The following is a 48,265-nucleotide window of genomic DNA, read 5'->3' as shown; positions in this document are numbered from 1 at the left end:
GAATTTTCATCACGGCTTAGTTTCGCGCATGGCTGGATCGAGCGGTTTCTAGGCGAGGGTGTTAAGTATGAATTGTTTGGTTTTTGAATATAATTGTAACTCTAGGTGATTACTAGTCCAAAACCCTTTTTTAAGGCTCTAAGCATAGTTATCCAAAATAGGTACTGATCTCTGTAATTTTGTCCAAAAATGCACCCCTAAATTTTCATAACTTTTATGATTCGTTCCCAAATAGCCTAATATATTTAAGGACATAATTACAAATAAAAATGTAATTATCCACTGATAAATCATATCAATTCTTAATTATTAGTCTAATTTCTCACATACCCTTTTTATAGTGGCTGGGTAACAGCTAAGAAAGGAGGTAATTAAAAAGATAGATGGTAAAAGAAAGAAAAGATATAGCAGCGAGACATTTGAGAGTAGTGCCTGTATTTATGCTCGTTATAGGGGGCATACTACTGACAATGATGCCGGGAGTGATGGCAGGAGACCCCAGCGGTGAGATGACTTATACGGGCTATCTGGCGAGCCTTGAGATTGCGATCAATTTCGTTTGGGTACTGGTTGCAGGATTTCTCGTCTTCTTCATGCAAGCAGGATTTGCGCTCGTCGGTGTGGGTGCAATTCGTGCGAAGAACGCCGTGAACTACCTGGCGAAGAGCTATATGGACTTCTCTCTCGGTGCGATCGCCTTCCTAGTCGTCGGCTTCGCGTTCATGTTTGGCGGGTCAGAAGCCGCGCCAGGGCTGGAACTCGGGAATGCACTCATCGGCTACAGCGGATGGTTCCTAGCGGGAGAGGCTTACGATGTTACCACGAACATGCTCTGGCTTTTCCAGGCGATGTTTGCGGCGACCGCAGCGACGATCGTTGCCGGTGCGATGGCGGGACGGACGAAGTTCCAGGCATATCTTATTTACACTGTCATCGTGACCGTAGTGATCTATCCGATCTACGGGCACTGGGTCTGGGGAGGTGGCTGGCTGTCAACGCTACCTTACGGTGCAGGTGCAGTGGATTTCGCAGGCTCGGGCGTTGTACACGCGGTTGGCGGGTTCGTCGCACTGGCTGGTGCGTATCTCGTAGGGCCGCGAGCGGGCAAATTCAAGAAGGACGGAACACCGGTTGCAATACCCGGTCACAACATCGTGTACATTGTTCTGGGTACGTTCATACTCTTCTTCGGCTGGTTTGGGTTCAATCCCGGCAGCACGCTTGCAGCAACGGACTTGCGGATAGCAGTGATCGCGGTAAACACGTTCTTAGCGGGCGCAGCTGGTGCTGTGATCGCCTGCTACGTGACCTACTTCAGAACCGGAAAGGCGAACATTTTCCTCATCTGTAACGGCGCTTTAGCAGGATTGGTTGGGATAACAGCCCCCTGTGCATTCGTGGCACCCTGGGCAGCCGTGGTAATCGGTGCGATTGCAGGAGTTCTTGTCATGGTAAGCATCTGGTTCGTCGAGTGGAAACTGGGCGTAGACGACCCCGTCGGAGCGGTCTCTGTTCACGGTGTCAACGGGCTGTGGGGCTTACTCGCGGTCGGCATATTCGCAGACGGCACCTACGGCGGTGTGAGCGGTCTCATCGCAGGCAATGTCGGGCAGTTTATAGCGCAAGCGATCAATGTGGTAACAGTCTTCATCTGGGCTTTCGGGCTGGGGCTACTAATATTCGCAACGATTAAATATACAGTTGGACTGCGCGTATCGAAAGAAGAGGAAGTTGTTGGCTTGGACATTAGTGAGCACGGCACGCCGTGTTATGCTAGTCCTGAGGATAGCTGCTGGGGGTGAAAGAAAAGATGAAAAAAATAGAGGCAATCATACGGGAAGATAAGCTCGACGATGTAAAAGCGGCACTCGATAAAATCGGAATCAAGGGGTTGAACGTGTCAGGAGTAAAAGGTCGCGGCCAACAGAAAGGGATAGCACTCCAGTGGCGAGCCACTGCTTATACGGTTGATATGCTCCCGAAGCTTCAGCTGAACGTGGTGGTCAAGGACGCGGATGCAGAAAAGGTGGTGGCAACTATCAGGGAAAGCGCGTACACGGGGAATTTCGGCGATGGCATGATCTTCGTGCTGCCCGTTGAAGAAGTAATTCGCGTGAGAACAGGCGAAAGTGGCGAGAAAGCGTTGTGAGGGGGGAATTAACCCTCCCCTTTTGTTTTTTATGAACTTGATGAAAAGCGATTCAAAATAGGCATTTCCACTATCAAATCGAAAAAGTTGTACAATAATAATAAGATATGATAGCTTGATGTAGCTATAACTGGCGGTACACATCACTTTTAAGGATACGTAAATTCCAATAAAGAGGGGAAAATAGAGTGACAATTTTAAGGCTATAGTTTTACGATTTATGGGTAATAAATACGAATTCACAGTATTTAACTTTAGTCTCTCAATCAATAATAACGTTCATAACTTTTCAGAATTTTTGTGAAGTTTTGTCAAATTACCAAACAGAATGTCCTAAATTTTAACATTATGAAATGAGAAATAGAATGAATTGATCATATTTGTTCTTAATTGTTAGGCTGAGTTCTCAAATAGGCTTAAAAGGTTTTCTAATTAACCACGAAGTAGGAGGATATTAATACGGAAAGATGGGGAATGTGAAAAGAAACGCATCGGTGAGATTATGGATTATAGGATTGTTGTTCGCAGTTCTTGTGTCGAAACAGCCTTTACCATCGGCATCCGGCGTAAGAGTAGTGATTCACGGCGGAATGAGGCACAACGGTGGAGGTGAACCAGTCAGAGATGCTTGATAGTGGAGATACGGCGTGGATACTCGTATCGACCGCTATGGTCATGTTGATGACTCCAGGTGTCGGGCTCTTCTATGGGGGGATGGTTCGTAAGAAAAGCGTCGTGTCAATGCTTTCCTTCTCGTTTGTCGCACTTGCGGTGATCAGTATACAGTGGGTTCTCGTGGGATACAGTTTGTCATTCGGTTCTGACATAGCCGGATTCATTGGTGGCCTCGAGTTTATGGGATTACGGAATGTAGGCATGGACTGCGGCGATTTGACGATTCCACACTTAGCATTCATGGCGTTCCAACTCGCTTTTGCTGTGGTGACACTTGCAATTCTCACCAGCACAATGGCTGAACGGGTGAAGATGAGTGCATTCATTGTTTTTGGTCTGCTTTGGACGGCGATCATTTACGATCCGCTCGCTCATTGGGTTTGGGGTGGCGGATGGCTTGCGGAACTTGGTGCGTTAGATTTCGCAGGAGGCACGGTGGTACACATTAGTTCAGGGTTCTCGGCCCTGGCCTTAGCCCTGGTCATTGGCAAAAGGCGCGGATTTGGCGATGAGCCGATGGGACCACATAACATCCCGCTGACACTGCTTGGCGCAGCCTTGCTCTGGTTCGGCTGGTTCGGCTTCAACGGTGGTAGCGCTTTAGCAGCCAACGGACTCGCAGCCAACGCATTCGTCGTCACCAACACGTCTGCTGCGGCAGGGGCCCTCGGCTGGATGGCCGCAAACTGGATGCACGGAAAACCAAGCTCGTTGGGCGTGGTGAGTGGCGCTATCGCCGGACTCGTTGCGATCACACCTGCAGCGGGATTTGTCACACCAATGGCGTCGATAGTGATCGGACTGGTCGCCGGGGTTATCTGCTACCGGGCAATGCTTTTCAGAATAAAGATAAGGCTTGATGAAAGCCTTGATGCATGGGCAATACACGGTGTTGGTGGGCTCTGGGGTGCACTGGCCACGGGACTATTTGCAAATGAAGCAGTGGGTGGTTACTCGGGTTTGCTCTACGGAAACGTCGACCAATTCATAGCTCAGCTCATCGGTGCCGGAGCAGCAATTATCTACGCTTTCGTACTCGCCTTTGTACTCGCAAAACTCGTTGACCTAACGATCGGATTGCGTGTGACCGAGGAGGAAGAATATGTGGGCGTGGATCTTTCACAGCATGGAGAGCGGGCCTACACGGGCTGAAATAATAATAACGAGGAGGAAAAGAGTATGAAGAAAATCGAAGCAGTAATTCGACCAGAACGGCTTGAACAGGTTAAGGTGGCCATGGAAATGCAAGGGCAGGTTGCAATGACTATAACTGAGGTAACAGGAAGAGGGGAGCAAAAAGGCATCGCATTACAGTTTAGGGGACGACGCATGGAGGTCGATACACTACCAAAGGTCAAAATTGAAACGATCGTGAAGGATGAGTTAGTCGAGTCTCTCGTCTACGCGATATCAAACGCAGCGAGAACTGGCAAATTCGGCGATGGTAAGATATTCGTCTCATCACTGGACGATATAATACGAGTACGAACAGGGGAGCAGGGAGAAAAGGCGTTGTAAATGGATTCCCCCTCCTTCACATTTTTTATGTGACAAAGCTCTAAGTGTGTTCGAACGCGAACGGAGAGGTAATGCCCAAAAGAGAAGAGATCAAGAAAGTGCTGGTAATCGGTTCGGGACCGATACAGATAGGTCAAGCGGCAGAATTTGATTTCTCTGGCTCGCAAGCGTGCAGAGCGTTGCGAGAAGAAGGAGTACAGGTCGTGCTCGTCAATTCCAATCCGGCAACGATCATGACCGATTTCGAGATGGCGGATGTTATCTACATCGAGCCGCTGGTTGTGGACGTGGTCGCGCGGATCATCGAGAAAGAGCGCCCGGATGGTATAGTTGCTGGTTTAGGTGGACAAACGGCATTGAACATAACCGCGGAATTAGCGGAGCTTGGGACTTTAGCCACGTACAACGTACAAGTTCTCGGCACACCGTTAGAGGCCATATACAATGCAGAAGACCGCGAACGGTTCAAGCAAACGATGGAACGCATAAATGAACCAATTCCAAGAGGGTTCACCGTTCGTTCTATGGCGGAGGCAGAGGAAGTTGCGGTCGAGCTGGGCCTTCCCGTCATCATTAGGCCCTCATATACCTTAGGCGGCGTGGGAGGCGGGATAGCGAGGACACTGGGAGATCTACGAGCGATCGTATCCTACGGCCTGCAGGTTTCGCGAATCCACCAGGTATTGGTGGAAGAGAGCGTGCTTGGGTGGAACGAGATAGAGTACGAGGTGATGCGCGATGCTCGGGATACCTGTATCACCATCTGTAATATGGAGAACCTCGATCCAATCGGCATTCATACGGGCGAATCAATCGTGGTTACGCCCTCACAGACGTTATCTGATGAAGATCATCAAATGCTGCGGTCTGCAGCGATAAAGATAATACGTGCGTTAGAAGTTGAAGGCGGCTGCAATATCCAATTTGCCTTGAAGGAAGGTGAGTACCGGGTAATCGAGGTGAATCCGCGTGTGTCTCGATCTTCTGCACTCGCGTCAAAGGCTACAGGCTATCCCATTGCGCGCGTAGCGGCGAAGATAGCCATCGGGCTCCAGCTCGACGAGATACGGAACGATGTAACGAAAGAGACCCCGGCGTCCTTCGAGCCGGCGATCGATTATGTGGTGGTGAAGATACCGCGCTGGCCGTTTGATAAGTTCCCGGGGGCGGACAGGACGTTGACGACGTCAATGAAGAGCACGGGCGAGGTGATGGCGATAGGACGGACGTTTGAGGAAGCGCTGCAAAAAGCACTCCGCTCCCTGGATGTCGATAAAGGCTTCGGCTTTGGCTATGATGCGTGGTCAGAAACGGAGCTGCGCTATCTTTTAGAAACACCTACGGACGACCGTATTTATGCACTCTACGAGGCACTGAAACGCGGTTTTAGCGTGGAGGAGATCGCAGAGCTGAGCGGTATCGATCCGTTCTTCATCCGGAAGCTCGAGAGAATCGTGTGTGCCGAGTCGGATCTGGAAACGGGGAACGATTTGGATTCACAACGGTTGAAGAACCTGAAACGGATGGGCTTCGCTGATGAGCAGATTGCGCGGCTATCGGGCAGAAGCAGTGAGGCAATACGCGACCTCAGGAGAGAACAAGGGGTTATTCCTACCTATAAGATGGTGGACACCTGTGCCGCGGAATTCGAGGCGAAAACACCGTATTTCTATTCCACGTATGAGGATGAATGCGAGTTGAAGCCCTCAACTCGAAAGAAAGTATTGATCATTGGCGCAGGGCCTATCAGGATAGGGCAGGGGATTGAGTTTGATTACTGCACCGTACATGCGGTTAAAGCGTTAAAGGAAGAGGGAATCGAGGCGCACATCATCAATAACAATCCGGAGACCGTATCCACAGACTACGATACCTCAGATAAGCTCTTCTTCGAGCCCCTGACGCTTGAGGATGTGATGAACGTTATAGAGAAGGAGAACTACGAGGGTGTGATGGTGCAATTCGGCGGTCAGACGTCAGTCAACTTAGCAGTGCCACTAAAGAAGGAATTGGAAAGGCTAGGGGCGAAAACGGTAATTCTGGGGACGGACCCGGAACATATGGATGTAGCCGAAGATCGGGAGCGCTTTAGCAAATTACTCCATCAATTGGGGATTCCACAAGCTGAAAGCGGCTATGCAACGTCCGTGGGCGGTGCGAAAGACGTAGCAGCGCGGATAGGTTTTCCTGTGCTTGTTCGTCCTTCGTACGTGCTGGGCGGACGGGCAATGCAGATAGTGTACGATGATAGCGAACTGGAACGATACATGCGCGAGGCGGTTCGTGTATCAAAGGAGAAACCGGTACTCATCGATAAATTCCTGGAGAAATCCACGGAGATCGATGTCGATGCGGTATGTGATGGGGAAGAGGTGCTGATCGGTGCGATCATGGAGCACATAGAAGAGGCAGGCGTTCATTCAGGCGATTCTACGTGCGTCATACCACCGCAATCATTATCTAACGATATAATTACGAGAATAAGGGGCTATGTAACGAGAATAGCGCTATCGCTGCATATAAAGGGGTTGCTCAACATCCAGATGGCGGTAAAAGACGGCGTCGTTTACGTGCTGGAGGTAAATCCTCGGTCGAGTAGAACGATACCGTACGTTGCGAAGGCAACGGGCATTCCACTGGCGAAGCTCGCGGCGAAGGTGATGCTGGGGCACAAATTACGCGATTTAAACGTAAAGAAACGAGTATTCAGGCATGTAGCAGTGAAGGAGGTTGTCCTGCCGTTCTCGAAATTCAAGGGCGTTGACATCATCCTCGGTCCTGAGATGAAGAGCACAGGCGAGGTGATGGGCATTGATTACGGATTCGGCAAGGCGTTTTTCAAAGCGGAACGTGCAGCGGCTAATCCCTTACCGTCGAGCAGTGGCGGTACGGTTTTTATCTCGGTTTGCAACGATGATAAGGCGGATATTGTGAAGATCGCACGAGCGTTAAAGGACGTGGGGCTCTCAATCGTCGGAACGGGAGGCACCGTGGACTATCTAAAACAGCACGGGATCGACGCGGGAGAATTGAAGAAGATTCAGCACGGCTCGCCAAACGTGGTGGAGATGATGCAGGCGCGGGGAATAATGCTGGTGATCAATACACCGACGGATAAGCAATCGCATAAGGATGGCTATCAGATACGACAGACGTGTATTGACCTTGATGTTCCGTATATAACAACGATGCAGGCGGCGAAGGCTGCTGCTTCTGCGATCGTGGAGATGAAAGAGAGCGGCGGGAAAATCGAAGTAAAGTCAATAAATGAGTATTTTGCAGAAAGCGTGAAATGAAAGCAATTCTTGCACTGGAAGACGGAACGGTAGTGGAAGGAGAAGGGTTCGGAGCAGAGGGCACGGCTATTGGCGAACTCGTCTTTGCAACGCCGTTTACGGGTTACGAAGAGGCTCTGACGGACCCCTCGTATAAAGGACAGATCTTAATGCTCACCTACCCGCTGGTGGGTAACTACGGTGTGAGCGGGGCAAAGTTCCAGTCGGACGGCATAAAGGTAGAGGGCTTTGCGATCCGTGAGCGATGTGAGTTTCCGTCTCATTACAAGAGCACGCGACGTATAGACGAATTCCTGCGAGAAGAAGGCGTGCCAGGGATCAGCGAGATCGATACGAGGATGTTGACGCGAAAGACGCGCGAGTACGGCACAATGAAAGCATGCTTGCACGTTGGTGCCACGAAAGAGGCGGAAGAGGCGTTAGCACTCGCGATTAACCAGCCGGATATCTCAGAGCTTGATTTGATCGAGCAGGTTTCCTGCAGGAACCCCTACAGAATACCTGGTAACGAGGGCGCAAAACGAATCGCGGTGCTCGATCTGGGCATAAAAAGGAATATGTTGAATAATTTAGCGAAGCGAAATTGGGATATTTTCGTGTTTCCCGCTACTGCGACTGAATCAGAGCTACGAGCTGCGGAACCGGACGCACTGCTGCTCTCAAACGGGCCTGGTGATCCGAAGCGCGGCAGGAATGCGCTGAATTTCGTGAAAACGTTCGTGGGTGAAATCCCCGTCTTCGGCATTTGCCTCGGGTTGCAGATCATAGCGCTTGCGCTGGGCTGCGATACCTATAAACTGAAGTTCGGGCATCGCGGTGCGAACCAGCCGGTGAAGGATCTCACGACCGGGCGCGTGTACATCACCGCGCAGAATCACGGTTTCGCTGTTGATAAGGACACAATGGAGGGCAAAGCCACGCTGACGCAGATAAATGCGAATGATCAGACGGTGGAAGGCTTTGAGAATCCCTATCTGGGCGTACAATGCGTGCAATATCATCCGGAAGCGAGTCCTGGGCCGTGGGACACGGAGCAGCGATTCTTTGACGGGTTGGTGAAGTACACGGAAAAAGGAGTGTAACTCCAACAATCGGGGGGGGAAATCCAGAGAGAACCAGCAATGACAACGAAAATCGGCGTAATCGCGATACAAGGGGCGGTAGAGGAGCACGTCGTGGCACTGGAGAAGTCGTTAGCAGAGCGCGGCGAGCGCGGCGAGGTGCTGAAGATAAAACAACGGGGGTTGGTCGAGTCGTGCGACGCCATCGTGATTCCGGGCGGTGAAAGCACCACGATCGGGCGGCTCATGCAGCGTGAACATATCATTGAGGAAATCAAAACGGCTGTTGCGGAACGGGATATACCAATTTTAGGCACCTGTGCCGGACTCGTCCTGCTGGCGAAAGAGGGCGATGAGGAGGTTGCAAAGACCGGCCAGCCACTGCTCGGCTTGATGGACGTAACGGTGAAGCGGAACGCATTTGGGCGGCAGCGTGAATCATTTGAGGTGTCGTTGAAGATGAGCATCTTTGAAGAGCCGTTTCATGCAGTCTTCATCCGAGCGCCTGCGATTACACGCACCTGCGAAAATGTGGAGGTCTTAGCAACGTTCGATGAGCACACCGTCGCGGCGCAGCAGGGGAATCTACTTGCGCTCTCGTTCCATCCCGAACTCACGGACGATAGAAGAATTCATCATTATTTCCTTGAAACTTTTCTTTGAAGAAGGATGACGAGAATAGAAGCCATGATCCGCCCTGAAAGACTCGAACAGGTTAAGAGGACCATCACAAAATGCCCGAGTATGAAATCGGCTTTCGTAGTTGCGGGGACGCAGAGTGGCGTGGGGAAGACTGCGGTCTCTCTCGGGCTTATCGCCGCGTTCCGTCATCGAGGACTTGAAGTCCAGCCGTTCAAAGTGGGTCCTGACTTCATAGACACCAGTTTACACACACTCGCCGCAGAAAAGTCATCAAGAAATCTCGACACGTTCATGATGCCGGCTTCTGGCATTCTTCGAACGTTCAGGATGAACGTGGCTGCGGTGAACGTTGTGGAGGGCGTCATGGGCCTCTTCGATGGCTCTTCCGCCGGTGGAGAGGGGAGTACCGCTCACCTTGCGAAACTCCTCGATATACCGATAGTCCTTGTTGTTGACGCCTCTAAGCTTGCGGGGAGCGTTGCCGCCTTGGTCCACGGATACAAGACCTATGACCCATCGCTCAAGCTTGCGGGTGTCGTCTTAAACAGAGTGGGAAGTGAACGGCACAGAGAGCTACTCGAAGACTCTTTAAGAGGAGTTACGAGGGTTTTTGGAGTTATTCCCAGGGATGAAGCCGTGAGAATTCCGGAGAGACACTTAGGATTATACATGTCTCACGAAGTTGACCGCTCCCTCTTGAATGACCTATCGAGGCTCGTAGAGAAGAATATAGACCTGGACGCTTTGTTTGAGGCGACGAAAGTTGAGATCCCAAGTGCTGCAGAGCCTGGGTCCCAATTAAGGGCTGCTGATGGCGTCAGAGCGGGGGTAGCGATGGATGAAGCGTTCTGTTTCTACTATCCGGAGAACTTAGAGGTCCTGCAAGATTTCGGGGCTGAAATCGTCCCCTTCTCTCCGCTTCGGGACTCTTTACCTGATGCTGATGCATTCTACTTAGGTGGCGGCTACCCGGAGCTTTACGCAGAACAGCTCGAAGAGAATGCCTCTTTGAGGGAGAAGCTTGCCGAGGCGATCCAGCAAGGGACTCCGCTCTACGCAGAGTGCGGCGGCTTGCTTTACTGCCTTGAGCAACTCGAAGGCCGGGAAATGCTCGGCTTATTCAAAGGGTCCGCAAAGCTAACAGGGAGGCTTCAGGCGGTGGGTTATGTCGAAGCGGTCTCTGTAAGTGACTGCCTTCTCTTCAGAAAAGGGGAGAGATTCCGGGGACACGAGTTCCATTACTCAACGTTGGATGTCAATGCTGACACAGGTGTGGATTTCGCCTATAAACTTCTAAAAGGTGTCGGAATAGAGAGCAAGCGGGACGGAATCATCAGAGAAAACGCGCTCGCATCCTACACGCACCTTCATGCTGTGGGAAACGAAAAAGCGTTCCTCCGTTTCCTAGAAGCTGCGAAATGTCGCTTGTGAATCTGAAATACGAGTGAATTGAATGGAAAATAGGGTAAAAATGGCGAAAAGGATAATGGTGCAGGGCACCGGCTCGCACGTAGGGAAGAGTGTGATAGTGGCAGCACTTTGCCGCATATTCCTGCAGGATGGTTACAGGGTTGCACCATTTAAATCGCAGAATATGGCGCTCAACTCGTACGTCACCAAAGACGGCCTTGAAATAGGGCGAGCGCAGGCGTTCCAGGCTTTCGCGGCAGGTAAAGAGCCGACTGTGGAGATGAACCCTATTCTGTTGAAGCCCACAAGCGACGTCGGCGCTCAGGTCATCGTGCGCGGAAGGCCGGTGGGCAATATGACAGCTCAGGAGTATCACGAATACAAGTCGGCCGCGCTGACACTCATAAAGGAGTGCTTTGAGAAGCTCGATCGCGAGAACGAGATCGTGGCAATCGAAGGTGCGGGAAGCCCGGCAGAGGTAAACCTGCGTGAGAACGACATTGTGAACATGAGCATAGCGAAACTGCTGGATGCGCCGGTACTGCTCCTCGGCGATATAGACAAAGGCGGGGTATTTGCCTCGATTGTGGGGACGCTTGAATTGCTCGAAGAAGACGAGAGAGAGCTACTGAAGGGGTTTCTGATAAATAAGTTCCGCGGTGACCTGGAGATACTCAAGCCGGGACTGGAGTTCCTTGAGAAACGAACCCGTAAGCCCGTGCTCGGCGTCATACCCTATTTCCAGGATATAAGGATACAAGAAGAGGACTCCGTATCGTTATCTGGCAAAACGGGGCAGATAAAGGGTATGAGACACGGCGAGAAACGAGAAATACTGATAAAAGTCGTTCAGTTGCCCCGTATCTCGAATTTCACCGATTTCGACGCGTTAGAAGCGGAGAATGACGTTTTGCTCCGGTATGTGGGTGAAGGCGATAAACTGGGCGAACCCGATGTGATAATCATCCCGGGCTCGAAGAATACGATAAGCGACCTCTCGTATCTTAAAGAGAGCGGATACGCGTCGGAGATAGTGGAGAAGGCGAGAACCGGCAAGTGCGTTGTCTTTGGCATCTGCGGCGGCTATCAGATGCTTTGCGAGTCCTTAATAGATCCAGAGGGTGTGGAATCCACGCTTGGCGAGCTCGAAGGCCTGGGCTTGCTGCCCGCGCGCACAACCTTCGAGAGCCATGACCTGAAGATGACGAACCAGGTGCGTGCGATAGCGGATTTAGCGTTTTACCAGGGCGAAATCGCGGGCTATGAGATACATATGGGCCGGACGTATTTCTCTGAAGAAGGCGTGAAACCGGCATTCACGATCGTCGAGCGTTCCGGTAAGGCGGTGCCGAACGAAAGTGGCGGCGCGGCTTTTGGCAACGTCATTGGGACGTATATCCACGGTATTTTTGACAACGATGACTTCAGGCAAGCGTTTCTCGATTATATACGGGCGAAGAAAGGATTGCCCACTGCAGTACCAGTACGTTCAGCAGCCAAAAATAGAGGCGAGAGCACGGCGGGAATAAATTGGGATAACGAATACAACAAATTAGCAGACCTCGTGCGGGGGAGTATCGATATGGACAAGCTGTATGAAATCGTGCTCCGCGATGGCTTGCAATAAAAGAAGAAGCTGCGTTAGTGGATAGGGCTGCATGACACGCACGCGCAACGTTGCGCTGCAAAAACCACTTTATTGCCACGTTGAGATAGCAGACCGTCAGAAAATCTGCTCAGAATCCTGTCTTTGCCTGAGCAAACGGTAAAAAAGCTGGTTAAGGATAAATGGGGATCAGATGTTTAACTTTCCTTATATAAAGGCTAACTTTAACATCCAGGGTCATTAAATATTACTGGTGGATGTACGAATGAGAGAACTTTGGAGCTGGACGGATTTAGACACAGGAGACGAATTAAATCACCCCAGTTTGGATGAGTTAATAAAACTTGTAGAGAGCTACAAAAAAAGAAAGGCAGAGGATGAAAGGAGAAAGGAAGAAGAAACAGTTTGAACCTGACCTTTCATTTTTCCCAACAATATCCTTGGACTCGTATAGTCAAGTCATATAGTTCCACTCATGAAATTCCCTTTCCGCGATTGAGAGTAACGCAAGATAAACGGGCGCCCTACGAGGGCTATGAGCACGAGAAAAGCCAGTAATCCCAAGGCAACTGGGGCCACGTGCATGAGGCGCCAGCATAGAAACGCTCCGGCTACGCTGGCCCCCGCTGCGCCAGCAGCAAACACCCACCATCGCCGGTGTTTAATCTGCCGGAAAGCCAGTGTGTTTACGGTGGCAAAGGTGAATAGAAACACCAAGCTTGCCGCTTCTACCAAAATCTCGAGTGAGCCGATGATAGCCAAGAGCGTCCCGGTGCCTCCGATAATGAGCACTGCGCGGTCTGGTATGCCATTCTGGTTTTCGTGTCCGAGAGCCGGAGGCAACTCCTTGTCCTGGGCGACATCCCACGTCAACCGTGCCGTGGCGAAAAGTGTTGCGTTAATGGCCGAACCGGTGGAGAAGAGCGCGGCAATAGTTGCTAGCAATAGACCTAACGTGCCAAGCGCAGCCTCACCTGCCACGGCAATAGCTACCTCTTGCTGCTCGATAATCGTTCCTGCTCCAACGAGCATTGCCGCACCCAGAGTAACACCCACGTAAACGAAGATCACGACAACGACTGCGGTCAGCATAGCGCGAGGCAGTATCTTCTTCGGGTTGCGGATGTCATCGTAATCGTAGGTCAGCAGTTGGAACCCTTCGTAAGCCATGAAGACAGACGCCGCGCCTAACATCGCTGCCATCGGTCCTTTAGCCTGAATACCCTGTGTAAGTAGCGCTGGCTTCCACTGCCATAGTCCAAAGGCGGCCAGCCCGATCAGCACCAAGAGCTTCCCCCAAACGGTCACGATTTCCACGTCGGACGCATCTCCCACTCCCCGCAGATTCACCGCGATCAACCCTCCGATAATCGCCACGGCACAGACTCTGGGAAACCACGGTCCAAGTCCAACGAGGTGTTCCAGGTAATGCCCGAAGGTAAATGCATAGACAGAAATGGTAAGTGTGTACCCGAAGATGAGCACCCAGGAGAGGCTGCCTGCGAAGCCTTCGCGGTGGATTTCGCGCAGGAATGTAAACGCGCCTCCCCCCTCGCCAAACTGCTCTGCCAGTTGAGAATAGGCAAAAGCCGTTGCCAGCGCAATCAGGCCGCCGATCACAAAGCTGAGCCATGCCCATTGTCCTGCGATGGCGATTACAACGCCCAAGACGGAGAAAATACCGCCGCCCACCATGCCCCCAACTGCCATAGACCACGTGGCATTGAACCCCATTTTCTTCTGGCTGGCGTCACGACCGACCATTATCTCCTTTCCTCCGGTGTATAAAGCTAACAATCTTGTGATTAACGCGGGTATATCTATCTTACTAAATTCTTACGTAATTATTAGCCTGTTCCCTGTCTCAAATTTTATGCTGCATCATCACCTCGAAATGTATCATTTCTTCTTTCGCCGCTTCTGCGCCACTAGCGCATCCATCACTATTTCCTCGACCTCATGTAACTAACGAGCGCACAGCGGTTTAGACATGAAGGGTTTTTGGAGTACAAAAGGTCTTTTCTGCAAAATCCGCTTTTAGCACCTTTTTGAGATTCCGCCGTCCGTCAGGAAATCTTCTCAGGATCCTGCCTTTGCCTAAGCAAACGGTAAAAAAAAGCTGGTTAAGGATAAACGGGGATCAGATGTTTAACTTTTCTTACAGACTTGTTAACCGTTTATTATCTAATTTGAGATTCGTCTTCACTAGTCGCTTCGGAGTTGTTCTTCCGCATCAATTCCTTTTCGTTAACTCTAAAATTATATCCTGTCCTTTATCGAAACGAGAAACCAAATCTCTGTTGTCCTGTTTTTCAAATATAGTCCCATTTTCATCTTCTTTTTTAGCGACATAAACGGAAATTAGATCTGAATCGACTTCCCCTTCTTTCAGAAGTCTCGCAATCTTTTTAACCATGTACTCCGAATGCGAAGTAAAGATTATTTGGTGGTTTCTCTTCTTAGCCATCTCAATGAAAAAGTCCAATACTTCGGACTGCGCTGCAGGGTGTAAAGAAATTTCAGGTTCCTCGACTAACATTATACCATCTGTAAAACTATATCCTTCCAATAAAATGGGCAGAAATGAGTTCCCTCCAAATCCACCATCAAAGATATCAACCTCCAAATTCATTATTTTGTCAAAATAGGTTCCTCTAATTAGACTACTTCCTTCTTGTGCGTCTAACAAGGGTCCGAATCCAAATTTTTCTGCCCAACGGTTAATGCTATCATATATTTCTAAGGCTTCTTTATCCTTCCTCTGGTTCCTACCCATTAACCGATGGAGAAAATAATGCATAAATGTATGCGTATTGCGAGCTTGAATTCCCAAATTGGAGGTAATTTCCCGATTTATTTCAGAAGATCGATCAGAAATGTGTCTCCATGGTGGAAAATACCTGATATTATCAAGGCTTCCACTCTTGTTTATTGTTCCCCCTCCACCCATCCTTATTTGATACATAGGTATATTCGGAAGAGTCACCTCAACATTACAAACGTTGTTAACGGGATCATGTCCAAAAATAAAATTTGAAGGCTCTTTCAAGTTGATACCATTCCTATCGTATGCCCCTTTATTTTTCGATACCCACATTATCGCTTGGAGTAGGCTACTTTTCCCAGAACCATTTCTTCCCCAGATACCAACGATTGGTGTCAGACTATCGAGTGTTTGTGCTTTGATACACTTAAAATTTGATACATGCACTTTTTCAATCATGTTTACCGCCTTGGTCGGTTTTTGTATCTTGTGTTTTAGAAAATGCGTCCGACATCATATAAAAGTTGCTCATACTTCCTACCATGGTTCCAAAAAAATAATTTTCGTCTGTCATCTCAAATTTTTGTGGGGATCATTTGAGAGTAGTTAAATGTCCACACACGTGTTCGAAACTCCTCCAAGAGAGACCCCCATACCTTTGTGCTTCCTTCGAGCTAAGCCGCTTTCTCTTTGTTCACTCGCGCCTTTACCCGTTTTGAGATCTTCAGAAGTTTTCTGAACCTCTCTCAAATAGCTTAATGGTGAGGTCACGCTCAAATTTGTGCAGTGAGTGAGTAGAAGATGGCGCCCTTAAGCAACTCCTCGCCCCTTTCCGTTCGGGTCAGAACAGTAGACCACCCCGGCTCAGAGCCCACGGAGCCGACCGAAACATCCGCCAGTTCCGCGGTATAATCAGGGCATGCGAAACAGCCGGTATTGCCATAGCCCTCGACGTCGCCGAAGGGAACGACATGCAGGTTCCCGTCCTGATCGTAAACGCGGAATTCCTTTCCTTTGATGTCCAACTTCTTTATCTCCTCCAGCGGGAGCACCTTCTCCTCGAAATACGCCATCAGCTCTTGCTTGAACGTCTCCATGCAGAACAGGCCGACGAGCAGTTTTATCTTCGCTTTATCTATGCCGTACGGTTGATCCGAGGTTATCACTTTTTTGAGACCCATCCTAGCCGTCCGGAAATCTTTTACTCTTCAACCTCAGCGATTTGCGGCTCGAGCGTGAGCAGATCATCCGCCGTTAACCTCAGCAGCGTCTGATCGTTAGAACGTAAAGGTAACGTCAATTTCATTACCGGCGAGTTCTTCCAGAGCCTTTATCAACCGCTGCTTCTTCTCGCGCAGTTCCTCGTCCAACGAAACGATATGCTTCTTTGCCCGGGCTATTTCCTCTCGTAACTGCGTGCGCTGCCCCTGAGCAGACTCGATGGAGTGTTCGAGTTCCTCTTTCTCCTGGAGTATCGTTGAATCAGAAAGCTTACTCGTGGTCTCCGTAATTTGTGCTTGCAACCGCTCACGTTTGCCCTTTATCGAAGCCAGATCGGCTTGTAACAGCTGCTCGATCCAGTTCAGTGCCGTCTCGCGTTTCCGATCCTTGAGCACGGCGGGATCCCCTTCTATAACCTTCTGTATAGCGCGAAGACTTTTGGCGACATCTGCATTCAGCGCGCGAACGGGCGATGACAAAATCGACCCTATCGCGGTTCGCTCATCGAGCGTAAGGGTGTGCCGCCCCGTTTCATCCTGCTTCTTCAGGAGCTTGAGTGGTTTGGTAAGCGGCGCGAACAATCTGAGCACGTTCGCTTCGAGCGTGTTTAATTCCTCTTTTACTGATGATAACTCGCCTTCGAGCGCTTTGAACTTTTTCCACTCTTCTGAACATTCTATACGCTCCAACCGGCTGCTTTCTGTTTCGATGTTGCGTTCGAGTGCCGCGCACGCTGCTTCTTGCTCGTTCAGATGCGTCTTCTTTTCCTTTATTCCAGTCCTTACGTCATTGATAGCCTGTACCAGCTCCGGCACGCGCTCTAACTGCCTAATTTGGCGCTCTTTACCTTTTAACGGTGCGATCAGTTGGTCAAGGCTGGCTCGCAATCGCTTGAGATCCGCGATAGTGGTTTTAATCTCAGTGGGAAAGAGAGATCGCACACAGTAGATGTTCGTCTGCGATTTGCCAAACGGGAATTCGAGGGCAGCCGTCGTGTCTTTATAAAAGGACGAAACGGTTTGATAATCGGTCTTGGCTGGAATCTCGATCTTTTCAGTCACTGCAAAGAGATGCTTCACCATTTTGTCGCGGCTGAGCACTCCGATCTTTACGATGCGATCAGGCACCTCTTCCGTTGATTCGGCAGTCTGAAGCGTGGCTATATCATGTTTAAGCGTCTCGATTATCTCCCCCATCTCGGTATATAATCGGACGGCATTGGCGCTCAGACCGCGGAAGAGCGAATCAGATACCTGCTCCAGCCACGTATCGAACTCATCAAAGGCAATCGTGGCCGGTATTTCCTCCTTGCTTAAGATTCTGTCGAGCCACTTCACCTGTTCAGGTAGATGTTAGTATAACTTATACTTTTAATTCTGCTCAGCTCGGTTCGGCAAGGTATGGTATGGCACGGGATTCTTTTCTTATCGTCAATGCGTGTCTTCAGATGGCACGGTACACTGATAACAGCACAGACTAAAACAAGTCCGCCAATTCGTTCACGATCTCCTCGGCAATGATCCGCTTCTTACCGTTTACGTGCTTTATCTCTTCTGTACCGTTTCGCAATAGGTAAACGTCGTTCTCTGCGGTGCCGATCCCCCCTTTTCCAATGTCGTTGGCAACGACCAGCGCAAGGTTATTCAGCTCCATATTTGCCCGTGCCCGTCGTATCAATTCCTCAGTGGACACGTTCGTTTCCGCTTTGAAACCCACAATAACCAGCTCGGGAAATTCGTTCCGCGCCGCTTCTAGCAATTTCCGCGTGCGTGTGAAATGCAGCTGTAAATCGCCCCCTGAGGAGATCTTTACGTCTGCAGGGTCAACCGTGAAGTCCGCGATTGCAGCAGATGAAATCAGCATGTCATAGCCCTTTCGAAGCTCGTTCATGCAGGTATCGATCATTTCATCCGCGGTCTCCACTCGAAGCTCGTTTATGCCCATCATGTTCAGCACTTTGCTGTGCACGAGCGTGACCTCCGCACCCTGCTTATACGCCTCCTTCGCCAGTTCGATTCCGGTTAGACCTGAACTTCGGTTGGTTAAGATCCGTATGGGATCTATCGGCTCGGCCGTGGGCCCGCCCGTGACGAGAACGCGCTTTCCCGCAAGCTTCTTGGGCGACAGCACATGCTCGGTCGTAAGTACGATTTCATCGGTGGAAACGATCTTCGCGAGTCCTTCTTGTATCTTCGGCCCCAAAACGGTGACACCAAGCCGTTGCAGCTTTTCACGATTCTCTATGAGTACCGGACTGTTGTACATGGATTCATGCATTGCAGGCACGATGATGATGGGAATGCCCGAGCCGAACGCCGTAGTGGCAAAGATTGTTACCGGTGTGTCAGAAACGCCAGTCGCGATTTTATTGAGCGTATTTGCCGTGCATGGCGCGATGAGAAAGAGATCTGCCGAACCCTCCATACCGAGGAACTCCACATGCTCGATGTCACCCATCAATTTCGTTATCGCTTCGTGCCCCGTGGCGTAATGGAGCGTATACGGATGTATTATCTCCGTCGCCGCTCGGCTCATCACGCTGTAGACGTCCGCGCCATGCCGTATCAATTCGCGTGCGAGTTCAAACGCTCTCACAGCCGCGACGGAGCCCGTAACGCCTAAAACGATCTTCTTACCCCATAACGAACGGCTCTTTGTTCCCTTTACCCGCAGCGTGGGGTGTGGTCTTCGTTCTCGTTCTGCCATCTTACCCGGCTGATAGTTAGCTATATCGATGGACCGGTCGGGATTTGAACCCGAGGCCTCTCGCATGCCAAGCGAGTGATCTACCATCTGATCTACCGGCCCTTACCTTTATCCTCTTGTTTCATCCTTTGGTAAAGCGTTCTTTTTTAAAAAAGGGTTTAAGATACCCGGAAACGTCCTCGATCATTCGTTCACAGTAGAAGCATCTGAACCTGAGAGGATCACCGCTCACCGTGACGAACCTTGATATAACCGGCTCTCTTCCTACATTGGATATGCAATTGGGGTTCGCACAGCGGATAATACCCTCTATTGAATTTGGAAGGTAGACCTTATGCTTCTCTACTACCTCTGAATCACGTATGATGTTTATCGTTGCTTGTGGCGCGATCAGCGCGATTTTATCGACTTCCTCGGGCATTAGCTCTCGATTCTCCACCTTTACGATGTCCTTACGGCCCATCTGCTTGCTTCGTACGTTCATCGCCACGCTCAACGCCGCATCTGTCCCTGCATGTACCCCCAGTATCTTCAGCACGTTCAGCGCCTGCCCTGCCGCAATATGGTCAATCACCGTTCCGTTCTTGATTGGCACGACTTTTAGCTCTTTCTTCATTACCCGTTTCGTCCCCGTTAATGAATAACAAGTCGTATCTTATTAAATTTCTACACGACCAAACGCGATATTTCCGATAAGCCGCTCCTGAGTCCGTATACTTACTTCTGCGACTCACGTCTGGATAAATGGACGGGTCGCTTTTTCGATAGAACGTCAGTGGGACCGCCGCGATTTGAACGCGGGACAACTCGGTCTTCAGCCGAGCGCTCTCCCAGTCTGAGCTACGGTCCCGTTTGGATTTGCTCTTTCTTTCAAACTAAATACTTTCTCTGTAACGTAACAAGTTATAAATATTTACCTCTTTATATTCCTTTAGAATGGAAGAAGAGATTAAAAGAGCGATTGATTTTGTGCTTTCGAACCACGCGAAATACGCTGATATCCGCTTGGAACGAGGGTACGCAACGGTGATAGATCTGAGAGATGACGTTTTCAGAGAGATGAGTTACGGCATCGATCAGGGCCTGGGTGTGCGCGTTCTGTACGAGGACTCGTGGGGATTCTCTTCCTCCAACAATGTCGCGCGATCTGCGATACGAGCCTCGTTTGAAGACGCGTTGGACATTGGGAGAGCGCTCTCGTCATCAGAATCGGCTAAGAACGCGGCATCCGTAACCGTGGCCGATGCAGCCTCGCGAAACGACCATTTCAAGCTCAAGCCGAAGATCAATCCCGAGGACGTCAGCATCGAGGAGAAGAAGCGCATGGTTAAGGATGCATACGACGCGGCGAAGGAGTATTCGGACCTCGTCAAGAGCATTTCGGTTGTCTACCTCGACGGTTACGAGGAGCAAATCTATGCAAATTCCGATGGGAGTTATATCGTAACGGAAACGCCTGCCGTTTTCATGCGTGCCGGCGTAGTAGCGAAGAAGGGGAACGTGTTACAGGAAGGCCGCGAGAGTATCGGCGCGGTAGCGGGTTTCGAATTCATAAAAGGCGAAGATCCAACGACATTAGCCGTAAAAGCTGCGGATAAAGCGGTCCGGCTCCTCGATGCGGAACTGCCGCCGGGAGGCGAGCTGCCAGTGATTATGGACCACCGGCTCACGGGCGTCTTTATGCACGAGGCGCTGGGGCATGCTGCCGAAGCGGATCATGTACTGTACGGCGAATCGATATTAAAAGGCAAATTGGACGCGGAGATCGCGTACGAAGGGCTGACCGTGGCGGACGATCCGACCATCGAGGCGTCTCATGGCTATTATCGGTACGACGACGAGGGCATGCGGTCGAACCGAACGGAGATAATAAAAGACGGCGTACTGGCCTCGTACCTGCACAGCAGGGAGACCGCGGGCCGGTTGGACGCCGAGCCAACGGCGAACGCGCGAGCGGCTGATTATTCCGATCTCCCGATAGTGCGAATGAGCAACACGGTGATCGAGGCAGGGGACTGGCAGTTTGACGAGATGCGTGCAGGCATAAAGTTCGGCATCTACGCGAAGGGCATGCGCGGCGGGCAGGTAGATACGGTAAAGGGCGAATTCCAGTTCAGCGCGGAGGAGGCGTTCCTTATAGAAAACGGTACGCTTACAAAACGATTGAAGAACGTTTCGCTATCCGGACGGACCCTGGACGTATTGCAGAGCATAGACGCCGTGGGAAACGACAAAAAGCGAGGTACGATAGGGTTCTGCGGCAAAGATGGTCAGGAGGTCCCCGTTTCGGAATACGCGCCGCATGTACGGGTAAAGAGGATATTGGTTGGCGGTGCTGCTTCTGGTTAGACGTGAAAGTAGTGGTGGAAGGGAAATCGAAAAGTTTTTATATCCTGTGATAAGAAAGTGGTTTATGTCACAGGCGCTCGTGTTTAAGGGCAGGCGATGTACTTAAATACTGGTATGTGACTTCTATTAGAGAGGTAAGAATGAAAAATAAAATGGCAGTAGGAATTGTATTGGCAACACTACTGGTTGTTATTGTTGCATTTTCAGGATGCATCGAAGAAGAAACTCCTGCAAAAGTTCCTGAAACTGCCACTCAACCGCCAGAAACAAAAGTTATCAAGGATCCTATAATTCATAGAGCAGAACCCTATTTGTGTGAAATTGTTACTGAGGATATAAATCTAAGGACACAAGCTGCTTCAATTGTTAGTGGATGCCCTTCTGGGGATAAAGAATGTCAACTCAATGGACTATATCGATATGTTGTAGAAAATTATGATTACTACAGTGATCCTAGAGCGGGGGAATACATTCAATCACCTCAGGATACAATGAAAATAAAAGGTGGTGATTGTGAAGATTTAACAATTTTGCTTAGTTCTCTTTTAGAGAATCTTGGGATAAAAACGTATCTTGTTTTAACAGACACACATGCATATTGTTTGGCATGTGGGGTAGATACCGAGGATTTGTGGCAATATATTGAAGAGTCTATAATAACTCAAGTATCAAAAGATCTCGGTCAAAAAGAGAATCGGAAAGTGGTTATAGAGAATGGTAATCTTTTTGTTGTGGAGGAAAAACAACAAACATTTGTTTTAAAAGAGGAACGTGTGTATTATTGCGGTGGGGATGGCTCTAAATTTACTTCACCAATTGAGTATATGAAGATAAAGTATGATGTATCTTCATCTCAGCCGCTAACAATTTATGTAGTTCCGTCAAGAGCCGAATTTGAATCAATGTCTGAGGGGCAGACATTCAAACATTATCCATCATGTCAAAATCAAGATATTCTACAAATTAGCGATTCGTGTGATGGTTTGACAAATTACGGAGGTTTGATTTTAAAGAATGGAAATTTAGGGCTATTTTCCAATAAGGACGCTACCGTTGATTTGAAAATAAAATTTTATTTTTATTTATCCCCCTATGAATTTCTTCCAAATCAAAAAATATCATACTATGAATTAGATAATCAAAAATGTATAGTTCTTGATGCAACGGCTGGGGAATATGGTTATCCCGGATATGATGCAAAACTTGAAGGGAAAAAGATAGCTATAGACCCAGTAACAAAAGAATATCATTATCTCAACTGAGAGAAATGTCTCCGCTATCGGCTAAATGATGCACCCGAATTCATTCGGAGGGGCGAGGATGGGGCTTTATGAGCTTTTGCTTGCAGGTGAAAAGCTCATCTGCTTGGATGATAGTTACTGAATCCTTCCTTCATACGCAGACGGATCAACGGTTTCGAGATATGTCGCCGTGCAACCGGGGGGACTTCATATAAGCCCTCTTCTATCTCCCGTTCCACTATTTGAACTTCCTTATCGGTGCTATACGTCTTGCACCGCTTGCACCGGTAGCCCTGCGATTTCCCCGCGGATTCCATCCGCTTGCCGCATTGCGCGCATCGCGGATTCACTTCTGCTTTTACGTTCAATTTCCGCAGCTCTATCTTCTCTAGATTGATTGTCCTGTCCTTGAACGACCCGTAGACTTTGACTTCATCGCCAAGCCGCAACTTCCGGATAATATCACGGAAGTTCTTCGTCGGCTCGTACGCGATGCAGTCGATACGATCCTTCGGTTCTCCTGGATGCGTAAGCGAAAGTGTAAACGCAAGCACAAAGACCACGTGCCCTCCTACAATTGTTCTGGGATTGGACTCTACTACACCGTCTAAAATATACGAGTGGTAGTCGTCCAGCGTAGCATTTACTTCTTTACACGCCGTAATCAAATGCGAATCCGTGCCCTGGTTCGTGACGAACAGCATTTCACGCTCCGCAGGCTCTGCCTGTATCAGTTCACGCGTGTCGTAGAGCGCGTCTACGCTATCACCGCGTATCCCGAAGAGGACGGGGCAGGGTGAATGCGGTGCGCAAACTATCTTCTTATTCGCGTGGTCTACCGTATCCCAGGTCAGAGGATAGGTGGCTTCATTCGCATTCCACACGCTCGCTTCGCCGATAAGCCGCGACGTGCCCCAGCGTTCCTTCTCACGATAAACGATCAGCTCGTACGTGCAATCGAAATACGCAGGTTCACGCGTCTGCACCGTTAGAAACGCAGCTGCCGCCAAAGCGCCTATAAGGCCTCTCTTATTCTTTAAGCCGAAATAATCGAGCTGCAATTCCGCGATGATGTCATACGCGTGTTTCAGCTTCACGACGTCTCGCACCGCCGTTTCGTAAAAGTCAATCAGCAGCTTGCGCTCGTTCTTACCGGCGCTGTCACGCAGCGCGTATAAAGCTGCATTATCAATAAAGACCACGCCAGGGTTTGTCTCTTCCTCGTCCACCTCTGAGAGCTCACAGACATGAGACGTGACGAACTCCTTTACGTTTTCCTCTTTTTCTGCAGGTACGACAACCTCGAAGGATACCGCGCCGTTGCCGCGCGTTTTAAACGGAATGCAGGGATTAAGTCGTACCAATCGCGGTGTTGAAACATCTCCGTACACCTTCAGCTCGTCAACTAAAACGGCACAGAGATACGTGGTGCACATTCCGTTCCTCGAATCCGTATCGTCTATTCCTATGATCATTCAAACTTTCTTTTAAAAAGAAAGTTTGATCAAAGAAAAGAAATAAGATAGAAAAGGGTTATCAAAAGAATACTGCTGAAAGAACGACGTTTCCTAGTACAGGTTCTTTTTGAAAAGAAAGTGTAAGAACGTTTGAAAAGAAAAGAAAGAAAAAATGGCTTGTTTGATGAATGTTTCAGGTCAAAACCGCTCGTCATGGGCCTACAGTGACGGCCTTTCGCCAAGGACGAGTTCGAGATCGATGAGTTCGCCGTTTCGGATGATTTCCAGCGTTACGATATCGCCGGGTTTCTTGTTCCGCTCGATATATACCACCATATCAATGAGTTTTCGCACGGTTACCTTATCAATTCCAACGATAACGTCGCCGCCGAGCGTAACCGTTCTTCCGTCAGCAGTGGTTGTTTGATTGGCCGCTTTAATGCCCGCGGCCTCAGCGGGGCTGTCGGGAACGACACCGACAACTATGGTGCCCTTCGTAATGTTCAGACCGATGGTCTCGGCTATATCAGGGTCAAGATCCACCGAGGAGATGCCAAGCCAGGGGTGCTCGTAGGTACCGGTTTGAATGAGCTCTGGCGCTTCTCGGCTCACCGTATCCGACGGAATAGCGAATCCAACGCCAACCGAACCTTCAATTATGGCCGTGTTCACCCCAACCACTTCACCGCGCATATTCATCAGCGGCCCTCCGGAATTGCCCGGATTTATCGCCGCATCCACTTGAACAACATCCACAATTTTGTAATTGCGAGGAGCGTCAAGCTCCCGGCCCAGTTGACTTACGATTCCGAGACTCATCGAATTGCTCAAGCCAAACGGATTCCCGATAGCCATGACCTCTTCGCCTACGAGAAGCTCGGATGAGTTCCCTACGGGAAGAGGATGAAGCAGTTCGGGCGAGTTGCTGTCCACGCGAATAACCGCCAGGTCACTGTACGGATCAGCCCCTACGAGCTCCGCAGGTACTATCGTTCCGTCGCTGAACGTAACATCGATCGCATCTGCGTCCTCAACCACGTGATTGTTGGTGATGATGTGTCCTTCGGTATCGTAAACGAAACCGGATCCGCTCGAAACAGGCTCCAAACCCGCGAGCGTCTGCCACTTTACCGTGATCAGCACGACTGAATCCTGCGACAAGTCGTAAATCTGAACAGGGGTTAAGTTAGTTGAAGGCTGACTTATAGTCGAACGGCTTGCCGCAGGCTCTGGCTGAATCGAATCTTGTTCACTTTGGAGTTCCGAAATAGTCCGCTGGAGATCGAGCATTACGTAAGAGAGCAAACCCAGTTGGGCGATGAGGATTACTATAAGCACGATCGAGACATACATCCATCTGCTTTGAGGTTCGGGCTCGGCCGCCATTTTAGTTAGGCTCCTTCTCTTAGCCAGCTAAGCTAGCCTTTTAAATCAACTTATGGTACGAATAACTGATTTCTACACTTATATCTTTTATTTTCATTTCAATTCTGCAGGATACAGTGCCATTTTAGTGCCACACCTACGATTTCATACTTCGTTCTGATAATGCTGGTGAGGTGGATACGTAGTGGCAGCTCAGCACTCACGTCCACATTATAAGCTATTCGGGAGACCGGAAGTACTGAATTTTATGTGTTCCGTTATTCTACAGGCGCGAATATTTCGGTTAGTATCTCTTCCTGCGGGACTTCGTGCGGATCGTTCAAATATAGCTCTCTGGTCGGTCCTACGATCTTTTTTCCGTTCGCTGCGAGCCAAGCGAAGAGTTTCTCGTAGGTTGGGCCACACTCTTCATAGGGGCCTTTATGACTGGTCTTTGCCATTTTACCGCCGGGCAGTTCGTAGCACTTGATCTCCGCAGTCCCCTCCACCTTTTCTGCGATCGAAATTGCGACCTCGACATCCGCAGTTCCCGCTTCATTGGCCTCCATAGCCTGCTCGGGCGTCATCTCATGACAGATGAAGATCGGAGGCCCTATCATTTGAACCCCGTGCGCAAAAGCGAATTCACAGAGCTGCTGAATCAGCGTTGCGATTGTCCCGTACGGCCCTCTCTTCCGCATGCCGAGCACCAGCTGCGGCTTTACCTCAACAATACTTATTTCTTCCATTCATACCTCCTCCTAATAAGTCGGTTGTTTGCCGATTAATTTAAGGATTTGTATTGCATGCGGTACTGCGGGTTACGTGTAAACAAACGTCAAGGCGCGGGCGGCATACTACTCGAATCGTTCTGGCTTGTTAAATTCGATCTCCGTCACTCTGAACCGCGCATAGCTGATGTACGGCTGTTCTGCCTTTAACGAGCGTTTGAAATATCGCTGCACGGGTTCCGGCAGCTCGTTGAGCTGCTCGTACGAGAACGCGGTATCGGAGATAGATGTCTTCGGAATTCGCGAAGAGTGCTTCGATTTCCTTTGAAAATTGTTTGGTAAACATGCGATCGATCGTTCAAACTCCGATAAGGGTATAACTACGATAACAACTGCACCGCTTATGAACCTGTTCTTCGCCCGCTTTACCAATTTGGCTCGTTTGGTCTTGCCCTCTCAGAAATAGATTTTATATGGGCTGGATGTAGCTTAAAAAGTATGAAGAAGCGAGAACCCCGAAGTTTGTTAGGATTAGGCTTTGCGCTATTCGGATTTATGCTCATTGTGCTCAGTGCGATTGATTACGCAGTGGGGTTGTCTGTGGAGACCACAGGGTTTACCGGTATCGGCATAGCGTGTTTTGCCATGGGGTTATACCTAGCGGCCAACAGGAGCAAGCAAAGATAGTGGCCGCGAATCACTTCGTATCGAGGATTTTGCTGTATTCGAGCTGCTCTTTAGGAATGGGCGGCTTCGCCTCGTCCGAGTAGCCGAAGGCGATGATCGATTCCACTCGCAGGGTCGCCGGTAACCCGAGCACGCTCTTGACGTACTCTTCGGCGGTTGCGGTGTCGTCATGCATCCGTTTCCGTATCTGGATCCAGCAGGAGCCCATCCCCAGGCTCTGACCGGTGAGTTGCAGGATAATGGACGCGATAGAGCAGTCCTCGATCCAGACGTCCGATTCGTGCTCGTCTGCGCAGACCAGGACGCCCAAAGCTGCACCTCTCAAGAAGCTCGAACCGCTGGGCTTTGCTCGTGAGAGTGCTGCCAGCTTCGTTTTCTCAGTCACGAAGAGAAAGCGCCAGGGTCTGAAATTACGCGAGGTGGGCGATCGGACGGCCGCCTCCTTCAGCAGTTCGATCTGCTCGGGCTCGATAGGCTCATCCTTATACTTACGAATACTGCGCCGCTTTCGCAAGAGGTCAAGCATGATCAATTTTCCTCCCGGTATTTCTATGGCTTTGCCGTGAAATAAGCTTATCTCTCTGGCGGAGTTCGACCAGGATTTTTCAGGTGCAGTCCATTTCAAAATGCTCAGAACGGCTACCGCGGCAGCAGGAGGGTGCTCAAAGGCCGATGAAGGAAGGAGACGGAGAGAAATCGAAAAGGCTGTTGTTGGGAGCACGGGTAGAGCCTTACGGTAGATATTTATGTGAGGAGCATCATTATAGAAGTGGGATCACCATGGGCATAGGTTGGCTTATCGGCTTACTCATTCTTTTTATTGCGCTCTCAATCCTGGTTCTGGTAGTGAAAATCTCGCTGAAATTACTCAAAATTGCTATCGGCATAGGACTCATTGTGTTGATTGTTATCGTACTCAGCCAGCTTTTGGGGTTCTATGTTCTGTAGCCTGTCTTCAAAAGGTTTCGGACCGATCAATCAATCACTCACTAACCGTGCGTGCAGCGGTGCTAATATTGGGTAAAACCGATCCTTAACGAGGAATGATTTGGCGCGTTTTTTCAGAATGAGCGGCTTCAACGCCCCAGAAACAGCCTGCGCCGAAGGTTGCTTTTTGCATTTTTGTATTTTCTAGGATTTCTGATTTTCTGCAAATCACCTTAAGAACCAAAGCAAATCCATTTTTTCCTTAATTTGATATTTTAAGGATTTTGGAAGTAATTCAAAGAGTTTTTCAAGTTCATCGGCATAAATTGAAACTACCTTCACCCACGATAGAGTGGCAACTTCACTCTTAACCGAGTTTAGGGAACCAATATCATTTAATTTGAATTCTATGAGTCCAAAATAGTTTTCTGAGTCTATAGTATCATAAATCCTAAAAACCTTTACTTTAAAACTTGAATGAATCTTACTAGTCACTTGATCGTCCATTTCTCTAATACTTGTATAAGCTTCCGTTCTTGATTTGTTTATTTCTACAAAATCTCCAAAAACATACAAAGAAATTTGAATCCGTTTCGCAGATGTCAGATCTTTTTCATAGAACAACGCTTTGGTAAAATCAACATTGCTCAAAGCACAACTATTAAAATTAGCTTCTCTCAAATCTGCTGAACTTAAATTAGCTCCGAATAAAACGGCCCCTGATAGATCCTTTCCTGCTAATGCCGCTCGATCCATGTGACAAAGCAGAGTAACTGCGTTGCCACCAAGGTATTTAATATCCTCTTCCGCTCCTGTCTTTGTGGATTCTATCCAGTTCCAGAGGGTTTCTATGTTAGGATTTAACTCCGCTAAAAACGCGGTAACCACAGGTTCTAACCGTCCTTGTTTGAACGCATAAGGCGTATCATTCTCGATTTCTTCTATCAATCCCCTTGCAATCAGATACTCCATGATTGACCTATGGGAAAACTGATATTCGTCACCTTCGCGAATCAAAAATGAGCAGGTGAGAAACTCCCTGGTATAGGCTTCCAGGTCACCTTTGGGGGGATTAATAACTTCCGCTACGTGCTTTAATGCATCGGTGAACGTAATCGCAGAGATGTCACCAACAAAAAAATCTAGAGCTAAGTGTTTAAGTAGGGAAAAACGAGCAGGTTCTGGAAGAAAGAGAGTCCTCTTTTTCAAAATTTTCTGTCGTTTGATTTCTCCCATGAGATACGTCTCGTACAAATTTGGACGATTAATCGACTTACCACTTGTAATTAGTTGAGGCAAGGTTTTCGCAATCATTTCTAAAAGCACGGGACGTCTGGAAAGATCAGATAGCCCTTCAATCTCTCGTATACGGTCGCGATAATAGGTCCAGGGCTGCACAGCTTCTTCAATCAATGGGACTCTCTTTTTTAAGAAGGAATTTACCTGTTCGTCGTCCCACGGCTTAATTCTTAACGGTCTATACTCGGTCTCCCGAGCTGCGAGCAGTTCCCCTTTTGGACGAAGAGCTTTCTTCTCCTCTTCACCGCTGATAAAATATTCGAGTCTACTGGTAAGGATAACCTTGCTCTTCGGAGATGCCGCGAGTTTCTCGATCTCTTGAAGATTCATTTCCAGTGTGTCTACGTCTACTCTTACCGCCATCTCATCAAAGCCATCAAAAACAAGGAGAAAGATACCCGCGTCGTTCATGGCCTGGAACAATTTGAACCGTGGATTAATAGCTCCACACTCCTCATCGAGAAAAGAAGTAACAAGAGACTCCAGTTTCAAGGTCTTAGTAAATTCACGAAGATTAAACAGAATTGGGATTCTGGAGGAACCCGGCGTTTTTAAATACGAAGCGGCCAGATCATGTGCCAGTTTCTGACACCACGAAGTTTTTCCGGTACCGTATTCACCTAAAATGGCCAAATGTTGTTGCGTACCGTTGTGCTCCAACCATTGCTTTATGTAATCGTCAATAACAGGAATTTTTTCAGTCTTTTCTCCGTAACCATGTTCCGCACTTAAGTCGACGTAATATGCTCCCAGTGGAGGTTCACTTGGTCGTCTTGGGTCTCCCTTTTCGAATCTATCAACTATGCCTTCAAGATACGAAGAGAAATCAATGAGTTGCGCTATCTTTTCCTCGTAAGTGAGGAGTGCAATTCCGGATTCGCGAGCAAAACCCTTTGCTTGATCGCTACATGGAACTCGTGTAATGATCTCTGCTGAATCAGCATCACCAGTTTGCCTAGCGGTATCTAAGAGCCCTTTAAATTGCATTACTCGTTGATTTTGCGCAACAGCTTTCTTTTCGTCCTTGCACTCAACGATCACACGATGTCCCGTAGGACTACCGGGAAGTCGAAATGTAGCAAGAATGTCTACCTTTTTCTGGCAGATCTCGATATTCTGGACAACCTCCGCTCCAAGTAGGCGATATAAACCCGCTACGGTATCTTCAAACTTGGCACCCTTTTGGACTGCCGCTTTTCCCCTTGAAGTCTTTGTTGAATCCGATTTCTTAGAGGACTTGTTTTTCACCATTTTGGTAGCATTTGAAATTTTGGTACTCTCCGTTTAAATCCAAAAATCACCGCTCAAATATAAAACTTTCGCTTATTTTCATCAATGTACTGTAATTTTCTGACCGCTGAAAAAATCGAACTTAATTATGCGCTTGCGGTAATCTAAGAACTACGACTGTTACCGAAATATCACGGGAGTGAACTAATGTATCGCGTATGCATCGTCTGCAAGGGCTCGCGGTTGTTATGTGGCCGCAATTCCTGTCCGTTACTCGCCGCGCTACGGAAACGAACGAAGTATACCGAGTTCGCCAATAAGACGGAGTATTTCGGGCCCTCCACCTCCATCTTCGTCGGCAGAATCGGCTACCCCAACGTACGCGTGGGCCCGATGTCGGTGTTAGAGCCCAAGGACGCGGGAATAGAACTCGGCCGATTCGAAGAGCCGAGCCAGTGGTTCGCGCAGGGACTCGGCATGGACGATATCGTGGAATTACACAGTGCTACGTTACGCTCGAAGCACGGGGAGCATATCAAATCGAAATCAAACTTTGTGACGGACCTGACCGAACTCGCGCTTGCCACAAAGCCGGTCGACGTCGAACTCGCATTCAAGAGCAAACCGTCGGTTAACCTCACGTTCTCTGATATGATGCGGCCGATCGGTGCGAGCGTGAACGTAGAGAAGATGCACGTTGCCGAGAACCCGAAGATCCCAAAGCAAGTCGACCGTATTGTCTCGGACGATATCAAAGCAGTCGAGGCCGCTCATAGCCTCTACGGCCTTGGCCTGGACGTCTACAAAGTATCCACGATCCTGTCATCGGGCGCTTTAGGCTTGAGCCAAGCGCAAAGGATGGTGCCGACGCGCTGGAGCATTACGGCCACGGACGACATCATCTTCAAGAAGCTGGCACCGGAAATCAAAGAATTCCCGACCGTTGACTCCTATTACGTCTACGAATCGTCGTACATGGACAACCACTTTCTGGTGCTGCTGATGCCGTCTCTGTTCGAGTACGAGAACTTCGAGGCGTGGTTCCCGGGTTCTGTGTGGAGCGATGCGCGGAACCCGCGACCGGTAATCGTTGAAGATTACGAAGGCTTCAAAGGCCGGAAACGGTACGCGGAGAAAGAAGGCGGTGGCTATTACGCGGCACGATTGGGCGTTGCAGAAGCGTTGCACAGGATGCGGCGGCAAGCTGGCGTCGTGGTCTTCCGGGAAATATCGCCGCAGTATTCCGTTCCGCTCGGTGTATGGGTGGTACGCGAAACCGCACGCGACGCGTTTAGACACCGAGGTGAGAAGTTTGATACCCAAAAAGGAGCGCTCACGTATATCGATGCTCGATTACGTGCACAGGAAGAGATGCCGTCTCGCTTGAAAGATTTCGAAGCGCTCAGCCGGATATTACGGCAGAAACGGCTGACTGATTTTTAGTTAGTGCAGGCTCTTTTTCGGGCAGTCAGTCAAGCAGGAGATAATCAGCATCGAAAGTGGAAGCTCTTAAAAGAAATCAAGTGTTACATTTTTACTGGACATGACCGAAGTTTACAGGCTTGCGGAGCTGGGCAAACCCTCACGGCTGAGGGACTTGTTCCAGATGGTTTCCGGAATAGAAAAAGGCTCGCTGGTTGCCGTGAAGCTGCATATGGGCGAGCTGATCAATTATCGCTTCATCCGGCCTGCCTTTGTGCGTGAGATCGTGACGGCGATCAAAGACGCGGGAGGGAATCCCTTCCTGACCGACACGACCACCTTATACCCGCGCGGACGATACAATGCCGTCGGCTACCTCAAAACGGCACGGCAGAACGGGTTCAACTTCTCGACTATTGGTGCGCCCGTGATCATTGCAGACGGCCTGACGGGCGAGAGTGGCATCAGGGTCAAAACCGGTGGGGCACTCGTAAAACAAATCGAACTTGGACAGGCGATCTACGAAGCCGACTATCTGGTTACGGTAACGCACTGCACTGGCCATATAACCGTTGGCTATGCGGGCGCTCTAAAGAATCTCGGCATGGGCTGCACCACAAAGAACGGCAAGCGCGCAGTGCATCACTTCTCGATACCGGAAGTGGATACTGAAACGTGCGATACGTGCGGAACCTGCATCGAAACCTGTCCGTATTCAGTAATCCACATGGACGATTTCCCGGTAATCGATCGCACGGGGTGCGTCGGCTGTGCTCGCTGTGTCAAAACCTGTCCAACGGGCGCGATGCATCAACCAGAAGGATGGTTCGAGGACTACCTAACAGCGTTGGTTGACGCTGCTCATGCGGTCACCAAAAAATTCAATCGCAATAGCTGTTTCATTAATTTCCTTACCGATGTAACCGCAATGTGCGATTGCACCTTCCAACAAAAACCTCTCGTTCCCGATCTCGGCGCGCTTGCATCCCGCGATATCCTCAGCATCGAGCAAGCCTCGTACGATCTTATAAGAGAAGCCGCCGGACGGGATGTGCTATGCGAAGCCCTGAACATCAACGGCGAGCTTCAATTCAGCATCGCGGGAAAGCAAAGAATGGGAAGTCGGGACTATACGCTGATGGATCTGGATTAAAAGCCTCATTCATTGATCGAGGGCGCACCGATTGGAGCTGTATTCATAATGCCTATACTTGCAGGCATAGCTTCTTCGTGCACTATCCGCTGCTGACTGTAACGACTATCCCCGTCTCAAAGCTCGATACCGTTTCACCGCCAGCTAAAATATAAAAAAGAAAAAGGGAGAAGTTATTTTTTTGCTGCTTCAGCAACTCTCCCTATTTTGATTGTTGCATACACCGCAATGATGGTAACCACAACTGCATACACCAACAACGCTCCAATTGTCTCTGATGTACCAAATATTGCTTTAAAGATGGCAAGTATTGCCCCATTCCACGCAAGTGCTGCAACTAATCCGAAAGCCGCGGTAATCAACGCAGCTAGTTTTTCTATGACTTCTGCATCCATTCTCATCACCCCAAAAAGATATAGGGGAACTCGGTATTTAAAGTTAACTCTTGCCCAGTGCTTCGGTATATCTATGAATCGCGTATAAGTCTCGTATATCCCCTATATCGCGATGTTTTTCATGCTATTCCAATAAATTCGGATTACCAGTGGGTGCTGAGGCTTAAGCTCTAAGCGTGGTATCGTGGCTTTCTTCTTTTCTCGGTTATCGCACATCCACCTGCTACGTGCAGGAATCCTTCGTCGGGCAATCCTCGCGGCCGTTAACCGGGTGAGTTAGTTATGGAATCCTACAGACCTCGGGTTCGTAGTCAGACGCTATCTGAAGTGTGGATTCGATGATGCGATAGTTTTCGGCAAGATGGTTAGTGATTCGTGCTAGGAGCTCCCCGTGATCACTCGCTACGATGGCGCTTGGTAACTTTATGTGGGCGGAGAAGACAAGCATATCAGGCGTGATAGCCCAGAGATGCACGTTATAAAGCTCTTCGATCTCCGGAAACGTGGTCTTCAAATCGTCACCGATGATAGCAATATTCATTCCTGTGGGTGCCAGCTCCAATAAGATTCTGCTCGACTCTTTCAGGATCCCCCAGGCCCAATACAGGATAAGCGCGGATATGCCCATGCTGACGAGCGGATCCACGATATTCCACATGGTATAAAAAATGACCACGGCTGCTATAACGATGCCGATCGACGAAGCAGCATCTCCAATGAGATGGTAAAACACGCTCCGTACGTTGAGATCGGTTGTGCTGCCGCGAAGTATGAGGATACTTGCTACGTTTACCACGAGGCCAACGAGCGCAATCACGAACATCTGGAGCCCGAGCACTTCCCGTGGATGGACAATTCGGAGTATCGCTTCGTACACGATGATGCCCACTACCAGAATGAGAAATAACCCGTTGATGAAGGCCGCTAATATCTCTGCCCGGTACAAGCCAAATGTCCGATGATGGCAGGGCGGCTTGCGAGCTATCTGTATCGCTATAAGGCTTATGCCAATCGCGAACGAATGCGTAAACATATGCCCCGCATCGCTGATCAGTGCAATACTGTTGGTCAGAATGCCACCAATCACTTCAACAACCATCACAACCGACGTAATAGAGAGCGATAGCAGCAGCTTTCTCTTTTCCACCGCACGATATTCAAACAGATGCTCGGAGAACGCATTCTTAGTCTTTCGTTCCATCTCTATCCCTCTGATTCTGGGTCTGTATACTCACTCATACCGTCTCCGTGTAAAAGAAGTTTGCGGATAGGTGAACATAGGATGAACGTAAGCGAATCGTTTAATTCCTGTTCACCTCACGATCCGATACCCGAAGTGGGAAGGCGTGTGACCACGGATTTTTGAGCACTTGCATTCCTGACATGAGAGATAAAGTAATTGGCCAGATCGTATCCTCATAGGAAGCAATGACTCACCCGCAATTGCAGTGGAAAGTAAGCATATTTAAATATAGGTATACACTATAGGTGCACGTTGAGATAACCAAAAGCTGGCGCGGAAGAAAGAAGGGAAGGGCGGCGATGGGTAAGCCAAAGCGGTATTTGAGAGTTATTGAACGAAGCGGAGCGGGCAGGAACAACGGAAGTTTTATCATGGTATTCGTGATTTTCCTGTTAGCCCTTTCCATAGGAAACGCGGCGGCCTTACCGTGTACTATTAGCGTGGACGGAGACGCGAGTGATTGGGATTCCACGCCTAAATTGATTGAAGATCCTGAGATGGATACGATTCCGTTCGAAACCGGCTACGACCTAACCGGCGTTTGGTGCTGCTACAACAACAAAGAGGATAACCTGTATCTCATGATGCAAACCTCAGGCGTTGCCGGGGATACCGATGGGAACGGGTGGAACCATAACAATACCTATGTTTTCGCCGATTATCCTGGTATAAGTGGCACAGCAAATGAGACCTATGGTTTAGACCTGGATACCACCAACGATCACATGAGAGAGTATCGTATAGAATATACAAGTAATGCAGTCACCGCACAATACAGAAACGGTACGACAATACCCGTTGTTCATGCTGAGGGTGCTTTCAGCGACAATAACACCAAACCAGGGATAATTGAAATGGGTATCACCAACGCGAGTTTAGTTCTCACCGGTGGGAGCTTGTGCCTACGCGGATATGCAAGTGCGTTAGGGATGCTCAATGATGAGACGCCCTGGGTGTGCATTAATCCAGGGATATTTCAGCCCAATATCACGGTCAACATGACGGTGAAGAATGCCACCGCGGGTTATGTGAACCGGGTTACCGCCCGTCCCGAGGAAAGTGTGACATTTAAAGTAACCGTTAAGAATACCGGTGCTTGTCTCCTTGATGCGGTGATGTACGATACGCTTCCAGATAGTTTGGAATGGGCTAATGACGCCTCCCCTAAGGAAACAGGCAAGGATGCAGAGAACGAAACGATATGGTGGAATTTCTCGCTTGACCCGGGGGCATCACATGAGATCTTCTTTGATGCTAAGGTAATAGGGCATGCGGGCGAGTATGCAAGTGAGGTTAACGTAACCGGAATTAACCAAACCAGTGGCTTGTGTGTTTCTGATAAAGACAATGCAAGCGTGTTCCTGATTCCCGAACCGGGGATAACAATAGAGAAAACGGTATGGGACAGCACCGCGTGGGTAGATCAAACGGAGGTGAATCATAATGATACCGTTCGGTTCACGTTACGGGTGCGGAACAGCGGATCCTGCTGCAATTTGACCAACGTAACCGTCTCAGATTATTTACCGGCGAGCCTGGAGTATGTGGGTACGATCGCACCGTTTGAACCCTCTGCTACTGTTGACAATTATACCTGGGCCTTTGCATCACTGAATCTATCCGAGGAGAGGACCATTGTGTACGATGCGAACGTGACGGGTCGCAGCGGAGCCATTATGAACAACGCGACTGTGTGTGGGCACTACCCGGAAAACGATACGACGTTATCTGATCAGGATGCTGTAACGCTTACCATCACGTCTGCGGCTTCGGAACGAGGTGACAAACGAGGTAGAGGAAAACGGGTAACGATTACAGGAGAGACGTGTACCACACCCCTTCTCGTGACCACAACAGGAACCGTTATTACAACGAGTATCGCAACGTCCGTAGATGGGAAAGCAAGCGTCACGATATGGGAGAGAACCATCGCACGAGATGCGAATGAGCAAGCTTTAACAGGGGTCTCCATAACTCGACTGGCGGTCTTACCCGTGGCTGTGGGAGTTCCAGCGGGCGTCACGTACGTCGGTTATGCGTATGATATCGGTCCGGATGGTGCGACGTTCAGCCAGCCAGTGAGGAGTGCTATAACCTTTGACCCTGCGGACTTTGAAGGAAGAACACCGCTGATTTACACGTACGAAACGGGTAGATGGAGGGCACTTGAGACCACAATCGTTGAGAGTACAGCAACCACAAGGATGAATCATTTTTCCACCATCGTACTCTTCGCGGGAGAAGAGGAACTCGGAGAGGTATCAGAAGGGGCACCGGAAGGAGCATCCCGGGCGGCATATCCTACACCATCGGTAACAGAAGAACTACCGGAAGGAGCGCCCGGTTCGACGAGAAGTCGTTCTATCTTGCTTATCGCACTGATTGCACTGGTCACTGCCGGAATAGTCGCAGCAGTCGTTTACAGGACGCAGGGAGGAAGAAAAACAGGGATACTCTTGGGAATACAGTCACGTCTGAAGAGACGAGAAAAGATCGAGTCGCTCGAGTGCTGTAAGCGGGGGATGCTCGCATCAATCATAGATCGAGTGCATGGAAGGAAGGGGAAGAGGTACAGGAAAGTTTGGAAGTAGACGAGGAGAAATAGCGGAACCCATAAAGCGGAATAAAGACGAAGCGGCTTTGCATTTTTAATGCCATTTTTGGCCGATTAAAAGTGCAAAACCAGACGAAGCGAAAGTTTTAAATAGGAGCAGAACTTTTTTCCCACCAAGCACAAAATCTGACGATATAACGCTCTCCAAAAGCGCCTTCGCCCCGATCGCCATAGAGGGCAAACTATGATAAACCGTTAAGATCAGCGAAGTCTCCTGAAGGCTGGCGGTGTGCTAAACCTGGAGCGCGCATGTATAAACCAAACTATATCTTCGCGATCTTTGCAGTTGTTGTGTTGCTAGCAGCAGCTTTGCAGCCCGCCATAGCCCGACCCGCTGAGACCTCGTTGCATCGGGATTCAAAACCAGAGCTCTCTTCTCTCACACCCGCCACCGCTTCCGCTTTGAGTGCGCTCGGAGAAATGCGCGCCGCGGCGAATCAGCAGCAGAATAACGGGATGGACGTTGTTGCACTGCAAAATGCAACGCCCGTTGCTAACCGAACCGATACGGACGGCGATGGCTTGTACGATCCGGTCGAAGCGGTCCTCGGCACGGATATGAACGACACGGATACGGACTTCGACCGTCTCAACGATTCAGATGAACTCTTGATTTATTCAACTGATCCGCTGAAACCAGATTCCAACTACGACGGCCTTCCTGATTATTTTGAAGTGCACAATGTCTCGCTTGATGCCGATGGTGACGGGTTCCCCAATGCGTGGGATTTCGACAATGACGGTGACGGCGTCATTGACGCGATGGATATGTCCCCGTTTTCCTATTCCAATCTCAGCAGCAGCTTCCATTTCGATATCAAAACCACAGGGAATATCACGTATATCAACTTCCAGATCCAGCCGGAAGATGCGTATCTCCTGTATATGCCGGGCCAGACGTGGGACTGGCGCGACAAAGACAGCCGGGGGAACATTAAGGACCTCGACGACTCCAAAGCGGATGTCCATGTCACTCCTCTGCTTGAGTTAACGGTCAATACTGCGCCAAACCAGTCTTCGGTAACGGATTACGGCATCTCAGTCAGTGGGAATAAAGCGCTTGTTCCCCTTTCACCTGACCAGGATTATGGAGCCCCTGTGGCCATGCGAGGGCGGATGTTTTATCCCGCACCCGCACCACTGGAGATTTCGGCAGACGCACGGCTGATCTGGATGATCAGCGGAGCCAGCGACGAGAAGCGTGATTCGATAGCCTTGAGAGCGCAAAACGGATTTTATGTCCGCGCTGATAACGAAAGCAATGGCACGCTCGTTGCCGACAGCAATGTAACGGGCAATTGGGAGAATTTTACACTGCGTGACGTGAGTGAGGATACGATCGCGCTCAAAGCGCATAATGGGCTCTATGTCCGTGCCGATACCGAGCGTGGCGGGACGCTCATTGCGAAGAGTACTGCCGTCGGCGACTGGGAAAAGTTTGAACTCGTCGAGGTTGACGGTGATAGCAATAAAACAGCGTTAAAAGCGCATAATGGCCTGTACGTCCGTGTCGATACGGTAAACAGCACGCTCGTTGCGGATAGCAGCGCCATCGGTGACTGGGAAACCTTTGTACGGCTTGATCAGGGCGAAGTTGTAGACTCTGATACTATAACGTTCGGCCACTACTATGAAAACTTTACGCTTACCGGGTTCAGCGTGGAAGAGAGCTCGGGCTCTGACGTCGGCTTGTTTTATAGCGCCGATAAGAACGAGACACTTGAGGCGGGCTTCGTGCTCGCGTACGATTTCGTGCGGAATGCCACGACTCGCGTCGCTGATATGCCAGCCGACCTCCTCGAGCATAATGTAACGGTAAACTCAACAATCCGGTCCTTCGCGCACCAGGATGAAGCCTTAATGGAGGTCGCGAGTAATATGACACCAAATGTGCTCCAGTCATTACCCCCGGATCTCCTCATTCCTATTCTTGCAGCCTTTGAAGACCGATTTACACGAAAGGACATGGATGATCTTCCCTCTGCTTCCGTGACCTCCTTTGAGATAGATCTGAGGAGCGAGCCGATTTTAACGACGAAGACGATGAAGATGAACTGGTATAACACCAGCTCGAATGAATCACTCGAGTTAGAATCGATTGTGACCGAGATGCAGGACTGGGGCCAGGCTCAGGGGGTCGATACTGATAACCTGGCAACCATGCTGAGTGTGGTACTCGCCTGGAATGTTGGTGAGACCATGGTCACGAGCATTGGTTCGGACGTGACTGATTTCGATTATCCCGAAGGACTGGACGTGGTGAACGACCTCAAGGACTACGGGCTTATTGACGGGCTCCAATTTATCGGTGAGACGATAAGAAGCGTGGGTACCGCGTATTACTTCATCAAATTCATGAAAATAGAGGCAACAGCCTCTGCCGGAAGTTCCGGCTGGAAATTCGCGAGAGCGTCGGTGAAAACGATAGCAAAGGCAGAAACGGGCGCTCTCAAAGCGGTAAAACGGGCGACGAAAGCCATTGAGGCTATCGGATGGGTCATAGAGATTGGTCTGGCACTCTATTCCTTCTTTGCTATGGCCATCGATTCGGGCTGGAGCAATAAAGGTATCTTCGTCGGCACCCTCTATGCGACGTTGACGATCATCATTGCCATTGTGCTCTATGCTATTTCATGTATCCCGATTGTGGGCCAGATACTTGCTGCAATAATTATTTTATCCGACATCCTTACCATGTTGTTCTTCGGCCAGGGCTGGATGGAGATGCTGATTGGCTGGATCATCGACTTGTTTACCGATGTCCGGGTGCGAAGCGAGGTCGTTGGACTCGATATGAAAGACTCGTCCGTGAATATTGACGATTCTGATAATAACGGCCTGGACGTTGGCGACTGGATTGAGTTTAAGAGCACGATAACAGGAACCGTGAAGCGAACCGGACACGGCGGGTGGAATGATATAGTGCAAAGTTACGTGAAACCCTCCTATAAGTTAGGTTTTAGCGTGGGTTACTACGAACGGTCTACTCCAATGCCTAACCCTACCAAAACGGATTGGAACTCGACCCATAAAGTAGATACGTATGATGTGTGGGTCAAACTCTGGCCGCGAAGTGGCGTTAATCTCCCCATGCTGGTGCAACTGGTCGCCGATTACAAAACCTTTTACGACGATTGCTGGTGGTTATTTGGCTGGCATTGCGACAGGGAGAGTCAAACAGGATCGAGCACGAGCAACATCGATACGCTCTACTTCGATGTCTTCCCAGCAACCATAAGCGAGTTTGTGCGCTGGCGCGGGATGACACCGCTGGAGAACGACCATGACCACGACGGGCTCACGTACACTGAGGAACGCGATAACGGCACCTCGCCCTGGGCTTTCGATACCGATGGCGATGGTTTGAGTGATAAGTATGAGCTGGACATTGGCACGAACCCACGTGACGCCGATACGGATCGAGATGGTTTGAGTGACAAGGTTGAACTCCTGTACAGCACGAATACGTCCTTCTGGGATTCTGACGGTGACGAACTCTCGGATTACATGGAGACCAACGGCTGGGTCATTACCGTTAATTACAGCGGGTACGTGTTCAACACCACGGTTCACGCGGATCCACTGCGTCCTGATGGCGATGGCGACGGCGTTGAGGACGAGATGGAATATTTCAGTTTCCTCAATCCGCTCTCGAAGGATACCGATGGCGACGGCGTTATGGATATAGCTTCACCGAAGTACTATACCAAGTTCAATTACACCTTGAAATGGGGCAGTGAGGGCAACGAGACCGGGAATTTCACCTATACGCCGGGTAGCATAGCAATAGACGAAGACGGGTACGTCTATGTCGCGGAAACCCCGAATGAGTGGGCCCCACCCTCTCCAACGCCCCGGATCCTGAAGTTCGACGCTAACGGTACGTACCTTGCACACTGGTATGTAAATGATACTAGTGTTTCACATCTGTACATGAGCGATTTGGCCGTGGGCAACGGCTATGTCTACGTTACTACATATGGTTGGCCGAGTAATTGGAACATCACAAAGTTTGATACCAACGGCACGTTTATTACCTCGTGGCGGGATCCAGTTATATCACCGGTGCTCGTGGCAGTGGGCCCCGATGGTAATGTGTATGTTTACGATGGAGAGGTGATGTCTATCTTGATCTTTGACTCCGATGGAGGGTTCATAAATAAATCGTGGAGTTTAGGCTATCGGGCTGGGGGGATAGCCGTCGATAGCCACGGGGACGTCTGGGCTGTCGATAATCGTGATTGTGGCATTTATCAGTACTCTAACAACGGCACTTTACTCAATCACTGGGGTGGATGCGGCTCGGAAGACGGTAATTTCTCGTCGCCCGAGGGTGTGACGGTGGACATTGGCAGCTTCGTCTATGTCGCGGATACCAATAATCATCGCATCCAGAAGTTCGCTCCTGACGGCTGGTTCCTCAAACGATTGGGGTACGAAGGTACGAGCGATGGCGAGTTCAAAAAGCCCCGCGACGTGGCGGTTTACGAGCCTTACCGGCTCTTACGGTTAGCCAAGAATTACAATCTGGGTGATACCGGAACGTGGGGTTACGTCGGCGATGTCTATGTCGCCGATAGCGGAAATTACCGCATCCAGAAGTTCGCTATGGACACGTTACTACCGGATATCCTCAAGGATTCAGACGGCGATGGGTTGACCGATCTCAACGAGACGATTGGCTGGAACGTGACCTTTACCAATGCGACCGGCACATACACGATTCAGGTGTCGAGCGAGCCGCTGATGAATGATACGGACCTTGAAGGGCTCACCGATTACGGGGAGTTCAACCACTTATCCAACCCGCGAGATGTGGATACCGACGACGATGCGCTCACCGATCTGGTTGAATATGAACTTGGAACGAATATTCTCCACTACGATACCGATGGTGATGGCCTCGACGATGGTGCGGAAATCACCTTCGGCAGCAATCCGCTCCTACCTGACACCGACAATGACGGGCTTTCGGATTACGAGGAGTTCAACCTCTCACTCTACTTCCCCTATTATGCGGGCCTCAACTTCACCACCGATCCGACCAAGCCTGATACCGACGATGATGGGCTCACCGACTCGCAGGAGATCAATTTCTCAGATCCGCTCCTCCCGGATACCGATGGCGATTTGTTGAACGATAGTGAGGAAAAGAGATGGGGCACAGATCCATGGAATCCTGATACCGATGGCGACGGGCTCATTGACGGACACGAGGACTTTTTCAATACGAATCTGACGAATCCGGATAGCGATAACGATGGCGTGAACGACAGTGAAGAGATCGACAAGCACTTGGATCCGCTCCTGAATGATACCGATGGCGATGGGCTCCTGGACGGGGACGAACTGAACCGGAGCCTCAATCCACTGAGCCGCGATTCAGACGGCGACGGCATACCCGACTCGGAAGACTTTGACAGCTTTACCACCTTCGAGGAAAACGTTTACCTCGCCTACGACCCAGACGCTGATACGGACGAGTTCGCGGAGCAACTCAATGCGTCCTTGAATTACACGTATCTCCATATCGTCTCTCTCGATGAGCTGTTGACAACTCATTCAGAGGCGCCGTATATCGTGCTGGTCGGCAGACCGGATGCGGCGAACGGAACGGTTGGTGCCCTCATTCACGATCTTCTAGCGGATTCCGGGGAGATCTTGGATCAGATGCTAGAATCAGATTCCTACCGGTTTGTGGTGCGGTACGGAGTCTGGAACAGAACGCAGACGGTCTTGATGCTTTCACATCCCTATCCGCGTGATCATTACAGAGCGCTGAACATTCTCAAGAGCAGGACGGTGACGATACGACCGGATTCGGCGACGGTGAGCTATTCAGCACCACAGGATTTCTTCGAAGTAGATACCATCGATACACTCAAGGAGACCGATTCAGTCGTTGCTGCTGCTCTTGACGAACCGGTGACGCTCTCTGTTCAAATGAGCAGATATAACGGCTCGACAATACCGTTCGCACTGTCTGATACTTCGGGCTTGACCGGAAAGGACAAAGCCCTGGGACGGTATCTCGATATAGTGGTAAATGAAACGGTGCAGAACGAGACTACAAGTAACCTCACGGGGGCCACGGTAACGATTTACTACACGGTGGCAGATCTGGACCGAACGGGCGACGGCGATGCAGATGATGACGCTGACATCGACGAGAGCACTTTGAAACTGTACTGGTATGATGAAACACAGGGTCGCTGGACAGAGCTTTCGACGAGTATGTCGTGGGTGCTTGGAATCGGCGTAAACACAACGGATATCGAGCTTTACGGGAACGACTACGAGGGCTATGTCTGGGCGGATGTGCTGCATTTCAGCACCTACGGGTTGGCTGGCCAAATAAGTCCACCATCAGGTGGTGGGGGTGGAGGGCATGGTCGCTATATCCAGAGAGACTCTGATAATGATAGCTGGAGTGATATAAAAGAGCTCATCGAAGGAACGGACCCCTATAATCCCGATACTGACGGGGATAGCTTCATCGATTCGGAAGACCCGTTTCCGCTGGATCCGACGTTGCCACCAAAACCTGCTACACCCTCGCCTGTAACACCGAGTGCCACACCTATTATGACGCCAGCACCGATACCGACGCCGACAGAAATGCCAGCGACACCGACACCAGAAGAGCCGGGCTTTGACGTAATTCTCTGGCTGCTGGCTGTTGCTTTTGCGGTGGGACTCGATTATGTGAACCGGTTCAAGAGGCGGCGCTGATTCCGGCTAATTCTTGGTTAGCTCAACTCAGCTAAAATCGCCCGCGTTTCATTTTAACCGTAAACTTCGTGTGCTTTCTCATACTACGTACGCTGCTTCTAAGACTGGACTGTAATCAAAATACCCCTTATATATATCACCTTGAATATTACAGGGGTATACGTATGAAGGAATATCTGCTTGGAAATGCTGCGATTGCAAGAGGCATCCTCGAGGCGGGTGCGGGCGTCGTTACCGGCTATCCCGGGACTCCGGCATCCGAAATCGTGGAGAGCATGGCGCCGTTCGCCAAGAAACACAATCTCCATGTCGAATGGTCAGTGAACGAGAAGGTCGCGCTGGAAGTTGCCAGTGGCGCGTCATGGACGGGCACGAGAGCTGTAGCCACCATGAAACACGTGGGCTTGAACGTTGCTGCAGACCCGTTTATGACCCTGGCGTACACCGGCGTGAGCGGTGGACTCGTGGTGATCGTCGCTGACGACCCCTTCTGTCATTCATCCCAGAACGAGCAGGATACACGACGGTATGCCCAGTTCGCCAGCATTCCCTGTCTGGACCCTGCAGATCCACAGGAGGCAAAGGATATGTGTGTTTACGCTTTTGAACTCTCGGAGGCGCTGGATTTGCCGGTTCTCCTCAGACCTACCACTCGGGTCTCACATGCCCGAGCGGATGTTGAGGTCGGGGAGATAAAAGAACGGCGTTCGAATCCCGAGTTCGTGAAGGATCCTGCTAAATGGGTTATGCTCCCTGCACACGCCCGGCCGCGTCATACCGAGTTGCTCAGGAAACAGGAGCGTATAAAAGCTGCTCTGACCAATTTGCCCTGGAACCGACTCGTGCTGCGAGGAGAGCTGGGAGTCATTACTTCTGGTATTTCCGGACTCTATGCAGAGGAAGCGATCAAGCAGCTGGACGCAGATATTTCCGTTCTCCGGATTGGCACTTTTCCGCCACCGGAAGAACTGTGCGCTGAATTTCTACGGCATGTCAGCACGGTGTTGGTGATCGAAGAGCTGGAGCCGGTACTAGAGGAATACGTGGAGCGTTTTGCACGGGTGCACAATCCCGATCTGAAGATTCTCGGCAAGATGAGCGGGCACATCCCACGTGAGGGCGAGTTTGATTCTTTGCTGGTCAGAAATGCACTTGCAACGATGTTCGATCGCCCGCGGGAGGAAGTCCCGGCTCTGAAGGAAGCGGACGAGATTCTACCGCCCAGACCGCCAGCACTCTGCCCCGGCTGCAGCCACCGGGCGACCTACTACGCGATGCGGAAGGCATTCGGAAAGAATGCGATCTTCCCGAGCGATATAGGCTGTTATACGCTGGCCGTGCGCATGGGCACCATTGATACTTGCCTCTGTATGGGTGCGAGCATAACCCAGGCCAGCGGGATACGGTTCGGCGGCGAGGAGCGAGATATCTGCTGCAGCATCGGCGATTCGACGTTTCTCCATGCTGGAATGCCGGGATTGCTCAATGCCGCGTACAATAAGGCGCGAATAACTGTTGCTATACTTGACAATTCGACGACGGCAATGACCGGGCATCAGCCGCATCCCGGGACAGGCTTCACCGTCACCGGTGAGGAGACCACGGTTGCGTCGCTTGACGCGATCGCCAGGGCACTGGGCGCCGATTTTGTCGAGACGGTAGACCCTTACGACGTCAAAAGAGCAATCGAGACCTTCACGCAAGCGAAGGAATTCCCCGGGCTTTCGGTTGTTATTGCGAAGCAGTCCTGCATGATTACCGCGCGACGAGCTGGTGTGAGACGAAAACCATTCGTCGTTAACACCGCAAACTGCACGGGGTGTAAGAAGTGTGTACAGTTTGGCTGCCCTGCGATCGAATTCGAAGGTGATAGTGCTCGCATCAACGCGCTCTGCTCCGGCTGCGGGGTCTGTGCGCAGATCTGTGAAAATGATGCTATCGAGGTGGTCGAATGAAGACATCTGAGTGTGACATCGTGGTGGTCGGCGTTGGCGGTCAGGGCGTAATCCTAATCTCAAACGTAATAGGCACGGCGACACTTAAGGCCGGACTGCCCGTTCGGGGCGCGGAGACGCACGGGATGGCGCAGCGCGGCGGAAGCGTGATAAGCCACATCAGGTTGGGCTGCGAGTACGGCCCGATGGTGCCGCCCGGAGGTGCAGATGTATTAGTCGCTCTTGAGCCTGCAGAAGCATTGCGGTACGGCCATTATCTTTCACGAGATGGTGTCGCGCTGGTGAACACGCATGCCATTCTCCCCGTTACCGTTACCACCGGGAAGGCCACGTATCCCCCGCTGGATGCGATTCTTGCGCCGATCCGAAAAGTTTGCAGAGAGGTCAAAGCGTTCGATGCAACAGAGCTGGCCGTGCAAGCAGGCACGCCGCAGACGATGAACGTCGTGATGCTCGGCGCGCTCTCCAGATATGTGCCGTTACACGAGGAAACGCTCATCGAGGCACTTAGCGAATCGATAAAAGCGAAGTATATAGAAGTCAACAGACGCGCGTTCGAGCTCGGCAAGCAAGAAGTAGAGGCACAATAAATATAATCACAGGCTGGAAGATAGATATGGACCCGGACCTGTTCGAGAAGATGGACGCTGCACAGCTCAAGAGCTACCTCGAGTTTTTACTCTGGCACTACCGCGTCGTCGATGCGTTCTGGTTCCTTTATACAGAAGAGCGATTTGATCAAGAGGTTGCCGAAGAGCTTAACGAAAAGGTCTGGGGCAAGTCAGCCGAACTGGCGGCTAAAGAGATACTGAAACGGTTTGATATCAAGGAGAAAGGCTTGAAAGGCTTTGTCACGGCTTACAAATTATTCCCCTGGTCTTCTATTATAACGTATGAGATAGAAGAGAAAGAGGACGAAGTTGTGATTTCGGTGCCGCACTGCCCGCCACAGGAGGCGCGGCTCAAGCACGGGCTCGGTGAATACGTCTGCAAAAACATGCATTACGAGGAATTCAAACGGTTCGCCGCGGTGATCGATCCGAGAATAAAGGTCGAGTGCGTCTTCGCACCGCCGGATCCGCATCCCTCTGACTGTTTCTGTAAGTGGCGGTTCACTATCAGATAACGACTTTTTTAAAGATTTGGGTTTTGGCGGTAAAGCACATTCAAATCTAGCCGAAGCTGAAAAACGGAATAGCATCAGATTGGATAAGATTCGAACTTTAGGACTCCTACGAGTCGTAACTAACTCAGCAACCCCCGTTTTTTTGGTTCTCCTTTTCGATTTGACCGTTCAATTTCTATGAAATGATTTTAATGTTTGATTTTAGTTAACGCTTTTAGTAAACCCAGATGCTGTGTGATAGTGTACTTTCGCATTTCCAGAAGAAATTTATTTGAAAATTATTCAATATCCAAACTCCTCATCCAATCGAATTGATTTCAGTGGTATATCTTGTATTACACTCCCTTCATCTCCTTTTGTCACTTTGAAGACTTTCACTTCGTTCTCCTCAAATTTGCTGTCTGCTCCCTCTCTTATTTTGTCTAATAATTTTGCATAATGAGTCGTAATAATAACCTGTTTAGCATCATCTTTAGTGGCGTCGAGGAACATATTTAACAGATTAGATTGTGCAAGTGGATGAAGGGCAATTTCAGGCTCCTCTATCAGTATTGTACTACCGGCAGGAGATCCAAAACACTGTACTATTGCAGAAAATATCTGATTTGTACCAAACCCTATATCCATTATACTCGTACTAATAGGAAGCTTATCATCCTTAAAAATTGCGGTACACGTCCCCCTGCTCAATATAGTACTTAAATCGGCGATATTAAACTTCTTTGTATGTTCAACTATCTTACTGAACGCATCAGGTTTATTGTTTCTAATATATTGAAGAAAAGCTAAAGTAGTAGCACCATTATGCACTTCATCTGGCTCTTCTGCCACACTTTGTTCTCTCATTGAAACTCTTCTGGATGCCGACAAAAAGTATATTTTGTTCATATTACCCAAAACTGTGGATCTCAATTTCTCGCTAATGTCTGCACAATAAGGTGTTTCTTTTGGTGTCACCGCGCCCCAACCTAAAAGCCTAAATGAATCGTTGATAAAGTCTCCCTTGATTATTTCTGGTGAATATTTCATCATATGTCTACTTTTATCCTCATCAAAGTATAATTCACATATAAGGCCATCCTTTGTCGATAAAGTCTCCGATAATATCCGGTCTATACCGGCATTCACTGTTAGATTAACCGAGTGAAATCATGATTTTTATATGGTGTCGCTTTGGCTATTTTATTCAATGTCTCAATTTCATTGTAGAGTACGATTATTATTTCGTTTTGCTTTTTTAACGTTACTCATACCACTTGTCCTCCTTCAGGAACAGGCCGAGAATCGCTTC

At 49.8% G+C, this 48,265-nt stretch carries 36 protein-coding genes and 2 tRNA genes; 21 read left to right on the top strand and 17 right to left on the bottom strand.

Annotated elements, in window-relative coordinates; genetic code table 11:
* Positions 1 to 440: 440 nt before the first annotated feature.
* From JW878_05160 to JW878_05115, 10 genes are all read left to right on the top strand, one after another.
* Positions 441 to 1,802, top strand: a complete 1,362-nt coding sequence (locus JW878_05160; GenBank protein MBN1762450.1) for an ammonium transporter — start codon at positions 441 to 443, stop codon at positions 1,800 to 1,802.
* 8 nt (positions 1,803 to 1,810) lie between these two features.
* Entirely contained in the window at positions 1,811 to 2,149 is a 339-nt protein-coding gene (locus JW878_05155; protein ID MBN1762449.1) for a P-II family nitrogen regulator, read from the top strand.
* A gap of 624 nt (positions 2,150 to 2,773) precedes the next feature.
* The gene (locus JW878_05150; GenBank protein ID MBN1762448.1) at positions 2,774 to 3,976 is read left to right on the top strand and encodes an ammonium transporter; all 1,203 of its coding nucleotides are present in this window, start codon (positions 2,774 to 2,776) and stop codon (positions 3,974 to 3,976) included.
* A gap of 27 nt (positions 3,977 to 4,003) precedes the next feature.
* Positions 4,004 to 4,342: a P-II family nitrogen regulator gene (locus tag JW878_05145; GenBank protein ID MBN1762447.1), complete on the top strand. Its 339-nt coding sequence runs from the start codon at positions 4,004 to 4,006 to the stop codon at positions 4,340 to 4,342.
* Between the two features lie 71 nt (positions 4,343 to 4,413).
* On the top strand, positions 4,414 to 7,638 hold the full coding sequence (gene carB, locus JW878_05140; protein MBN1762446.1) for a carbamoyl-phosphate synthase large subunit: 3,225 nt from the start codon (positions 4,414 to 4,416) through the stop codon (positions 7,636 to 7,638).
* On the top strand, positions 7,635 to 8,720 hold the full coding sequence (carA, locus tag JW878_05135; protein MBN1762445.1) for a glutamine-hydrolyzing carbamoyl-phosphate synthase small subunit: 1,086 nt from the start codon (positions 7,635 to 7,637) through the stop codon (positions 8,718 to 8,720). The genes carB and carA overlap by 4 nt, the downstream gene beginning before the upstream one ends.
* Before the next feature lie 39 nt (positions 8,721 to 8,759).
* Complete coding sequence (gene pdxT / locus JW878_05130) at positions 8,760 to 9,362, top strand: pyridoxal 5'-phosphate synthase glutaminase subunit PdxT (GenBank protein ID MBN1762444.1); 603 nt, start codon at positions 8,760 to 8,762, stop codon at positions 9,360 to 9,362.
* Positions 9,363 to 9,368: 6 nt separating this feature from the next.
* Positions 9,369 to 10,772, top strand: coding sequence for a cobyrinate a,c-diamide synthase (locus JW878_05125; GenBank protein MBN1762443.1), 1,404 nt, complete (start codon positions 9,369 to 9,371; stop codon positions 10,770 to 10,772).
* Positions 10,773 to 10,812: 40 nt separating this feature from the next.
* Positions 10,813 to 12,378, top strand: a complete 1,566-nt coding sequence (locus JW878_05120; protein MBN1762442.1) for a cobyric acid synthase — start codon at positions 10,813 to 10,815, stop codon at positions 12,376 to 12,378.
* Between the two features lie 232 nt (positions 12,379 to 12,610).
* Positions 12,611 to 12,766 carry a hypothetical protein gene (locus JW878_05115; protein MBN1762441.1) on the top strand — a complete coding sequence of 52 codons (156 nt, stop codon included), beginning with the start codon at positions 12,611 to 12,613 and terminating at the stop codon, positions 12,764 to 12,766.
* 50 nt (positions 12,767 to 12,816) lie between these two features.
* Here the strand turns inward: JW878_05115 and JW878_05110 are convergent, their stop codons facing one another.
* The 8 genes from JW878_05110 to JW878_05075 form a co-directional block, all read right to left on the bottom strand.
* The gene (locus JW878_05110) at positions 12,817 to 14,121 is read right to left on the bottom strand and encodes an amino acid permease (GenBank protein MBN1762440.1); all 1,305 of its coding nucleotides are present in this window, start codon (positions 14,119 to 14,121) and stop codon (positions 12,817 to 12,819) included.
* 469 nt (positions 14,122 to 14,590) lie between these two features.
* Complete coding sequence (locus JW878_05105) at positions 14,591 to 15,580, bottom strand: AAA family ATPase (protein ID MBN1762439.1); 990 nt, start codon at positions 15,578 to 15,580, stop codon at positions 14,591 to 14,593.
* A gap of 314 nt (positions 15,581 to 15,894) precedes the next feature.
* Positions 15,895 to 16,302 (bottom strand): Coenzyme F420 hydrogenase/dehydrogenase, beta subunit C-terminal domain, encoded by a 408-nt coding sequence (locus tag JW878_05100; protein ID MBN1762438.1) that lies wholly within the window; start codon positions 16,300 to 16,302, stop codon positions 15,895 to 15,897.
* 96 nt (positions 16,303 to 16,398) lie between these two features.
* On the bottom strand, positions 16,399 to 17,679 hold the full coding sequence (locus JW878_05095; GenBank protein ID MBN1762437.1) for a hypothetical protein: 1,281 nt from the start codon (positions 17,677 to 17,679) through the stop codon (positions 16,399 to 16,401).
* Positions 17,680 to 17,818: 139 nt separating this feature from the next.
* On the bottom strand, positions 17,819 to 19,048 hold the full coding sequence (gene coaBC, locus JW878_05090; protein MBN1762436.1) for a bifunctional phosphopantothenoylcysteine decarboxylase/phosphopantothenate--cysteine ligase CoaBC: 1,230 nt from the start codon (positions 19,046 to 19,048) through the stop codon (positions 17,819 to 17,821).
* 29 nt (positions 19,049 to 19,077) lie between these two features.
* Positions 19,078 to 19,150, bottom strand: a tRNA-Ala gene (locus tag JW878_05085).
* 19 nt (positions 19,151 to 19,169) lie between these two features.
* Positions 19,170 to 19,664, bottom strand: a complete 495-nt coding sequence (locus JW878_05080; protein MBN1762435.1) for an aspartate carbamoyltransferase regulatory subunit — start codon at positions 19,662 to 19,664, stop codon at positions 19,170 to 19,172.
* A 160-nt stretch (positions 19,665 to 19,824) separates the two neighbouring features.
* A tRNA-Phe gene (locus JW878_05075) sits at positions 19,825 to 19,898 on the bottom strand.
* An 86-nt stretch (positions 19,899 to 19,984) separates the two neighbouring features.
* Here JW878_05075 and JW878_05070 point away from each other — a divergent pair.
* On the top strand, positions 19,985 to 21,397 hold the full coding sequence (locus tag JW878_05070) for a TldD/PmbA family protein (protein MBN1762434.1): 1,413 nt from the start codon (positions 19,985 to 19,987) through the stop codon (positions 21,395 to 21,397).
* 140 nt (positions 21,398 to 21,537) lie between these two features.
* Positions 21,538 to 22,659, top strand: a complete 1,122-nt coding sequence (locus tag JW878_05065) for a transglutaminase family protein (GenBank protein MBN1762433.1) — start codon at positions 21,538 to 21,540, stop codon at positions 22,657 to 22,659.
* A 95-nt stretch (positions 22,660 to 22,754) separates the two neighbouring features.
* On the opposite strand, the gene JW878_05060 is transcribed toward JW878_05065, so the two are convergent.
* The 4 genes from JW878_05060 to JW878_05045 all read right to left on the bottom strand — a co-directional run bounded on the left by JW878_05060 (position 22,755) and on the right by JW878_05045 (position 26,623).
* On the bottom strand, positions 22,755 to 24,113 hold the full coding sequence (locus JW878_05060; GenBank protein ID MBN1762432.1) for a DUF1743 domain-containing protein: 1,359 nt from the start codon (positions 24,111 to 24,113) through the stop codon (positions 22,755 to 22,757).
* Positions 24,114 to 24,314: 201 nt separating this feature from the next.
* Positions 24,315 to 25,481, bottom strand: a complete 1,167-nt coding sequence (locus tag JW878_05055; protein ID MBN1762431.1) for a trypsin-like peptidase domain-containing protein — start codon at positions 25,479 to 25,481, stop codon at positions 24,315 to 24,317.
* Between the two features lie 257 nt (positions 25,482 to 25,738).
* Entirely contained in the window at positions 25,739 to 26,209 is a 471-nt protein-coding gene (locus JW878_05050) for a GyrI-like domain-containing protein (GenBank protein MBN1762430.1), read from the bottom strand.
* A 108-nt stretch (positions 26,210 to 26,317) separates the two neighbouring features.
* Positions 26,318 to 26,623 (bottom strand): hypothetical protein, encoded by a 306-nt coding sequence (locus JW878_05045; GenBank protein MBN1762429.1) that lies wholly within the window; start codon positions 26,621 to 26,623, stop codon positions 26,318 to 26,320.
* Positions 26,624 to 26,689: 66 nt separating this feature from the next.
* Between JW878_05045 and JW878_05040 the strand changes: the two genes are divergently transcribed.
* Positions 26,690 to 26,878 (top strand): hypothetical protein, encoded by a 189-nt coding sequence (locus JW878_05040; protein ID MBN1762428.1) that lies wholly within the window; start codon positions 26,690 to 26,692, stop codon positions 26,876 to 26,878.
* A gap of 10 nt (positions 26,879 to 26,888) precedes the next feature.
* Here the strand turns inward: JW878_05040 and JW878_05035 are convergent, their stop codons facing one another.
* Complete coding sequence (locus tag JW878_05035; protein MBN1762427.1) at positions 26,889 to 27,404, bottom strand: nitroreductase family protein; 516 nt, start codon at positions 27,402 to 27,404, stop codon at positions 26,889 to 26,891.
* 146 nt (positions 27,405 to 27,550) lie between these two features.
* On the opposite strand from JW878_05035, the gene JW878_05030 reads away from it, so the two are divergent.
* Positions 27,551 to 27,826, top strand: coding sequence for a hypothetical protein (locus tag JW878_05030; protein ID MBN1762426.1), 276 nt, complete (start codon positions 27,551 to 27,553; stop codon positions 27,824 to 27,826).
* A 207-nt stretch (positions 27,827 to 28,033) separates the two neighbouring features.
* Here JW878_05030 and JW878_05025 read toward each other — a convergent pair whose 3' ends face one another.
* A complete protein-coding gene (locus JW878_05025; protein MBN1762425.1) occupies positions 28,034 to 30,355 on the bottom strand; it encodes an NACHT domain-containing protein in 2,322 nt (773 codons plus the stop codon).
* Positions 30,356 to 30,541: 186 nt separating this feature from the next.
* Between JW878_05025 and JW878_05020 the strand changes: the two genes are divergently transcribed.
* Positions 30,542 to 31,777: a hypothetical protein gene (locus tag JW878_05020; GenBank protein MBN1762424.1), complete on the top strand. Its 1,236-nt coding sequence runs from the start codon at positions 30,542 to 30,544 to the stop codon at positions 31,775 to 31,777.
* A 100-nt stretch (positions 31,778 to 31,877) separates the two neighbouring features.
* A complete protein-coding gene (locus JW878_05015) occupies positions 31,878 to 32,909 on the top strand; it encodes a DUF362 domain-containing protein (protein ID MBN1762423.1) in 1,032 nt (343 codons plus the stop codon).
* Between the two features lie 173 nt (positions 32,910 to 33,082).
* On the opposite strand, the gene JW878_05010 is transcribed toward JW878_05015, so the two are convergent.
* Entirely contained in the window at positions 33,083 to 33,310 is a 228-nt protein-coding gene (locus JW878_05010; GenBank protein MBN1762422.1) for a hypothetical protein, read from the bottom strand.
* A gap of 274 nt (positions 33,311 to 33,584) precedes the next feature.
* Entirely contained in the window at positions 33,585 to 34,505 is a 921-nt protein-coding gene (locus JW878_05005) for a cation transporter (protein ID MBN1762421.1), read from the bottom strand.
* Positions 34,506 to 34,792: 287 nt separating this feature from the next.
* Here JW878_05005 and JW878_05000 point away from each other — a divergent pair, with 287 nt between their 5' ends.
* The 5 genes from JW878_05000 (at position 34,793) to JW878_04980 (ending at position 46,974) form a co-directional block, all read left to right on the top strand.
* Positions 34,793 to 37,138 (top strand): DUF11 domain-containing protein, encoded by a 2,346-nt coding sequence (locus tag JW878_05000; protein MBN1762420.1) that lies wholly within the window; start codon positions 34,793 to 34,795, stop codon positions 37,136 to 37,138.
* A 272-nt stretch (positions 37,139 to 37,410) separates the two neighbouring features.
* Positions 37,411 to 43,893 carry a hypothetical protein gene (locus tag JW878_04995; GenBank protein ID MBN1762419.1) on the top strand — a complete coding sequence of 2,161 codons (6,483 nt, stop codon included), beginning with the start codon at positions 37,411 to 37,413 and terminating at the stop codon, positions 43,891 to 43,893.
* A gap of 164 nt (positions 43,894 to 44,057) precedes the next feature.
* Positions 44,058 to 45,848, top strand: a complete 1,791-nt coding sequence (iorA, locus tag JW878_04990) for an indolepyruvate ferredoxin oxidoreductase subunit alpha (protein MBN1762418.1) — start codon at positions 44,058 to 44,060, stop codon at positions 45,846 to 45,848.
* Positions 45,845 to 46,438, top strand: a complete 594-nt coding sequence (gene iorB, locus JW878_04985; protein ID MBN1762417.1) for an indolepyruvate ferredoxin oxidoreductase subunit beta — start codon at positions 45,845 to 45,847, stop codon at positions 46,436 to 46,438. Before iorA ends, iorB begins: the two co-directional genes overlap by 4 nt.
* 26 nt (positions 46,439 to 46,464) lie before the next feature.
* Positions 46,465 to 46,974 carry a hypothetical protein gene (locus JW878_04980; GenBank protein ID MBN1762416.1) on the top strand — a complete coding sequence of 170 codons (510 nt, stop codon included), beginning with the start codon at positions 46,465 to 46,467 and terminating at the stop codon, positions 46,972 to 46,974.
* Between the two features lie 282 nt (positions 46,975 to 47,256).
* On the opposite strand, the gene JW878_04975 is transcribed toward JW878_04980, so the two are convergent.
* Positions 47,257 to 48,102, bottom strand: a complete 846-nt coding sequence (locus tag JW878_04975) for an ATP-binding protein (GenBank protein ID MBN1762415.1) — start codon at positions 48,100 to 48,102, stop codon at positions 47,257 to 47,259.
* Between the last annotated feature and the right edge of the window lie 163 nt (positions 48,103 to 48,265).

This window comes from Methanomicrobia archaeon (genome assembly GCA_016930255.1).
Taxonomy (GTDB): Archaea; Halobacteriota; Syntropharchaeia; order Alkanophagales; family Methanospirareceae; genus JACGMN01.
The sequence above is the reverse complement of the archived record's forward strand: the minus strand, read 5'-3'. Positions and strand labels throughout refer to the sequence as shown.

Excerpts from the sequence above, each read along its gene's own strand:
- JW878_05160 (MBN1762450.1), top strand. The coding sequence starts at position 441 with ATGCTCGTTATAGGGGGCATACTACTGACAATGATGCCGGGAGTGATG.
- JW878_05155 (MBN1762449.1), top strand. The coding sequence starts at position 1,811 with ATGAAAAAAATAGAGGCAATCATACGGGAAGATAAGCTCGACGATGTA.
- JW878_05150 (MBN1762448.1), top strand. The coding sequence starts at position 2,774 with ATGCTTGATAGTGGAGATACGGCGTGGATACTCGTATCGACCGCTATG.
- JW878_05145 (MBN1762447.1), top strand. The coding sequence starts at position 4,004 with ATGAAGAAAATCGAAGCAGTAATTCGACCAGAACGGCTTGAACAGGTT.
- carB (MBN1762446.1), top strand. The coding sequence starts at position 4,414 with ATGCCCAAAAGAGAAGAGATCAAGAAAGTGCTGGTAATCGGTTCGGGA.
- carA (MBN1762445.1), top strand. The coding sequence starts at position 7,635 with ATGAAAGCAATTCTTGCACTGGAAGACGGAACGGTAGTGGAAGGAGAA.
- pdxT (MBN1762444.1), top strand. The coding sequence starts at position 8,760 with ATGACAACGAAAATCGGCGTAATCGCGATACAAGGGGCGGTAGAGGAG.
- JW878_05125 (MBN1762443.1), top strand. The coding sequence starts at position 9,369 with ATGACGAGAATAGAAGCCATGATCCGCCCTGAAAGACTCGAACAGGTT.
- JW878_05120 (MBN1762442.1), top strand. The coding sequence starts at position 10,813 with ATGGCGAAAAGGATAATGGTGCAGGGCACCGGCTCGCACGTAGGGAAG.
- JW878_05110 (MBN1762440.1), bottom strand. The coding sequence starts at position 14,121 with ATGGTCGGTCGTGACGCCAGCCAGAAGAAAATGGGGTTCAATGCCACG.
- JW878_05105 (MBN1762439.1), bottom strand. The coding sequence starts at position 15,580 with ATGATTGAAAAAGTGCATGTATCAAATTTTAAGTGTATCAAAGCACAA.
- JW878_05100 (MBN1762438.1), bottom strand. The coding sequence starts at position 16,302 with ATGGGTCTCAAAAAAGTGATAACCTCGGATCAACCGTACGGCATAGAT.
- coaBC (MBN1762436.1), bottom strand. The coding sequence starts at position 19,048 with ATGGCAGAACGAGAACGAAGACCACACCCCACGCTGCGGGTAAAGGGA.
- JW878_05080 (MBN1762435.1), bottom strand. The coding sequence starts at position 19,664 with ATGAAGAAAGAGCTAAAAGTCGTGCCAATCAAGAACGGAACGGTGATT.
- JW878_05070 (MBN1762434.1), top strand. The coding sequence starts at position 19,985 with ATGGAAGAAGAGATTAAAAGAGCGATTGATTTTGTGCTTTCGAACCAC.
- JW878_05065 (MBN1762433.1), top strand. The coding sequence starts at position 21,538 with ATGAAAAATAAAATGGCAGTAGGAATTGTATTGGCAACACTACTGGTT.
- JW878_05060 (MBN1762432.1), bottom strand. The coding sequence starts at position 24,113 with ATGATCATAGGAATAGACGATACGGATTCGAGGAACGGAATGTGCACC.
- JW878_05055 (MBN1762431.1), bottom strand. The coding sequence starts at position 25,481 with ATGGCGGCCGAGCCCGAACCTCAAAGCAGATGGATGTATGTCTCGATC.
- JW878_05050 (MBN1762430.1), bottom strand. The coding sequence starts at position 26,209 with ATGGAAGAAATAAGTATTGTTGAGGTAAAGCCGCAGCTGGTGCTCGGC.
- JW878_05040 (MBN1762428.1), top strand. The coding sequence starts at position 26,690 with ATGAAGAAGCGAGAACCCCGAAGTTTGTTAGGATTAGGCTTTGCGCTA.
- JW878_05035 (MBN1762427.1), bottom strand. The coding sequence starts at position 27,404 with ATGCTTGACCTCTTGCGAAAGCGGCGCAGTATTCGTAAGTATAAGGAT.
- JW878_05030 (MBN1762426.1), top strand. The coding sequence starts at position 27,551 with ATGAAGGAAGGAGACGGAGAGAAATCGAAAAGGCTGTTGTTGGGAGCA.
- JW878_05025 (MBN1762425.1), bottom strand. The coding sequence starts at position 30,355 with ATGGTGAAAAACAAGTCCTCTAAGAAATCGGATTCAACAAAGACTTCA.
- JW878_05020 (MBN1762424.1), top strand. The coding sequence starts at position 30,542 with ATGTATCGCGTATGCATCGTCTGCAAGGGCTCGCGGTTGTTATGTGGC.
- JW878_05015 (MBN1762423.1), top strand. The coding sequence starts at position 31,878 with ATGACCGAAGTTTACAGGCTTGCGGAGCTGGGCAAACCCTCACGGCTG.
- JW878_05010 (MBN1762422.1), bottom strand. The coding sequence starts at position 33,310 with ATGAGAATGGATGCAGAAGTCATAGAAAAACTAGCTGCGTTGATTACC.
- JW878_05005 (MBN1762421.1), bottom strand. The coding sequence starts at position 34,505 with ATGGAACGAAAGACTAAGAATGCGTTCTCCGAGCATCTGTTTGAATAT.
- JW878_04995 (MBN1762419.1), top strand. The coding sequence starts at position 37,411 with ATGTATAAACCAAACTATATCTTCGCGATCTTTGCAGTTGTTGTGTTG.
- iorA (MBN1762418.1), top strand. The coding sequence starts at position 44,058 with ATGAAGGAATATCTGCTTGGAAATGCTGCGATTGCAAGAGGCATCCTC.
- iorB (MBN1762417.1), top strand. The coding sequence starts at position 45,845 with ATGAAGACATCTGAGTGTGACATCGTGGTGGTCGGCGTTGGCGGTCAG.
- JW878_04980 (MBN1762416.1), top strand. The coding sequence starts at position 46,465 with ATGGACCCGGACCTGTTCGAGAAGATGGACGCTGCACAGCTCAAGAGC.